General features: G+C 67.6%; 49 protein-coding genes and 1 pseudogene (2 of these 50 cut by a window edge). 33 read left to right on the top strand and 17 right to left on the bottom strand.

Translation table 11 applies throughout. The annotated features are described in order from the left end of the window. The 3 genes in view from QRN53_RS01385 to QRN53_RS01375 are tightly spaced (at most 45 nt apart) and all read left to right on the top strand, a layout consistent with a single transcriptional unit that may run on beyond the window. A protein-coding gene (locus QRN53_RS01385; protein ID WP_285242229.1) for a glutaminase crosses the window boundary here: on the top strand, window positions 1-266 show its end. It extends 667 nt beyond the left edge of the window; 266 of the gene's 933 nt are visible here — the last part of the coding sequence; its start codon lies off the left edge, out of view; it ends in the stop codon at window positions 264-266. 45 nt (window positions 267-311) lie between these two features. Further along, window positions 312-1,829 carry an amino acid permease gene (locus QRN53_RS01380; RefSeq protein WP_285242228.1) on the top strand — a complete coding sequence of 506 codons (1,518 nt, stop codon included), beginning with the start codon at window positions 312-314 and terminating at the stop codon, window positions 1,827-1,829. A 41-nt stretch (window positions 1,830-1,870) separates the two neighbouring features. Continuing rightward, window positions 1,871-3,610 carry a thiamine pyrophosphate-dependent enzyme gene (locus QRN53_RS01375; RefSeq protein WP_285242227.1) on the top strand — a complete coding sequence of 580 codons (1,740 nt, stop codon included), beginning with the start codon at window positions 1,871-1,873 and terminating at the stop codon, window positions 3,608-3,610. A gap of 119 nt (window positions 3,611-3,729) precedes the next feature. Here QRN53_RS01375 and QRN53_RS01370 read toward each other — a convergent pair whose 3' ends face one another. Then, entirely contained in the window at window positions 3,730-4,077 is a 348-nt protein-coding gene (locus tag QRN53_RS01370) for a hypothetical protein (RefSeq protein ID WP_285242226.1), read from the bottom strand. Window positions 4,078-4,330: 253 nt separating this feature from the next. On the opposite strand from QRN53_RS01370, the gene QRN53_RS01365 reads away from it, so the two are divergent. The 4 genes from QRN53_RS01365 (at window position 4,331) to QRN53_RS01350 (ending at window position 11,384) form a co-directional block, all read left to right on the top strand. Then, complete coding sequence (locus tag QRN53_RS01365) at window positions 4,331-4,540, top strand: hypothetical protein (RefSeq protein WP_285242312.1); 210 nt, start codon at window positions 4,331-4,333, stop codon at window positions 4,538-4,540. Between the two features lie 194 nt (window positions 4,541-4,734). Beyond that, the gene (locus tag QRN53_RS01360) at window positions 4,735-5,388 is read left to right on the top strand and encodes a DUF4232 domain-containing protein (RefSeq protein WP_285242225.1); all 654 of its coding nucleotides are present in this window, start codon (window positions 4,735-4,737) and stop codon (window positions 5,386-5,388) included. Window positions 5,389-5,488: 100 nt separating this feature from the next. Beyond that, window positions 5,489-10,561, top strand: a complete 5,073-nt coding sequence (locus QRN53_RS01355; RefSeq protein ID WP_285242224.1) for a DNA glycosylase AlkZ-like family protein — start codon at window positions 5,489-5,491, stop codon at window positions 10,559-10,561. Further along, window positions 10,554-11,384: an Fpg/Nei family DNA glycosylase gene (locus tag QRN53_RS01350; protein ID WP_285242223.1), complete on the top strand. Its 831-nt coding sequence runs from the start codon at window positions 10,554-10,556 to the stop codon at window positions 11,382-11,384. Before QRN53_RS01355 ends, QRN53_RS01350 begins: the two co-directional genes overlap by 8 nt. A gap of 46 nt (window positions 11,385-11,430) precedes the next feature. Here QRN53_RS01350 and yczE read toward each other — a convergent pair whose 3' ends face one another. Beyond that, a complete protein-coding gene (yczE, locus tag QRN53_RS01345) occupies window positions 11,431-12,051 on the bottom strand; it encodes a membrane protein YczE (RefSeq protein ID WP_285242222.1) in 621 nt (206 codons plus the stop codon). A 61-nt stretch (window positions 12,052-12,112) separates the two neighbouring features. Here yczE and yczR point away from each other — a divergent pair, with 61 nt between their 5' ends. Then, on the top strand, window positions 12,113-13,615 hold the full coding sequence (gene yczR, locus QRN53_RS01340) for a MocR-like transcription factor YczR (protein ID WP_285242221.1): 1,503 nt from the start codon (window positions 12,113-12,115) through the stop codon (window positions 13,613-13,615). Between the two features lie 149 nt (window positions 13,616-13,764). Here yczR and QRN53_RS01335 read toward each other — a convergent pair whose 3' ends face one another. Continuing rightward, on the bottom strand, window positions 13,765-14,457 hold the full coding sequence (locus QRN53_RS01335; RefSeq protein ID WP_285242220.1) for an SRPBCC family protein: 693 nt from the start codon (window positions 14,455-14,457) through the stop codon (window positions 13,765-13,767). Continuing rightward, complete coding sequence (locus tag QRN53_RS01330; protein ID WP_285242219.1) at window positions 14,454-15,089, bottom strand: winged helix-turn-helix domain-containing protein; 636 nt, start codon at window positions 15,087-15,089, stop codon at window positions 14,454-14,456. The genes QRN53_RS01335 and QRN53_RS01330 overlap by 4 nt, the downstream gene beginning before the upstream one ends. Before the next feature lie 141 nt (window positions 15,090-15,230). Between QRN53_RS01330 and QRN53_RS01325 the strand changes: the two genes are divergently transcribed. Continuing rightward, entirely contained in the window at window positions 15,231-16,199 is a 969-nt protein-coding gene (locus QRN53_RS01325; protein ID WP_285242311.1) for an RluA family pseudouridine synthase, read from the top strand. 117 nt (window positions 16,200-16,316) lie between these two features. Continuing rightward, window positions 16,317-16,940 carry a DedA family protein gene (locus QRN53_RS01320; RefSeq protein ID WP_285242218.1) on the top strand — a complete coding sequence of 208 codons (624 nt, stop codon included), beginning with the start codon at window positions 16,317-16,319 and terminating at the stop codon, window positions 16,938-16,940. On the opposite strand, the gene QRN53_RS01315 is transcribed toward QRN53_RS01320, so the two are convergent. Then, window positions 16,937-17,242 (bottom strand): hypothetical protein, encoded by a 306-nt coding sequence (locus QRN53_RS01315; RefSeq protein WP_285242217.1) that lies wholly within the window; start codon window positions 17,240-17,242, stop codon window positions 16,937-16,939. The genes QRN53_RS01320 and QRN53_RS01315 overlap by 4 nt on opposite strands. Window positions 17,243-17,334: 92 nt before the next feature. Next, entirely contained in the window at window positions 17,335-20,142 is a 2,808-nt protein-coding gene (gene ppc, locus QRN53_RS01310; RefSeq protein ID WP_285242216.1) for a phosphoenolpyruvate carboxylase, read from the bottom strand. 190 nt (window positions 20,143-20,332) lie between these two features. On the opposite strand from ppc, the gene QRN53_RS01305 reads away from it, so the two are divergent. Beyond that, complete coding sequence (locus QRN53_RS01305) at window positions 20,333-21,172, top strand: DUF1684 domain-containing protein (RefSeq protein ID WP_285242215.1); 840 nt, start codon at window positions 20,333-20,335, stop codon at window positions 21,170-21,172. A gap of 12 nt (window positions 21,173-21,184) precedes the next feature. Here the strand turns inward: QRN53_RS01305 and QRN53_RS01300 are convergent, their stop codons facing one another. Both QRN53_RS01300 and QRN53_RS01295 read right to left on the bottom strand, forming a co-directional pair. Further along, window positions 21,185-22,390 carry an acyl-CoA dehydrogenase family protein gene (locus QRN53_RS01300; RefSeq protein ID WP_285242214.1) on the bottom strand — a complete coding sequence of 402 codons (1,206 nt, stop codon included), beginning with the start codon at window positions 22,388-22,390 and terminating at the stop codon, window positions 21,185-21,187. Further along, window positions 22,387-23,181: a 3-hydroxyacyl-CoA dehydrogenase gene (locus QRN53_RS01295; RefSeq protein ID WP_285242213.1), complete on the bottom strand. Its 795-nt coding sequence runs from the start codon at window positions 23,179-23,181 to the stop codon at window positions 22,387-22,389. Before QRN53_RS01295 ends, QRN53_RS01300 begins: the two co-directional genes overlap by 4 nt. Window positions 23,182-23,314: 133 nt before the next feature. On the opposite strand from QRN53_RS01295, the gene QRN53_RS01290 reads away from it, so the two are divergent. Beyond that, window positions 23,315-24,619: a glycoside hydrolase family 76 protein gene (locus QRN53_RS01290; RefSeq protein ID WP_285242310.1), complete on the top strand. Its 1,305-nt coding sequence runs from the start codon at window positions 23,315-23,317 to the stop codon at window positions 24,617-24,619. A gap of 56 nt (window positions 24,620-24,675) precedes the next feature. Here the strand turns inward: QRN53_RS01290 and QRN53_RS01285 are convergent, their stop codons facing one another. Both QRN53_RS01285 and QRN53_RS01280 read right to left on the bottom strand, forming a co-directional pair. After that, window positions 24,676-26,316: a glycoside hydrolase family 32 protein gene (locus tag QRN53_RS01285; RefSeq protein ID WP_285242212.1), complete on the bottom strand. Its 1,641-nt coding sequence runs from the start codon at window positions 26,314-26,316 to the stop codon at window positions 24,676-24,678. A gap of 131 nt (window positions 26,317-26,447) precedes the next feature. Continuing rightward, window positions 26,448-27,050 carry a YdeI/OmpD-associated family protein gene (locus tag QRN53_RS01280; RefSeq protein ID WP_285242211.1) on the bottom strand — a complete coding sequence of 201 codons (603 nt, stop codon included), beginning with the start codon at window positions 27,048-27,050 and terminating at the stop codon, window positions 26,448-26,450. Between the two features lie 109 nt (window positions 27,051-27,159). Here QRN53_RS01280 and QRN53_RS01275 point away from each other — a divergent pair, with 109 nt between their 5' ends. The 11 genes and pseudogenes from QRN53_RS01275 (at window position 27,160) to QRN53_RS01225 (ending at window position 36,049) form a co-directional block, all read left to right on the top strand. Further along, on the top strand, window positions 27,160-27,888 hold the full coding sequence (locus tag QRN53_RS01275) for a VOC family protein (RefSeq protein ID WP_285242309.1): 729 nt from the start codon (window positions 27,160-27,162) through the stop codon (window positions 27,886-27,888). Between the two features lie 9 nt (window positions 27,889-27,897). Continuing rightward, entirely contained in the window at window positions 27,898-28,437 is a 540-nt protein-coding gene (locus QRN53_RS01270) for an NUDIX hydrolase family protein (RefSeq protein WP_018763774.1), read from the top strand. An 88-nt stretch (window positions 28,438-28,525) separates the two neighbouring features. Continuing rightward, on the top strand, window positions 28,526-29,545 hold the full coding sequence (locus QRN53_RS01265) for a DUF6707 family protein (protein WP_285242210.1): 1,020 nt from the start codon (window positions 28,526-28,528) through the stop codon (window positions 29,543-29,545). 71 nt (window positions 29,546-29,616) lie between these two features. Next, on the top strand, window positions 29,617-30,345 hold the full coding sequence (locus tag QRN53_RS01260; protein WP_285242209.1) for an SRPBCC domain-containing protein: 729 nt from the start codon (window positions 29,617-29,619) through the stop codon (window positions 30,343-30,345). Window positions 30,346-30,411: 66 nt separating this feature from the next. Next, complete coding sequence (tgt, locus tag QRN53_RS01255) at window positions 30,412-31,698, top strand: tRNA guanosine(34) transglycosylase Tgt (RefSeq protein ID WP_285242208.1); 1,287 nt, start codon at window positions 30,412-30,414, stop codon at window positions 31,696-31,698. Between the two features lie 35 nt (window positions 31,699-31,733). Then, window positions 31,734-32,492, top strand: a complete 759-nt coding sequence (locus tag QRN53_RS01250) for a dienelactone hydrolase family protein (protein WP_285242207.1) — start codon at window positions 31,734-31,736, stop codon at window positions 32,490-32,492. Between the two features lie 96 nt (window positions 32,493-32,588). Next, window positions 32,589-32,950, top strand: a pseudogene (locus QRN53_RS01245) (putative endonuclease domain-containing protein); the annotation flags it as partial. Between the two features lie 170 nt (window positions 32,951-33,120). After that, entirely contained in the window at window positions 33,121-33,777 is a 657-nt protein-coding gene (locus QRN53_RS01240; protein ID WP_285242206.1) for a TetR/AcrR family transcriptional regulator, read from the top strand. A gap of 26 nt (window positions 33,778-33,803) precedes the next feature. Beyond that, entirely contained in the window at window positions 33,804-34,715 is a 912-nt protein-coding gene (locus QRN53_RS01235; protein WP_285242205.1) for a TIGR01777 family oxidoreductase, read from the top strand. After that, on the top strand, window positions 34,712-35,119 hold the full coding sequence (locus tag QRN53_RS01230; protein WP_285242204.1) for a hypothetical protein: 408 nt from the start codon (window positions 34,712-34,714) through the stop codon (window positions 35,117-35,119). Before QRN53_RS01235 ends, QRN53_RS01230 begins: the two co-directional genes overlap by 4 nt. Before the next feature lie 72 nt (window positions 35,120-35,191). Beyond that, window positions 35,192-36,049, top strand: a complete 858-nt coding sequence (locus tag QRN53_RS01225) for a hydroxymethylpyrimidine/phosphomethylpyrimidine kinase (protein ID WP_285242203.1) — start codon at window positions 35,192-35,194, stop codon at window positions 36,047-36,049. A gap of 140 nt (window positions 36,050-36,189) precedes the next feature. Here QRN53_RS01225 and QRN53_RS01220 read toward each other — a convergent pair whose 3' ends face one another. Together QRN53_RS01220 and QRN53_RS01215 are read right to left on the bottom strand one after the other, a co-directional pair. After that, window positions 36,190-37,938 (bottom strand): pyruvate dehydrogenase, encoded by a 1,749-nt coding sequence (locus tag QRN53_RS01220; protein WP_285242202.1) that lies wholly within the window; start codon window positions 37,936-37,938, stop codon window positions 36,190-36,192. Between the two features lie 53 nt (window positions 37,939-37,991). Then, on the bottom strand, window positions 37,992-38,606 hold the full coding sequence (locus QRN53_RS01215; protein ID WP_285242201.1) for a TetR/AcrR family transcriptional regulator: 615 nt from the start codon (window positions 38,604-38,606) through the stop codon (window positions 37,992-37,994). A gap of 98 nt (window positions 38,607-38,704) precedes the next feature. Here QRN53_RS01215 and QRN53_RS01210 point away from each other — a divergent pair, with 98 nt between their 5' ends. Beyond that, entirely contained in the window at window positions 38,705-39,010 is a 306-nt protein-coding gene (locus QRN53_RS01210; RefSeq protein WP_285242200.1) for a putative antibiotic biosynthesis monooxygenase, read from the top strand. Window positions 39,011-39,108: 98 nt separating this feature from the next. On the opposite strand, the gene QRN53_RS01205 is transcribed toward QRN53_RS01210, so the two are convergent. Continuing rightward, complete coding sequence (locus tag QRN53_RS01205; protein WP_285242199.1) at window positions 39,109-40,503, bottom strand: MFS transporter; 1,395 nt, start codon at window positions 40,501-40,503, stop codon at window positions 39,109-39,111. A 235-nt stretch (window positions 40,504-40,738) separates the two neighbouring features. On the opposite strand from QRN53_RS01205, the gene QRN53_RS01200 reads away from it, so the two are divergent. The 4 genes from QRN53_RS01200 to QRN53_RS01185 are packed head-to-tail and all read left to right on the top strand — an operon-like array spanning window position 40,739 to window position 45,167. Beyond that, a complete protein-coding gene (locus QRN53_RS01200; RefSeq protein WP_285242198.1) occupies window positions 40,739-41,410 on the top strand; it encodes a response regulator transcription factor in 672 nt (223 codons plus the stop codon). Next, window positions 41,407-42,855, top strand: coding sequence for a sensor histidine kinase (locus tag QRN53_RS01195; RefSeq protein ID WP_285242197.1), 1,449 nt, complete (start codon window positions 41,407-41,409; stop codon window positions 42,853-42,855). The genes QRN53_RS01200 and QRN53_RS01195 overlap by 4 nt, the downstream gene beginning before the upstream one ends. Beyond that, entirely contained in the window at window positions 42,848-43,858 is a 1,011-nt protein-coding gene (locus QRN53_RS01190) for a TAXI family TRAP transporter solute-binding subunit (RefSeq protein WP_285242196.1), read from the top strand. Before QRN53_RS01195 ends, QRN53_RS01190 begins: the two co-directional genes overlap by 8 nt. A gap of 52 nt (window positions 43,859-43,910) precedes the next feature. Further along, on the top strand, window positions 43,911-45,167 hold the full coding sequence (locus tag QRN53_RS01185) for a hypothetical protein (protein WP_285242195.1): 1,257 nt from the start codon (window positions 43,911-43,913) through the stop codon (window positions 45,165-45,167). Between the two features lie 19 nt (window positions 45,168-45,186). On the opposite strand, the gene QRN53_RS01180 is transcribed toward QRN53_RS01185, so the two are convergent. Further along, on the bottom strand, window positions 45,187-46,698 hold the full coding sequence (locus tag QRN53_RS01180) for a helix-turn-helix transcriptional regulator (protein WP_285242194.1): 1,512 nt from the start codon (window positions 46,696-46,698) through the stop codon (window positions 45,187-45,189). 150 nt (window positions 46,699-46,848) lie between these two features. On the opposite strand from QRN53_RS01180, the gene aceA reads away from it, so the two are divergent. Together aceA and aceB are read left to right on the top strand one after the other, a co-directional pair. Beyond that, window positions 46,849-48,177, top strand: coding sequence for an isocitrate lyase (aceA, locus tag QRN53_RS01175; protein WP_285242193.1), 1,329 nt, complete (start codon window positions 46,849-46,851; stop codon window positions 48,175-48,177). A 225-nt stretch (window positions 48,178-48,402) separates the two neighbouring features. Then, window positions 48,403-50,055, top strand: a complete 1,653-nt coding sequence (gene aceB / locus QRN53_RS01170) for a malate synthase A (RefSeq protein ID WP_285242192.1) — start codon at window positions 48,403-48,405, stop codon at window positions 50,053-50,055. 298 nt (window positions 50,056-50,353) lie between these two features. Here aceB and QRN53_RS01165 read toward each other — a convergent pair whose 3' ends face one another. Continuing rightward, complete coding sequence (locus QRN53_RS01165; RefSeq protein WP_502934808.1) at window positions 50,354-51,538, bottom strand: MFS transporter; 1,185 nt, start codon at window positions 51,536-51,538, stop codon at window positions 50,354-50,356. A gap of 167 nt (window positions 51,539-51,705) precedes the next feature. Here QRN53_RS01165 and QRN53_RS01160 point away from each other — a divergent pair, with 167 nt between their 5' ends. Both QRN53_RS01160 and QRN53_RS01155 read left to right on the top strand, forming a co-directional pair. Continuing rightward, entirely contained in the window at window positions 51,706-52,665 is a 960-nt protein-coding gene (locus QRN53_RS01160; protein ID WP_285242190.1) for a D-2-hydroxyacid dehydrogenase family protein, read from the top strand. A gap of 15 nt (window positions 52,666-52,680) precedes the next feature. Continuing rightward, entirely contained in the window at window positions 52,681-53,214 is a 534-nt protein-coding gene (locus tag QRN53_RS01155; RefSeq protein ID WP_285242189.1) for a GNAT family N-acetyltransferase, read from the top strand. Here the strand turns inward: QRN53_RS01155 and QRN53_RS01150 are convergent. Both QRN53_RS01150 and QRN53_RS01145 read right to left on the bottom strand, forming a co-directional pair. After that, window positions 53,211-55,379 (bottom strand): amylo-alpha-1,6-glucosidase, encoded by a 2,169-nt coding sequence (locus tag QRN53_RS01150; RefSeq protein ID WP_285242188.1) that lies wholly within the window; start codon window positions 55,377-55,379, stop codon window positions 53,211-53,213. The genes QRN53_RS01155 and QRN53_RS01150 overlap by 4 nt on opposite strands. Before the next feature lie 49 nt (window positions 55,380-55,428). Next, window positions 55,429-56,499: a glycosyltransferase family 4 protein gene (locus tag QRN53_RS01145; protein ID WP_285242187.1), complete on the bottom strand. Its 1,071-nt coding sequence runs from the start codon at window positions 56,497-56,499 to the stop codon at window positions 55,429-55,431. Window positions 56,500-56,716: 217 nt separating this feature from the next. Between QRN53_RS01145 and QRN53_RS01140 the strand changes: the two genes are divergently transcribed. Further along, window positions 56,717-57,201, top strand: the 5' portion of a protein-coding gene (locus tag QRN53_RS01140; RefSeq protein WP_285242186.1) for a DsbA family oxidoreductase. 214 nt of this gene lie beyond the right edge of the window; only the first 485 of its 699 coding nucleotides appear in the window; its start codon is at window positions 56,717-56,719; its stop codon lies off the right edge, out of view.

Raw genomic sequence — 57,201 nt, 5'->3', positions numbered from 1 at the left:
CCTCCGGCACCGTGCTGTCCCCCAGCGAGGCAAAGCGGATCGGCTCGATCATGCTGACCTGCGGCATGTATGACGCCGCGGGCGAATTCGCCTACCGGGTGGGCCTGCCCGGCAAGAGCGGCGTAGGTGGCGGCATCCTGGTCATCGTCCCCGGCCAGTGCTCCATCTGTGTCTGGAGCCCCCGCCTGGACGCCAAGGGCAACTCCCTGGCCGGCACCGCGGCCCTTGCCGATCTCTCCGACCGCACCGGCTGGTCGGTCTTCTAAGTTTCCCCATCCGACAAGATCTTCTCCAGATCGAAAGGAATACCCATGCCCAACAACCCCAATGAAGAGGTTGAGTTCGACCACGTGATTGATGGTGGTCACGCGCATGCGTCTGAGTCCTCCCTGCACGCGGAGGACAAGGGTTACCACAAGAACCTCAAGCCGCGGCAGATCCAGATGATCGCCATTGGTGGTGCGATCGGTACCGGCTTGTTCCTCGGTGCCGGCGGCCGCTTGAACGCCGCGGGCCCGTCCCTGGTCATCGCGTACGCGGTATGCGGGTTCTTCGCGTTCCTGATCCTGCGCGCCCTGGGCGAACTGGTCCTGCACCGGCCTTCCTCGGGCTCGTTCGTCTCCTACGCCCGTGAGTTCTTCGGTGAGAAAGCCGCGTTCGTGTCCGGCTGGTTCTACTGGATCAACTGGGCCACCACCACCATCGTGGACATCACCGCCGCGGCCCTCTACATGCACTTCTTCGGCAACTACATCCCCTGGATGGCCGACGTCCCGCAGTGGGCCTGGGCACTGACCGCCCTCGTCGTGGTCCTGGCCCTGAACCTGGTCTCCGTGAAGGTCTTCGGCGAAATGGAATTCTGGTTCGCCCTGATCAAGGTCGCAGCCCTGGTCGCGTTCCTGATCATCGGCACCTACTTCGTCATCTTCGGCACCCCCGTCTCCGGCCAGCCGGTCGGCATCAGCCTGCTCTCCGATAACGGCGGGATCTTCCCCAACGGCCTGCTGCCCATGATCATCCTCATGCAAGGCGTCCTCTTCGCTTACGCCTCGATCGAACTGGTCGGGACCGCCGCCGGCGAAACCGAAAACCCCGAAAAAATCATGCCCAAGGCCATCAACTCCGTGGTCTTCCGCATCGCGGTGTTCTACGTCGGCTCCGTGATCCTCCTGGCCCTGCTGCTGCCCTTCACCTCCTACCAAAAAGGCGTCAGCCCCTTCGTGACGTTCTTCGGCTCCATCGGTGTCCAGGGCGTGGACGTCATCATGAACCTCGTCGTCCTCACCGCCGCCCTGTCCTCCCTGAACGCCGGGCTCTACTCCACCGGCCGGATCCTGCGCTCCATGTCCGTCAACGGCTCCGCCCCCAAATTCGCCTCCCGCATGAACAAAGCAGGCGTCCCCTACGGCGGCATCGCCATCACCGCCACCGTCTCCCTCCTCGGCGTCCCCCTGAACTACCTCGTCCCCGCCGACGCCTTCGAAATCGTCCTGAACATCGCCTCCGTCGGCATCATCATGACCTGGGCCACCATCGTGCTCTGCCAGATCCAACTCAAACGCTGGGCCGACAAAGGCTGGGTCGAACGCCCCTCCTTCCGCATGTTCGGCGCCCCCTACACCGGATACCTCTCCCTCCTCTTCCTCATCGGCGTCCTCATCATGGTCTTCATCGACTCACCCCTGACCATGCTCGTCACCGCCATCGCCTCCATCCTCATGGTCATCGGCTGGTACGCCTGCCGCCACCGCATCCGCCAAATCGCCGAAACCCGCGACGGCTACACCGGCACCTCCCCCGTGATCGCCAACAGGACACCCATCACGTAACCGGCGCCCCTTTTCGCCACCCTTCGAGCCAAAGAAAGAACATGACCCCAGAGCCGCAGCCCACACTGACCGCCTCCCGTTCCCAGCCCGCCGTCGTCGTCGATGACCGGCAGGACCTCCGCCCCAGCGCGCCGGACCATACGCAGCCAACCCTGAAGTCCGCCGGGCACGTCATCGTCGATACGCTGGTGGCGCATGGCGTGGAGCGCTCCTACGTTGTTCCCGGCGAGAGCTTCCTGGACGTGCTGGATGGCCTGCACGGGTCCAGCATCGAAACCATCGTCTGCCGCCACGAAGGCGGGGCCGCCTACATGGCCGAGGCGGACGGCAAGATGAACCAGCGTCCGGGGGTGGCGATGGTGACCCGGGGGCCGGGCGCCGCCAACGCCCACGTGGGACTGCACACCGCCTGGCAGGATTCCACCCCCATGCTGCTCTTCGTGGGGCTCATCCCGTTCGCCCACCGGGACCGGGAGGCGTTCCAGGAATTCGACATCAAGTCCTGGTTCGATACCGGCGCCAAACGGGTCATGGTCCTGGACCACCCCGAACGCGCCTCCGAAATCGTGGCCGAAGCGATGTTCGCCGCGATGAGCGGACGCCCGGGCCCCGTGGTGGTCGGCCTGCCGGAGGATGTCATCCGGCAGCAGGTCAGCCCGGCCCTGCATCCTGCGATTCCCGTGGCAGCCGGCGGCATGGCCAGCCCGGACGCCGCAGCGCTTGAAGCAGCCCTGGCCAGGTCCAGCAAGCCACTGTTCGTCACCGGCGGCAACGACTGGACCCAGGAAGCCGCCAGCCAGCTCACCGGCTGGCTGGAACGGCACCACATCCCGGCCGCCGCCGAGTGGCGGACCCAGGGAACGGTTCCGTTCGATTCACCGTCCTACGTTGGCCCTATCGGGTACGGCCGTCCGCGGCCCACTTACGACCTGATGGAGGAGACCGACCTCCTGGTATTTGTGGGCACGGTTCCTGGCGATGTGATCACGGACGGCTTCGTCTGCCGGCAGGACTGGACCAAGGAGAACTTCCTGGTCACGGTGGATCCGTCGCTGCGCGGGCGGTCCGGACCGGTGTCGCGGCAGATCCTGGCCAAGCCGGAGGCGTTCGTGCGGGACCTCCAAAGCATCACGCTGCCGGTAAAGGACGAATGGCGGGACTGGACGGCCCGGATGCGGGCGGAACAGGAGCGCTTCGCCGCGCTGCCTCCCGCGGCCCCCGGGGCCGGGCGGGCCAGGATGGACACCCTGATGGCCAACCTGGTCCCCAGGCTTCCCGAGGACGCCGTGGTGACGTTCGGGGCCGGTGAACACACCAACTGGGCGCACCGGTACTTCCCCACCCGCCGCTATGCCTCCATGCTCAGCGCCCGCAACGGCTCCATGGGGTACTCCATCCCGTCCGCCATTGCCGCATCCCTCGCCGAGCCGCACCGGCGCGTCGTGACCATCGCGGGGGACGGTGAATTCCTCATGAACGGGCAGGAACTCGCCACCGCCGCCCAGTACGGTGCAACGCCTTTGGTGGTGGTCATGGACAACCAGGAGTACGGCACCATCCGCACGCACCAGGAGCGGCACTATCCGCAGCGGGTCTCGGGAACACAGTTGAAGAACCCGGATTTCGGGTTGATGGCCAGGGCTTTCGGCGGGTTCGGCATCACGGTCACGGCGGACCGCGACGTGCCGGCTGCCCTGGAGGCCGCCTTGGCAGCCATTGACCAGGACCGCACGTTCGCGCTGATCCACCTCGTGGTGGACCAGCGCGTCAAGGCGTACTAGCGCAACGGCGTACTAGCGCAACGGCGTACTAGCGCATCGGTGTACTGGCGCATCGGTGTACTGGCGCAACAAGGGGAAGGCCGGCGCCTGTGGGCCGGCCTTCCCCTTGGGGTTGTCCGCTACAGCCGGTCGGTCCGGTCCTCGCCGCCCTTGTGTCCGGTTCCACGGAGGTTCTCCTGGACCTTGCCGAACAGATCCTTGATGGTGGATTCCGCGTTGGCGATGACGTCCACGGGAACGTAGACCTCGTGGGTCGCCGGCAGATCGTACTCATCCTTCAGATGCGTGCCGTTTCCCACCCCGGCCAGGGAGATGTAGACCATCGCTTCGGTCCGGGCGATTCCAGCGAGCTTGCCGAAGACCACCGTGAATTCGTTCGGCTGGAAGCTGATTGTCTGCCCGATGTGGCTACGGCCCAGTTCACCGGCGGTGACTGCCTTTTCCGACTGGCTTCCGGTGTAGTCCATGAACTTCTCCTTCGATCGCCGACGCTTACGCAGGCAGTCTAACCCCGCCCTCCGCCGGGGCACACGGCCCTGCCCGGCCGCTGAACGGGCTGCTGGAGGCCTGCGCAGCAGGGGCTGGAGGCCTGCACAAGGAAGCACTGTGATGCGTGGTCACTCCTCCATTGAGCCCGGCGGGAGCGCCCCTGTTTGATGGCTTCATTGGGCAGCAGTCGCCGCCCTACCCACACCGTGTAAAGGAATGCCCGTGACTTCAATGACGAGCCGCATAAAGAGCCCTGTCCGCTGGGACCCGGTCGAGATCGGCGACCTGGTGGAACTCCGAAGGAACCGACGGGTTGTTTTCAGGGGCGTGGTGGACGACAGGACAGGCGACGGCAGCATCGTCTGGGTGACCGCGCCGGTGGGTGGCCGCCGCTTGTTCCACGTGGCAGACGGCGTGGACCTGGCAGGGGTGCCGGCATGACGGAGTGCCCCGAGGACTGCCCGTACTGCACCGGGCCGGAGACGGACTGACGGTGCCCGTTCCGGCCCGCGTGGTCACCGCATGGCGTCAGAGGAGCCCCGCCCGTGCCCGGATCATCACGATCCGGGCGTCAAATTGCCGCCAAGGCAGGTGGCATCGTTGACGCGGGCAACCGGTACGGCGAAGGTGGTGGCATGAGGTCTCAGATAATTTCCCAGGCGTTTGCCATGACGACGGCGGCCGCGGCGGCAGCGCTGCTGCTCACCGCGTGCGCTCCAAGCCAGCCGCAGTCCCAGACGACCACGACGCCCGCCACCGGGCAGGCCAGCCAGTCACCCACGGCGTCGGCATCCACTGCCCCGCCGGCATCCTCCGCACCCGCCACAACGCCTGACTCCCCGGCCCCCGGCACCACTGCCGCCGGCACCCCTGCCCTGTGCAAGGCGGCCGGGCTCACGGCCGCCACCGATGCCTCCGGTGGCGGCGCGGCTGGCAGCGTCTACATGAAGCTCAACCTCACCAATAAGGGCACTGAACCCTGCATCCTCAAGGGTTTCGCCGGCGTCTCCCTGGTGGCGGACGCCACCGGCGCCCCGATCGGTGCACCGGCCACGCGCGACGATTCCGCAGCGGTGGTCGAGGTCCTGCTGGCTCCCGGCCAGACCGGCACCGCGGTGCTGCGGTATACGCAGGCAGGCAACTACATGGACTGCTCGCCGGTGGACGCCGCCGGGTACCGGGTCTACCCGCCCGAGGACACCGATTCCCTGTTCCTCCCGCAGCCCACCAAGGCGTGCAGCAACGCGCAAATCACCCTGCTCACCATCGGGGCGTTCCAACCCGCCTGACCCCGCAGCCTGCCGGCGAACCCGGCCGCGGCCCGGCAGCCATGCCGGGCCGCGGCGTCCGCCGAAACCCAGTGTCGGTGCCTTGGGGCATGATGGAGGCATGAACCAGGAACAGCGTCCTGCCGGCAGTGCTTCCGGCCCCGCTGTGCCCATGGGCCAGTTCAGCCGCGCCACCCGGGACTGGTTCCTGGGCGCGTTTTCCAAGCCAACACCAGCACAGGCCGGAGCCTGGGCTGCCATCTCGTCAGGTTCGCACGCACTGGTGGTGGCGCCCACCGGCTCCGGCAAGACCTTGGCCGCCTTCCTGTGGGCCCTGGACCGACTCCTCAGCACATCACCGGTGTCCCCTGCTCCCGCCGCGGAACCCCCGGCCAAAGGCAAGCGGCCCCGCGCCCCCAAACGCAAAACCCGTGTCCTCTACATTTCGCCCCTCAAGGCGTTGGGTGTCGACGTCGAACGCAACCTCCGCTCGCCGCTGATCGGCATCACCCAAACGGCAAAACGGCTGGACCTTCCCGCGCCCCTCATCACGGTGGGAGTCCGGTCCGGTGACACTCCCGCCGCGGACCGGCGGGCGCTGCTGAGCAACCCGCCGGACATCCTCATCACCACCCCTGAGTCACTGTTCCTCATGCTCACCTCAAAGGCCCGCGAGACCCTCACCGAGGTGGACACAATCATCATCGACGAGGTCCACGCCGTGGCCGGAACCAAGCGCGGCGCCCATCTGGCGGTGTCCCTGGAGCGGCTGGACGCGCTGCTGCCCAAACCTGCGCAACGCATTGGGCTTTCCGCCACCGTGGAGCCGCGGGAACTTGTGGCGCAGTTCCTTGCCGGTTCGGCCCCCGTGGAGATCGTCGCGCCGCCGGCCAGCAAGAACTGGGACCTCACCGTGTCAGTGCCGGTAGAGGACATGTCGGACCTGCAGGCCGCTGCCGGGGCGTTCGACTCCGGGCCCGCTTCCGGCCTCCAGCCGCAGGCATCCATCTGGCCCCATGTGGAGGAAAAGATCGTGGACCTGGTGCTGGCCAACCAGTCCACCATCGTCTTCGCGAATTCCCGGCGCCTCGCCGAACGCCTCACCGCCCGGCTGAACGAAATCTACGCCGAACGCCAGCTGGTGGCCGTGGGCGGCGGCTGGGACGACGCCCCTCCGGAAGGGCTCGACGCCGGGCCGGGCACGCCGGGGGGACCGGCGTCGGGCATTCCCGCCTCAAGTGCCACGCCCGCACACATGATGGCGCAGGCGGGCAGCTCGGCCGGGGCTGATCCGGTCCTGGCGCGCGCACACCACGGTTCCGTTTCCAAGGACCAGCGGGCACTGATCGAGGACGACCTCAAATCCGGGCGGCTGCGCTGCGTGGTGGCCACGTCGTCGCTGGAACTGGGTATCGACATGGGCGCCGTGGACCTGGTGGTGCAGGTCGAATCGCCCCCGTCGGTGGCCAGTGGCCTGCAGCGGGTGGGCCGCGCGGGACACCAGGTGGGTGAGGTATCCCAGGGCGTCCTGTTCCCCAAGCACCGCGCGGACCTGGTCCACACCGCCATCACCGTAGAGCGGATGCTGGACGGCAAGATCGAACGCCTGGCCATCCCGGCCAACCCGCTGGACATCCTGGCACAGCAGACCGTGGCCGCAACGGCCCTGGGCAGCATCGACGTGGAGGAATGGTTCAGCACCGTGCGCCGCTCCGCGCCGTTCGCGTCCCTGCCCCGCTCCGCATTCGAGGCCACCCTGGACCTGCTGGCCGGACGCTACCCCTCAGACGAATTCGCCGAGCTCCGCCCCAGGATCATCTGGGACCGCAACGCAGGCACCATCGAGGGCCGTCCCGGAGCCCAGCGGCTGGCCGTCACTTCCGGCGGCACCATCCCGGACCGCGGCCTGTTCGGCGTCTACATCATCGGCACCGAGCAGGAAGGCTCGGCGTCCCCGGCCGAGGACGGAAAGCCGGCGCGGGTGCCCAAGGGCGGCCGGCGCGTGGGCGAACTGGACGAGGAAATGGTCTACGAGTCCCGGGTGGGCGACGTCTTTGCCCTCGGGGCCACCAGCTGGAAGATCGAGGACATCACGCACGACCGCGTCCTGGTCTCCCCCGCGTTCGGCCAGCCCGGCAAGCTGCCGTTCTGGAAGGGTGACTCCCTGGGGCGCCCCGTGGACCTGGGCCGTGCCCTGGGCGCGTTCGTCCGCGAACTCTCAGCGTCCGATCCCGGGCCGGCCACAGAGCGCTGCAAAGCCAGTGGCCTGGACGACTACGCGGCCAACAACCTCATCCAGTACCTCAGCGAACAGAAGCAGGCCACCGAGGTGGTCCCCAGCGACACCACGCTGGTGGTGGAGCGGTTCCACGACGAATTGGGCGACTGGCGCGTGATCCTGCACAGCCCGTTCGGCATGCCCGTACACGCGCCATGGGCCCTTGCGGTGGGGCAGCGGCTCCACCAGCGGTACGGACTTGACGGCTCCGCCATGGCCGCCGACGACGGCATCGTCCTGCGGGTGCCCATGATGGAGGACGAGCCGCCGGGCGCCGAACTGTTCCTCTTCGACCCCGAGGAGCTGGAGCAGATCGTCACTGCCGAGGTGGGCGGCAGCGCACTCTTCGCCTCGCGCTTCCGCGAGTGTGCTGCCCGCGCGCTCCTGCTTCCCCGGCAGACCCCCGGCAAGCGGCAGCCGCTCTGGCAGCAGCGCCAGCGGTCGGCGCAGCTGCTGGACGTGGCCAGGAAATACCCCACGTTCCCCATCGTGCTCGAAACGGTCCGGGAGTGCCTGCAGGACGTCTACGATCTTCCCGCGTTGAAGGACATCGCCGCCTCGGTGGAGAGGCGCGAGCTGCGGATTGTGGAGACCACCACCCAACAGCCCTCACCCTTCGCCAAGTCCCTGCTCTTCGGTTATGTTGCCCAGTTCCTTTACGAGGGCGATTCCCCGCTCGCGGAACGCCGCGCCGCTGCCCTGGCCCTGGACTCCACACTGCTCAACGAGCTGCTCGGCCGGGTGGAGCTGCGCGAGCTCCTGGACGCCAAGGTCATTGAGGCCACCGAACGCGAACTGCAACGCCTGACCTCCGACCGGCGTGCGCGGGGCATGGAAGGCGTAGCCGATCTCCTGCGGCTGCTTGGACCGCTCACGCCGGAAGAGGCAGCCGCGCGGCTGCAGGGCACAGCCCCGGTGGCTGAGCCGGCCGGCACAAGGCCGGTGGCTGAGGCCACCGAAACCAGCCCGGCTGCCGGATCCGACGAAACCGGGCAGTCCGACACCCCCGCCACCGTCGCCGAAGCAGCCGCCCACCTTGCCGCCCTCCAGCGTGCCAACCGCGCCATCAAGGTCAACATCGGCGGCTTTGAACGCTTCGCGGCCGTCGAGGATGCCGCGCGGCTCCGCGATGCGATCGGCGTGCCGCTGCCCATGGGCGTCCCCCTTGCGTTCATCGAGCCGGTTGCCGATCCGCTGGGCGACCTCGTCTCCCGGTATGCCCGGACGCACGGTCCCTTCACCGCAGCCGAGGCCGCCACTAGGCTGGGCCTGGGAGTTGCCGTGGTGGGCACAGCACTGAAACGCCTGGCAGCGGACGGACGGGTTGTGGAGGGCGAGTTCCGGCCCCACGCCACACCGCCCGAGGCCCCGCCGCAGGAGCCGGACGGGCAGGAATCCGAGACGGCAGACCAAAGCCAGCCAGCCGGCCAACCGGCACCAGCGGCCAGTTCCGCACCTGCCGTTCAGCACGGCGCCGCCAGCGAATGGTGCGACGCCGAGGTGCTGCGCAAGCTCCGCCGTCGTTCCCTGGCAGCGCTGCGCGCCGAAGTGGAACCGGTGGACGCCGCAGCCTATGGGCGCTTCCTGCCCGCCTGGCAGCACGTCAGGACCCCTGGCGGTGGGCGCGGCCAGCCGTCGCTGCGGGGGCTGGACGGGATCATCACCGCCATAGACCAGCTCTCCGGTGTCCCCGTGCCGGCCTCGGCCTGGGAGCCACTGGTCCTGGCAAGCCGGGTGTCCAATTACCAGCCCGCCATGCTGGACGAACTGATGGCGGCAGGTGAGGTCCTGTGGTCGGGCGCCGGGTCCTTGCCGGGCAACGACGGATGGATCAGCCTCCACCTGGCTGATTCCGCGGAGCTGACACTCAATCCGGCCCCTGGCTTCGAACCCGGCGATGCCGGCCTGCGCCTCCTGGACCATTTGCGGAACAAGGGGGGCGGGTACTTCTTCCGGCAGCTGACCGAAGTGGCCGGCGGCATGGACGCCGTCCTCGGCGACCAGGAGGTGGTCACGGCGCTGTGGGAGCTCGCATGGGCCGGCAGGATCACCGGCGACACGTTCGCCCCGGTACGGTCCCTGATCGCCGGCGGGCACACAGCGCACCGGCAGGTGGCTCGTGCACCGCGTGCCCGGGCGCCCCGGCTGAGCCGGCTGGGCCGCTCCCACGGCACCGGTCTGATGGGTTCTCCCGGGCTGGCCGGCGGACGGTACGGCCCGCAGGGGGCCGCCACTCCGACGACGGCCGCGGGCCGCTGGTCCGCCCTCCCCGAGCCCGAACTCGATGCGACCATCCACGCCCGCGCCACGGCTGAGCTCCTCTTGGACCGCTACGGCGTGGTCACCAGGGGCTCGGTCATGGCCGAACAAATCCTGGGCGGCTTCGGGCTCATGTACAAGGTGCTGGCGCGGCTGGAGGAGGCCGGCCGGTGCCGCCGCGGCTACTTCATCGAACACCTCGGCGCCGCCCAGTTCGCCGTTCCCGCCACGGTGGACCGGCTCCGTTCCTACTCGGAGGACACTCAACTGGCCAAGGCAGAGCCGGTGGCGCTGGCCCTCGCAGCCACCGATCCCGCCAACCCTTTCGGCGCTGCCCTCCCCTGGCCTGCACTGCGGGACGACGCCGGTACCGGGCACCGTCCCGGCCGGAAGGCCGGTGCGCTGGTGGTGCTGGTGGACGGTGCGTTGGTGCTGTACGTGGAACGCGGCGGGAAGACCCTGCTGGCATTCAGCAATGACGACGCCGTCCTGGCGGCTGCCGGTACTGCCCTGGTGGGAGTGGTCACCCGGGGCGCCGTGGACAAACTGATCATGGAAAAGGTGAACGGGCAGGGAATCCTGGATACGCCCGTTGCCGCAGCCCTCAGCGCCGCCGGCGCCTACTCCACACCGAAGGGATTGAGGATCCGTGCCTGAAGGTGACTCAGTCTGGCGGGCAGCCCGTCAGCTGCACCAGGCCCTCGCCGGGCAGACGCTTCTTGCCTCCGACTTCCGCGTGCCGCGGTTTGCCACGTTGAACCTCGCAGGGTGGACGGTGGAGGAGGTGGTCCCCCGCGGCAAGCACCTCCTGATGCGGGTGGTGGGCCCGGAGGACAAGCGGCTGACCATCCACTCGCACCTGAAGATGGAAGGGGCCTGGCAGGTCTACCCGCCCGGCGGACGGTGGCGGAAGCCCGGCTTCACCGCCCGCTGCGTGCTGCGGACCGCCGCTGCCGACGCCGTCGGATTCTCCCTGGGCATCCTGGAAGTAGTGGCCACGGCCAATGAGGACTCCATAGTGGGATTCCTCGGGCCGGACCTCCTGGGCCCGGACTGGGACCTGGACGAAGCCGAACGCCGCGTCCGGTCCCGTCCGGAGGTTCCGATCGGCGTGGCGCTCCTGGATCAACGGAACCTCGCGGGCATCGGCAACATCTACCGCTGCGAAGCGTGCTTCCTCTCCGGCGTGCACCCGGCCACTCCGGTAGCCGGGGTTGCTGATGTGCGGACCATGATGACCGACGCCAAGCAGCTCCTGGAGGTCAACCTGGGCCCCGGGCGCCGCGTTACGGTCCTCAATGCCCGTGGCCTTCCGGTGGGCAGGATGGCCGGCCGGCCCGGCTACTGGGTTTACGGCGGAGAACGCCGGCCGTGCCTCAAATGCGGCACCCCCATCCAACGCGGACTCCTGGGCAAGCCCAACGGCGAGGAAGAACGGGACATCTACTTCTGCCCGAAGTGCCAGCCCGAGCCGGCCTGACGCCGGAGGCCGGGAGCCCGGCTGACGCCGGCAGGACCGGCCGGCGTCAGCAGTTCGCGGGTTCCGGCTTGCTTGCAGCTTTCGGCGCCGCCTCAGGAACCATGAAGCGCGGCAGCAGCACATGGACCAGGGGGCCGATGGCCAGGGCGTAGACCACCGTGCCCACGCCTACGGAGCCGCCCAGCAGCCAGCCGACAGCAAGCACGATCACCTCGATGAGCGTCCGGGACAGCCTGACGGACCAGCCGGTCCGGCGGGCGAGTCCCGTCATCAGGCCGTCCCGTGCCCCTGGCCCAAAGCGTGCTCCGATGTAGCAGGCCGAGGCGATGCCGTTCAGCACGATGGCCCCGGCGAGGAGGCCGATCTGGCCGGCCAGGAGGGACACCGGCGGGATCAGCGCCAGCCCGATGTCCGCAAACACTCCCACCAAGACCGCGTTGCACAGCGTGCCGAAGCCTGGCCATTGCCGCAGGGGAATCCAGAGGAGCAGCACCAGGAAACTCACCGCGATGACCACCACGCCGATGCTCAGCCCGGTCCGGTTGGCCACACCCTGGTGGAACACATCCCACGGGTCCAGGCCCAGGCCGGCGCGGATGAACATGGCCAGCGAAATGCCGTACATGGCCAGGCCGGTGAAGAGTTGGAGGAGTCTGCGGGTCATCATGAAGATAACCATTCCATGCAACTGGCATTGGAATACATAGCCAGTTTGAGATACTGGCTCTATGGCTCTCCTCACCCCCCAGGCTTTGTCCCGCCTCCTCGGCCCGTGGAACAGCGGCACCGGACCCGCCTACCGAGAGCTGGCGGATGTGGTGCGGCTCCTGATCCTGGACGGCCGGATCGCGCTGGATACCGCACTGCCCAGCGAGCGCTCGCTCAGTGCTGTCCTCGGGGTCAGCCGGACCACCGTCACGGCGGCGTATGCCAGCCTCCGGGACCAGGGCTTCCTGAGCACGGGCCAGGGCAGCCGCGGCAAAACCCGCATCCCCGAACTCACCCCCTTCGGCCCGGCGCTTTTCGGTCCCCAGCCCCCATCCACCTCCCCACCGGCGGCGAGGTCCACCTCCACCTTGGCGGCACCGGGCCTGACCGCTCCCGAGGGGCTGATCGATCTTGCCTATTCCGCGCTGCCGGCCAGCGGCGAGGTGGTGCACCGGGCCTTCGCCGCGGCACTGACGGAACTTCCGGCCCTGCTGCCGGGGTTTGGCTACGACGCCTTGGGCCTGCTGCCGTTGCGCCAGGCAGTTGCAGACCGGTACACGGCTGCCGGTGTGCCGACGCAGGCCGGGCAGATCATGGTCACGTCCGGAGCCCAACACGCGCTGACCATCATCATCCGCACCCTGGCCGACCGGCAGGACAGGATCCTGGTGGAGCACCCCAGCTATCCGCACGCACTGGATGCCATCCGTGCCGCCCGGTGCCGCCCCGTCCCGGTGGCCTTCGCCGAGTCCGGCTGGGACCTGCTGGCCATGGAATCGGCTCTGGTCCAGCAGCGGCCCAAGCTTGCCTACCTGGTGCCGGACTTCCACAACCCCACCGGCATGATCATGCCTGACGAACAGCGCCGCCGGCTGGCCCGCGCGGCGGCGGCATCAGGAACAGTCCTGGTGGCAGATGAAACGCTGCGTGACCTCAACCTTGACGGCATCGCCACCACTCCGCTGGCCGGCTTCAGCAGCGCCGTGGTTTCCATCGGCTCCCTGAGCAAATCGCATTGGGGCGGCCTGCGCACCGGGTGGATCCGCGCATCGGAACCGATGATCCAACGCTTCGCCGCGGCGCGCACCACGTTGGACCTGGGCGGCCCGGTCATGGAGCAGCTGGCCGCAGCCCACCTGGTGCGGGCACTTGAGGAGCCGCTTCCTGCGCTGCTGCGGACGCTGCGGGGCAACCGGTCAACCCTGCTCGGCCTGCTCGCGGAACACCTGCCCTCGTGGCAGACGACGCCGCCGGCCGGCGGCCTCTCGGTCTGGTGCAGGCTTCCCGCTCCCATCAGCACGGCACTCACGGTCCTGGCACCGGAATTCGGCATCAGGCTCGCGGCCGGACCCAGATTCGGGATCGGCGGGGCGTTTGAACGCAACCTGCGCCTGCCGTTCACCCTCGCACCGGACAAACTGGAGACGGCGGTGCTGGGACTCCGGGCCGCCCAGGACCGGCTGGACGCCGCTCCCCAGCTGCGCCGGTCACTGACCCATGCCCCCGCCGTCGCCATCGCCTGACACGCCGGCGCACCTGGGCCGAACCGCCGAAATCGCCGGAACGGCGCGTACCCGCCGCAAAATTACGGCGAGCCCGCGGTGGCGAGCCCGCAGTGTTCCGGCGAGCCCGCGGTGTTCCTGCGACTGGGGCACACAACGGGAAGCGAGGCCTACGCGTACACGCGTTCCAGGAACCCGCTCCATACCTTGGCCGTGGCCTCGGAGTCGCCGGCGCCGCTGAAATCGTGCACCGTCATGCCCACCGGGGCTCCGAAGGCGTTGCGGCCGAAGAAACGGTACAGCGCGTCCGGGGTGCGCAGGCCAAGGAAGTGCTCATTCGAAAAGTCCACCTCGCCGGTCAGCCGCCCCGCGGCGTCGAGCTCCACGTCAACCGGGTCACCCTGCCCGGCGGATCCCAGCCCCAGCGCCTCCCGCAGCCGGGCGAACCCTTCCGGAGCCTGCGAGGACGCGGGTGCCTGGATGTCGGTGAACACCGCGGGACGGCCGTCGAAGTACTGCAGGTACTGGCCCAGCGTGTGCAGGTAGAACTCGGTGTGGCGGCTGGCGCCGTCGTACTGCTCATCCCAGTTGTCGGCAAAGATGCCGCTGTGGACGTAGTGCAGGTGCGTGCGGCCGGCGTCCGCCGGTTCCAGGACGTGCTCCAGCTGGTTGAACCAGCCCTCCGGGCCGTCCATCCTGGAGACCAGGTGGCTCGGGTACTCGTCCACGGTCCTGACGGCCGGCCACTGGTCCGTGGGGAACATCCAGGCCGGGGTTCCGGCGGTGACGGCTTCCCATACGCGCTCGGGCGTGGCGGGAAGCTCAGAGTCGTGGACGATTTCGAAGGTGCGTTTGTCGTTCATTTGTCCTGTTCCTTGCCTGGATTGGATTCGTTGGTTGCCTTGGGGGCACGGGTTTCTTTAAGAGCCGGGTGCAGGGCGACGACGAGCCGGTGCCGCCGCCCCTGCGGCGCCCCGGCGTCGTGGTACTTGTCCACCAGCCGGGTAACCTCCACGCCGAGTTCCTCGGCGAACGAGGCCCGTTCGGCGGCGGTGCGGAACGTGATCTCGCCATCGATGGCGAACGTGGCCAGCTTCTGCCGGGCGGCGGCAGCACCGGCGATCAGCTTCCCCACTTCCTGGACCATCCGGCCGGCGAGCGCCAGCAGCCAAAAGGCGGAGAACCGGTCCCCGAACTGCCGGGGGTCCGGGGACACCGAGGCCAGCGCCGACGGCGAGATCAGGTAGGAGGCCGCGGTGGCCTGGAGGACCCGCTCGGTGACGTTTCCCTTGCGGCGCTCCTCCACCAGTTCCACCAGGCCATGCCGCTCCAGCGCCTTGAGGTGGTAGTTGACCTTCTGCCTGGGCAGGCCCACCCGGACGGCGAGCTGCGTCGCAGATCCGGGCCGGACCAGCTCCCGCAGGATGCTGGTGCGAATGGGATCCAGGGATGCTTCGGCCGCGGCCGGGTCCTCGATGACTGCAATTTCCTGCATGCCTTCATTGTGACTACCGACAACTTTTATTGTCAAGAACTTTTTTATCGTCGGAGGGGCAGGTGTCCACGGTTCGCACCGAGTTCGCCGGAACGCTGCAGTCCGAACCGGCCGTATCAACGCCGGTAGAATGGGCCGGTGATGCAATCCCCCCTTCCCGTCCGCGACGGCGTCAATGCCACCCGCCTGCGGCTGCCGGACGAGGGACCGTGGGACACCGCGATGGACTACATGATGCACCGGTGGGGCCACATCGATCCGCAAGGCATCGAGGACCGGTTCGATGCCGGCGAGATCGTGGGCGAAGGCGGCATCCCCCTGGACCGCAGCACGCCCCTGCAGGACCACACCTTCATTTGGTACTACCGCACGCTGCCGGCGGAGACCCGGCTGCCCGTGGAGCTGAACATCCTGCACCAGGATGACCACCTGCTGGTGGTGGATAAACCCCACTTCCTGCCTACCACGCCCGGAGGCACCTACATCCAGGAATCCGCCCTGGTGCGCCTGCGGAACCAGTTGGACCTCCCGGACCTCATCCCCATGCACCGGCTGGACCGCATGACTGCCGGCGTCCTGCTCTTCTCCACCAACCCGCAGACCCGGGGCAAATACCAGGTCCTTTTTGAGAAGCGGCAGGTGCAGAAAGAGTACGAATGCGTCTCGGCCGCGGAGCCCGCACCCGGGCACCCCGCCGTCGAGTTTCCCGTGGTGGTCCGCAACCGGATGACCAAGTCCCGAAGCTACCTGCTGGCGGAAGTCATTGACGGCGAGCCGAACGCGGAAACCAGGATTGAGCGGCTGGAAACGTTCGACGCCGGCAGCCCGGCGGGTGCCGGCGGCACCGCAGGCGCCAGGCGCCTCGCCCGCTACCGGCTGGAACCCCACACCGGCAAGACGCACCAGCTGCGGGTCCACATGGCCTCGCTGGGACTGGGAATCGTGAACGACGCCTTCTACCCCGACCTGCTGGACAAGGCCCCGGACGACTACGCCAAACCGCTGCAGCTGTTGGCCCGCGGAATCCGGTTCGTGGATCCGATCTCCGGAAAGCCAGCGGAGTACCGCAGCCGCCTGGCGCTCAGCGAAGCGGCCCGGGCACGTCCCTGAACACTGCTTCAACCCCGGCCGCGCGGCGCACGAACTCGACCTGTTCAACCCGCTGGCCGGGTCCAGCGCCCCGGCCACTCCCCCACCGGGTCGGCGAAAGTGCGATACCTTGTGGCAATGGACTTCGGCAGCGCTGACAGCTGGGGAGCGGCCCTCTATTTCTGGGTCATCCCGATGGTGATCGGCGACGCCATCTTCCCGCCCATCCCGTCGGAGATGCTGGTGATCACCGGCGGTGCGCTGTCCGCGGACGGCCGGGCCAACGTGTTCCTTGTCCTGGTGCTCGCCGCGCTCGCTTCCTGGATCGGCGACATGGTGGTGTTCCACCTGTTCCGCCGGCGGCTCAGCCACGTGCTGGACCGTTGGAAATGGGGCCGCCGCGTGCACGCCGGCATCCATGCGGCATTGGCCAAGGCCGGGCGGTCATCCACCTACGGCACTATCATCGGCGGCAGGTTCATCCCCGGCGGCCGGCTGGCCACCGCGGCAGCGTCCGGCGTCGCCAATGTCTCGGTGCGGGGGTTCGGCCTGTGCGCCGGGCTGGGGGCGGTCCTCTGGGCGTGCTGGCTCGTCGGGCTGGGGTACTTCACGGGTTCAACCACCAGGCTGCCGTTCTGGGCCAGCTCCCTGATCGGCGTGGCGGTGGGCCTGGTGATCGGCGCCGTCGTGGGCCTTCTGGTCACCCGCCGGCGCGGCAACCGGTCGCCGGTGGAGGACGAGCCCGTTCCGGACGCCGGCTAGACGGGCAGCCACTTGCCGCGGCTGCGCCGCAGCACGCTGAGCGCACCTGTCAGCGCAACGCGTTCGACGGCGTCGCGCATCATGTTTGCCGACTCCAGCGCCTGCTGGTTCTCGCCGGTGTACTCGGTGGCCTCCACGAGGAACCGAAGGTTAAGTTGCGGCACCCCGCCGGCAATCTGCAGCTGGTGCGCCTCCACGTGGTGCCGGGTGCCCAGCGCCTCCACGGCGGCGTCCATGACGGATTCCGGCGGATTCCCCGGCCGCAGCCCGGTGATCTTGAGGCGGGTCTGGAAGGAAGGCATGCCCTCCACCCTATCCAAACCGGGATGCGCCATCACTTATGGTCCCTAGGGGATCCTGTCAGGGACCATAAGTGATGGGGCAACAGGATGACTTAGCCGGTGTTGCGGAGGCCTGCGGCAACACCGTTGACGGTGATGAGCATGGCCCGCTGGAGGCGCTCGTCGATTTCTGCCCCGCTGATTTCCGCCTCGGTCCGGATGCGGCGCATCAGTTCAACCTGAAGGTAGCTGATGGGATCCAGGTACTGGTCGCGGATCTCCAGGGAACGCTTCAGCGTGGGCTGGGCGTCCAGCAGGATGTCCTCGCCGGTGAGCTTGCGGACCTCGGCCACCGTGAGCTCGTATTCCTCCCGGATGGTGCGGAACAGGTGGTGCAGTTCCTCCGGGACCAGGGTGGACACGTAGTAGCCGGCGATGTCCATGTCCGTCTTGGCCAGGGTCATCTCCACGTTGGACAGCACGGACCGGAAGAAGTTCCAGTGGTCCATCATCTCCACCAGCTGGGCGGAGTGCCCGGCTTCCCGGGCGGCCTTGAGCCCTGAGCCCACGCCGAACCAGCCCGGGACGATCTGCCGCGACTGGGTCCAGCCGAAAACCCAGGGGATGGCTCGCAGGCCACCGAGGCCTGCACCCGAATCCGGACGCTTGGACGGGCGGGAGCCGATATTGAGGGACCCGAGCTGTTCCACGGGGGTGGATGCCATGAAGTAGGCGGGCAGGTCGGGGTGGTCGATCAGCTTCCGGTACCGCTCAAACGCGGCATCCGAGATGGCTTCCATGACGTGGCCGTAACGCTCCCGCTGGTCCTCCGAGGTCCGCGGGTTGCGGTGCAGGGCCGAGCCCTGCAGCACCGCGGCCAGCGAGAGCTCCAGGTTCTCCCGGGCAAGCTCAGGCAGGGAGTACTTGTCCGAGATGACCTCGCCCTGCTCCGTGAACTTGATCTCGCCTTCCAGGACGCCGTTGGGCTGGGCCAGGATGGCGTCATAGGTGGGCCCGCCGCCGCGGCCCACGGAACCACCGCGGCCGTGGAACAGGCGCACCCGCACGCCGTGCTTGGCTGCCACGTCGCGCAGCTTGCGCTGGGTCTTGTGGATCTCCCACTGGCTGGTCATCACACCGGATTCCTTGTTCGAATCCGAGTAGCCCAGCATCACTTCCTGGACGTCGCCGCGCAGCCGCACCAGTTCCCGGTAGGAGGGATCGGACAGCAGTTGGTCGACGATCTCGGCTGAGGCGCGGAGTTCCTCCACCGTTTCCAGCAGCGGCGCGAAGCCGAGCTTGGCGTACGGCTTGTCGCCAAACAGGTTCACCAGGCCGGCTTCGCGCGCCAGGACGGCGGCGGCGAGGACGTCGTCGGCGCCGCGGGTCATGGAGATGATGTAGGTCTCGATGACGTCCGGGCCGTACATGCGCAGGGCCCGGCGGATCTCGCGGAAGACGTCGTACGTGCCGTCGGCGGCGCCGTCGAGCTTGATCGGGTGGCCGGAGAGCGGGCGGCGGGACGCCAGCTCGGAGCCCAGCACCTCGAAGCGTTCCTGGCGGCTCAGCTCCGCGTAGCGCAGCCCGGGGCCACCGATCCGGTCCATCAGCTGCCCGACGGCGTCGTGGTGGTGGTCTGCGTGTTCGCGGATGTCCAGCGTGGCCAGATGGAGCCCGAAAGATGCGATGGCGCGGCGCACCCGGGCCAGGGAGCCGTCCGCTGCCAGGGCCGCTGAGTGGTTGCGCAGCGAGAGTTCCACCAGCTGCAGGTCCGCCAGGAGTTCGTCGGTTCCGTTGTAGTCGCGGCCGTGCTCGTGGTTGGAGTTGGCCGCTACCCTTTTTCCGGTGTTGATCAGCTTGGCCTTGATGCAGGTGAGCTTCAGCCGGTAGGGCTCCTGCGCGTTCAGTTCCAGGACCCGCTTGTCCAGGCCCGGCAGGTTCTTCAGGTCCGTATCGATGGATTCGAGCAGCGCGGGGTCGGCGCCGGCCAGGGCCGTGGAGTTGGACAGGACGGAAATCAGTTCATCGATCATGCCGAGGCTGATGCGGATGGCGCTCTGGTTCTGGATCTGGAGGATCTCCCGGGTCACGGCCGCGGTGACGTTCGGGTTGCCGTCACGGTCGCCGCCGATCCAGGATCCGAACCGGATGGGCGCATCCTTGGCGGCCAGGCTGACGCCGTGCTCGCCCAGGAGGTCGGCGAGTTCGGACAGGATGTGCGGCATGGAGTCGGTGAGGATGCCGCCCAGGTAATAGATGGCGTTGCGGGCCTCATCCACTGGCGTGGGCCGGACCTGGCGCAGTTCGTCGGTCTGCCACATCTGGTCGATGATCTCGGCCAGCTGCCGGTCCTGCCGCCGCCGCGCCGTGGACCCCTCGGCCGTGGACCGGGACAGGACGTCGGAGATCTTGCGGATCTTGTCCAGGACAGAGCGGCGGGAAGCTTCGGTGGGGTGCGCGGTGAAGATCGGGCGGACGTCCAGCCCGTTGACCACTTCCTGCAGCACGTCCGGGCCTGCCTGCTCGGCGATGTCCGCCACGGTCTTGGCCAGCCAGCCGTCCTTTTCCGCCCGGTTGCGCAGGCCGCGGACCCGGTGGACCTGCTCGGCGGCGTTGGCCAGGTGGAAATAGAACGCGAAGGCACGCACCAGGTCGGTTGCCTGCTCGATGGGCAGGGAGCCGAGCAGTTCGCGGACCTGGGCGACGACGTCGTGCGCGCTCCAGGGGCCGGTGGCGTCCGCGCCGCCACGCGCCGCTTCCTTGGATTCCTTGGTCAGGAGCCGGACCTGTTCCACCAGGTCCAGGAGTTCGGGCCCGTGCTGGCGGACCAAGGACTCGCCCAGCAGGGTGGAAACGCGCCGGACGTCCGCGCGCAGTTCGGAGGCGAGATCGGATTCGGGATGTGTTGCAGTGTGAGCCATGGAAGCTATCTTTCGAGGGTTTCGGACTTGGCTCGTACACTGCGCTGGATACTGTGAGCCACGTTACTAGCTAAAGATGCTACCCCCGGTCCCGTGCAGCGCCGAATCTGTCTCAAAAGATGTCCGCTCCGGCGGAATGAACACAAAATCCCGGTGGTTGTAGCGTGGGCAGACGCAACCGGAAGGAACCATGTCCACCACCACCGCAGCCAAAGTCGAGCGCTGGCAGCGCTTCCGCACCAACCGCAACAAGGCGCTGGCAACGCCGCACGGCTGGCTCACCCTCACCTCCTTCCAGTGGCTCGAGGACTCACCCGCCGCCGTCGAGCTTGCCCCGGGCCTGTGGTCCACGGCGGCAGCGGGCACGACGGCGGTGCTCACCGCGGTCCCGGCGGACGGGCTCACGCTCGTGGAGACAGGCGAAACGGTGGACGGCACCATCTCCGCCGCCCTCGCCGACGAGGAGTCCCTGATGTGGGTGCAGTTCGGCGCCCCGGACGGGGACCAGGTGGTGGTGGAACTGGCCATGCGCGGCGGGCGGTACGCGATCCGCACCCGTGACTCAGCCTCGCCGGTGTTCACAGAGTTCGACGCCGTGCCCACCTATCCGTACAACCCGGAATGGGAAGTGACCGGCCGGTTCGTGCCCTACCCGGAGCCGGTGGACGTGCCGATCGGCACGGCCAATCCGCTGGTGGACGGCGTGCACCGCAGCGTGGGTGAGGTGGTATTCGGCCTCCCCGGCAGCAGCCACGAGTTCAGGCTCCAGGCGGAGGAAGAAAAGCTCGGCGCCCTGACCGTCACGTTCCACGACGAAACCAACGGCGCTGCCCCGCCGGGACAAACAGCTGACTGGCGCAAACTTTCCGTCCCCCGGCCCCGCCCGGACGGCTCCGTGGTGCTGGACTTCAACCGTGCCATCAACTACCCGAGCGCCTTCACGCCCTACGGCACCTGCCCCACGCCGGTGAAGAACAACAGCCTGGACATCCGCGTGGAGGCCGGCGAGAAGCAGCCCTACCCCGCTTAGCGCCCGGGAAGCTCAGGAAATGGCTGAGATCCCGGTGATGGCCCGGCCCACGATCAGGGTGTTCACCTCGAAGGAACCCTCGTAGGTATAGATGGCCTCGGCATCCGCGAAGATCTTCGCCATCCGGTAGTCGGTGACAATGCCGTTCCCGCCCAGGATGGACCGGCCCAGGGCCACGGTTTCGCGCATCCGGGCACTGAGGTAGGACTTGGCCAAGGCCACCTGCGGCATGCCGGCGGCTCCCTGGTCCTGGAGCCTGGCGATCCCGGCCATCATTCCCATGCTGGCCACGGTGTTGCCCAGCATGGTCACCAGCTGTTGCTGGATCAGCTGGAAGTGTGCCAGCGGGCGGCCGAACTGCTGCCGCTCCACGGCGTACTGCCGGGCGACGTTGAAAGCCGCCAGTTGCTGCCCCACCGTTTGCCAGGCCACCATAATCCGTGAGCTGCGGAGCAGTTCCTTGGTGTCCTCGAAGCTGTTGATCCCGCCGAAGCGGTCCGTTTCGGGCACCCGGACGTCGCTGAAAACGATGTCCGCGTTTTGGACGGTCCGCAGCGCGATCTTGTTCTCGATCCGGCTCCGGCTGACGCCCGGCAGCGTGGCGTCGACAATGAAACCCCGGACGGAACCGTCGGCCTCGTCGCGCGCCCAGACCAGCATGTAGTCGCAGAACGTCCCGTTGCCGATCCACCGTTTGGCACCGTTGAGCACCCAGGTGTCGCCGGCGTCGTCCGCTTCTCCGGTGACGGACGAGATCCGCCGGGCACGTGTCTCCAGGCCGCCGGCCACGTCGGAGCCGTGCAAGGGTTCGGTAAGGGCGAAGGCGCCCGTGATCCGCAGGTCCGAGGCGTCAGCCAGCAGCCGCCGCTTCTGGTCCTCCGTGCCGAAGGTGTGCAGGGACTCGACGAAGAGGTCGTGGTGGACCAGGAAGAACGTGGCCAAGGACGTATCCACGCGGGTCATTTCCGCTATGACCAGTCCGGCGAACAGGTTGCTGTAGCCGCGGTGCGCCGGCGTGCTGAGTTCCAGGGCGGCCAGCTTGGGCAGGATGTGGGCAGGGAACTCGGCCTTGTTCCACCAGTCCGCGGCGTAGGGCGCCACCTCGGCGGCGAGGAAGTCCCGGAGTTCGGCGAGCTTGTTCCGTTCGTTCTGGCCCAGCATCGATTCGACGGCGAAAAAGTCCGCCGCCGGCAGCTGTGACACGTCCGGGGCGCTCATTTCGGTCCCATCCGGATGGCGCCGTCCAGGCGGATCGTTTCGCCGTTCAGCATGGCGTTGTCCACGATGTGTGCCACCAGGTTGGCGTATTCCGCAGGCTTGCCCAGCCGGGACGGGTGCGGAACCTGGGCGCCCAGCGAGTCCTGCGCCTCCTGCGGCAGGCCGGCCATCATGGGAGTCTCGAAGATGCCGGGGGCAATGGTGACCACCCGGACCAGCGAGCGCGCCAGTTCGCGGGCGATGGGCAGCGTCATGGCGGCCACGGCGCCCTTGGAGGCTGAGTAGGCGGGCTGGCCGATCTGCCCATCAAAGGCAGCCACGGATGCCGTGTTGATGATGACGCCGCGCTCCGGGCCGCCCAGCGGAGTGGCCACCGGCTCGGTGGCCACCATGGCCTCGGCCGCCAGCCGCAGGACGTTGAAAGTCCCGATCAGGTTGACCTGGATGACGCGGCTGAACGTGTCCAGGGGCAGGACGCCGTCGCGGCCCAGCACCTTCCCGGGGGTGGCGATCCCGGCGCAGTTCACCACGATCCGCAGCGGGCCCAGCCCGGCGGCTGTTGCGACGGCGGCCCGCACCTCGGGCTCGCTGGTCACGTCGGCGGGGGCGAAGACGGCGGACTGGCCGGCCTGGGCACGGCCGTTGAGTTCGTCCGCGACACCCTGGCCGCCTGACGAAGCGAGGTCCAGGAGCACCACGGAGGCGCCGTCGTCGAACAACCTGCGTGCGGTGGCCGCTCCGAGCCCGGAGGCACCGCCCGTGACCAGGGCGACGCTGCCTTTGATGTCCATACATCCTCCTTGATGCGTGTGCCCCGGCCGCGGCGCGGCGTCGAGCAACAGTTAATGAATGTTAACTGAAATGCGGCGCGGCCGCACTCACTCCGCCGCCTACGGTTACGGCGCCGCCGCTAGGGTGGACGGCATGACCTCCAGCAGCACGTCCTTGACCACCTGGCAGGACCGGGCGGACCACGCGGCCCGTTCCGTCACCGGGCTGTTCGGCCGGAATCTGTTGTTCCTGCCCGGAACCCACCTCGCCGCCGTGGTGTGGCAGGGCAAGCACCCGGCGCAGGTCCCGCCTCGCGCGGGGCAGGATGCAGAAGCCACGGCCCCGCTGCCGGGAAAGTGGCTCGCGGCGCTCCGACGTGCCCGGCCGGCTGCCAGCTTGGTCCTGCCGTGGCACTACTGGTGGCAGGCGCATTACGTGGACTGCCTCGTGGACACCGGCTGGAGGGAACTCGGCGGCGGAGCCACCCCCGCGGCGCGGTTCAACGGCCCGGACCAGCCCAGCGCAGGGCACCTTGCATCGCGGCTGGTCACCGGCATGAGGCTCCGCAATGCCCTGACGTTCGTGAACAGCTACTACGACGACATGGCGTGGCTGGCCCTGGCGACCCTGCGGCTGGACAAGCTGGCCGAAGAAACGCGGCGCCCGGGACGCCGGCGCAACGCCCGGGTACGTGCCGCACTGACCCCGCAGTTCGATTCCGCGTGCACCGACGACCTGGGCGGCGGAACGTTCTGGAGCAAGAAGCGTGACTTCAAGAACACCCCGGCCACGGCTCCCGTAGCGCTGTTTTACGCCCGCACCGGCCGGCGGGACCAGGCACAGTCCCTGCTGGGCTGGCTGGACGCCACCCTCTTCGACCCGGACCAGGGCCTCTACCTCGACGGTGCACGGCTGGGCCCCGCCGGGGATGTGCTGGTGGAACGGTCGCTGTACACGTACAACCAGGGCCCGGTCCTCGGTGCCCTCCTTGAACTGGGCGGGGACGCCAACCTGGCCCGGGCTGCCGCACTGGTGGACTCGGTGCAGCGGTTGCTGACCGTCCCGGCAGGCGAGGGCAGCGCTGCCGCCGGCACCGTGCTGCGCTGCGAGGGGACAGGCGACGGCGGCCTCTTCACCGGGATCCTCTGCCGGTACCTGGCGCTTGCCGCGGCAGACCGCCGGCTTCCCGAGGCTGCCCGCGCTGCGGCCGCTGCGCTGGTGGTGGACACGGCCGGGGCGTTCTGGGCCGGCGCGCGCACAGTCGGCACCGAGGAAGCGAAGGCATCCCTGGCGGGCAGGAGCATCTTCTCCGTGCACGCCGGCCAACCCGCGGACCGGACTTATCCGCCGGGCGCCCCGGTGGAGCTGGCCACGCAACTGCAGGCCTGGATGGCGCTGGAGGCGGCGGCCGTGGTGATGTCCACCGGACCCGCTGCTGTCCCCCCGGCGGCCGCCTGACAGGCGGGAGCTGCGGCCGAGGAAGCAACCAGGCCCCAAACGGGCAGGAGCGGCCCTTAACGGATGCCGGCCAGCGGCGTGACCGTGCCGGCCTTGAGCGTTATGGGCGCGTCGGCGGCGAGCCGGACCCCTCTCGGTCCCGCGGGCGGGAACACGAGGGACGTCAGGGACTGTCCGTCCATGAAGACCTCCACGGAGGACCGGTCCACGTATGCGGTCAGCTGCACGGTCCCGCCGGCGGGACGTGCCTCCACCGAGCGGGCCTGGCGGTACTCGCCTCCGTCTTCGGAGGCTGCTTTCCCTTGGCCGCCGGCAACAGCGTCCCCGTCCCGGGTGATGAAGGCCCGGCCGGCAGCGAAGTCGTAGCCGATCGTGGCGTAGGTGGCGCCGCCGCTTTGCAGGAGCAAAGTGGCCTTCCCGGTTCCGTCCGTGGGCTTTTCCAGTTCGACGTCGGCCTTGAACGCTCCGCTGTCCGGGACGGGAAGTGCCCTCCCGTCAGACAAACCGCCGCCCGGCACCTGGGTCGGTTCCCCTTCCAGCGACTCCAGCGCGGAGGTGGGCGTGGACTTCAGGGCCGGCCGGCCGCCGTCGGACGCCAGCCGGATGTCCCGCACCACGGACGCCGCGCCGAACCAGCCGTCGGTGGGCAGGTGACGGGCGTATGCCCAGTTGTTCATCCAGCCGATGGCGTGCCGTGATGCCTTCCGCTGGCCATCGCTTTGGCGCGGATCATCCCAGGTGACCGCGGCGTAGAAGTCCGCCCCGCCGTCGAGCCACTGGTGGCCGCCATCGGCTTTGAAGGCCTTGCCGTCGAACCCGCCGGTCCAGTAGGCCATGCCGGTGGTGCGGCCCTCCCCGGAACCGTTGGCACTCGCGGCCAGGACCCAGGTGCGTTTGGCTGGGTCGCCGTCGGTGTCCATTTGGAAGAGGTCCGGGCACTCCAGGATTCCCAGCCCGTCCTGCTCGAAGCCGGACACATAGGTCCACCGTTTGAGGTCCGGGGAGGTATAGAACCCGATCTTGTGGCCTTCGGCGAGGAGCATCAGCCATTGGTTGTTGGCGTCATCGCGGACAATGCGTGGATCCCGCCAGTGCTCGGCACCGGGGTTTTCCATCACCGGGTTCTGTCCATAGCTCTGGAAGCTGTAGCCCTTGTCCGTCGAGTAGAACAGGGACTGGCGCTGCACGCCGTCGTCCTGCTGGGTGAGTACCGCGAGGACCGCCCCCTTGCCCAAGCCTGCGGTGCCTTCCGTGTCCACCACGGCGGAGCCTGTCTCGATATCCCCCAGGCCGTTGCGGAACTTGGAAATGGCGACGCCTTCGTTTTTCCAGTGCACCAGGTCCGTGCTGGTCGCGTGGAACCATTCGGTGCCGTTCCCCTCCGGATAGTCGGCGTTGTAGAGGTAGTAGTAGTGCCAGAGGCCGGCCAGGAAGAAGGGTCGCTGGGGATCGTTCATCCACCGCTGGTCCGGGGTGAGGTGGTACGCGGGCCGGTATCCGGCCTGGTCAGCCGGTGGCGGCTGCAAAGCTGGGGGTGCCGTGGATGCCGCCCCGCCGGGCTGTCCTTCCACCGTCCGGGTGTTCCCGGCGATCACCAAAGACGCCGCCACCAGGAGCACGGCCAGGGCCGCGGCCACCCACAGGAGGGGACGGCGGCGAAGGGCGGCAAACGCTGGCCCGGAAATTCTGGGGAGCATGGGGTCATCGATCCGTTGCTGAACGCACAAGTGCCGTCCCCCGGGTCGGGGAACGGCACCAGCGCAAGTGAATCGTCAATTTTACCCGCCAGGCTGCGCGGAGCCGAATCCGCCACGTCACGCAGCCGCCGCTAGTCCCTGCCTGCCGGGCGCTTCTTTTGCGGGTACGGCGTCTCGCCGCGTGCCAGCATCTCCACGAACCCTGCGATCCGGCGTTCCCGGGTGGCTGCCTGCTTGGCCGTGGTGGTCCGGAACACCAGGGCGAACAGGTTGGTTTTGGTCAGGACATCGAACATCTCCTGGGCAGCCGGGTTCGCGGCGATCGCTGCCGCCAGGTCGGGGGGCACCTCCACGTCGGCCTGGCCGCCGTAGGCCGCCTCCCAGCGGCCGTCCGCCTTGGCCGCGGCAACTGCCGCCCTGCCGGCGTCGGTCATTTTTCCCGCTTCCTCCAGCCGGGCGATATGCCCCACGTTCCGGGCCGACCAAATGCTGCGGGAACGCCGCGGAGTCATCCGCTGGAAGGAGCTTTCACCATCGCGGCGCCGGAGCTGCCCGTCGATCCAGCCAAAGCACAGCGCCTCATCCAAGGCCGCCGGGTAGTCAAGGGCGGTCACCGTGCCGCCTTTCTTATGCAGCACCAGCCACACGCCCGGGCTGGTGCCGTGGTTCTCTTCCAGCCAGGCACGCCAGGCAGCGGCGTCGGGCACCAGCAGTTCCTCCAGGTCATCGGCCATGGCCTAATTCTGCCGGGAAAACGCGTTGCCACAAGCCTGCTGTGCGGCGGCGGATCGCGTGGCATCATGGCCATACAGCAGCACACCCGCCAGCACCAAGGACAACCCCATGCTCCGAGTCCGCCCCGTCCATTTCACCTCCCGCACCGCGTCCTGGGAGCAGCTCCTCACCGCTGTGGGGATGGTGAGGACAGAGGACGACGGCGGCTGGCAGGTTTTCGATTCCGCGTCGGGCCGGCTGGCGCTTCACGACGCCGAGGAAGGGTCGGACCGGGACGGCCGCACCGTGTTCGCGGTGGAGGTGGGCGATGTCGCCGAATTCGCCCGCCGCACCAACGCCGCCGCGCAGGACGAGGCAACCGCGCCGGCCGAGCTGGTCACCGCCGACCAGGGGGAGGCCTGCCGCATCAGTGGACCGGACGGCTTCAGTTTCCTGGCCGACGAGGCCACGCACGGCGCCCAGTGCGCCGGGGCAGATCCCGCCTTGGCCGTCGCCGCCGTCTGGTACACCGCAGATCCGGAGGCCGCCGTCCGCACCATCCTGCATATCGGGGCGCGGCCACGGCCCGTGCCCGATGCCGACGAAACCGCCGACTTCACGGCCAAGAACGGCGGCATCCTGCTGGTGCGGCCGGCGTCGGGGCCGTCACGCGCCGGCCTGGGCTTCGAGTACTCCGGCCCGCTGGAACCGTTGCGTGAGCGCCTCGCGGCCGCCGGGATCACGGCGGGCATCACCGAGGAAGCCTTCGGAAGCACCCTCCACGTGGCCAATCCGGACGCGGCCGGCCCCAACGCGCCCGCCACCGTCTGGATCTCGGAGCGCCGCCCTATGGGGTAGAACTTAACCATGAACGTGCGCACACCTGACCCGAATCCCGGCTGGCTCTCCGAAGAAGACCTCTTTGAGGCGCGCGGGCGGCTGCCCATGGTGTACGTGGAGGCCGTCCCGGTCAGGTTGGACCCGTTGGGCTACGTCAACGAGGTGGGCACGCTGCTGCAGGCGGACGCGGATGGAACCATGGTGCGCTCCCTGGTATCCGGCCGCGTCATCTACCGCGAAACCATCCGCGCCGCACTGCTGCGGCACATGGAGAAGGACCTGGGCCCCCTCGCTTTCCCCCAGCTGCCCCTCAGCCCCGTCCCGTTCACGGTGGCCGAATACTTCCCGGCACCGTCCCAGACCGGATTCACCGACGAGCGGCAACACGCCGTATCGCTGGCTTACATCATCCCGGTCACGGGCGAATGCGAACCCCGCCAGGACGCCCTGGAACTGACCTGGATGACCCCGGAGGAAGTGCTCAGCCCGGGCGTCCAGATGGAGTTCTCCGGCGGCCGCGGCGGCCTCATCCGGCAGGCCCTGGCATTCGCAGGTGTGGGCTTCTGACAGCCCCGCCGGGACGTGGGGGTCCCCGGTTTTAGGTGCCCGCCTTTGTAGACTGTAGGGCGGACCGCAAGAGAACTTAAGGACTCCCATGACCGAAACACCAGCCGCCAGGCACCACCGTGAACAGCAGGCTGGATCTCTGACCACCGGCAACCACATCCTCCTCCCGGACGGCCACCGCACCGCCGAAATCGACCAGGTGGAGCTTGAGCACGACGACTTCGGCTCCCCCGCACTGGTGCTGGCCAGCCTCTCCGGCGGCGGAACCCTGAGGATCGCCATCGGCACCATGGTCACCGTCGTGGACGGAACGCACGACGACGTCACCCAGCTTCCGCTGCCGGCTGACCTTCCGGAGCCCGCGCCCCTGGGAGGGGCCGGGACAGCCCCGGCGCAACCGGCCGCCGGGACGGGCCCCATTTCGGTGGCGCCCGCCGTCGTCCTCCCCCCGCTGCCGCCCGCGCCGCCCGCCGTGAACGGGCCCAGCGAGGAGGAGCTCGCGCTCATCCCGGCAGCGGATGGTACGCCCGAATCAGTGGTGGAAGCCGTCGCGGAGGCGCATCCCGACGCCGAGGGCGTCCTGCTCCTGGCCGACCGGCTCTCCAAAGGCGTCAACTTCAAGTCCGGCAGCTGCCTGAAGGACCTCAGCGACCTCGCCCACGAACTGTTCGTCACGCTCAAAGACCCGGACGGCGCCCTGTCCGTCGCGGACCTGCTCACCGTGCTGCCCTATGACGGCAACCCGGGCCGGTGGGCCTCGGTGGAGGCATCCCTGGCGCTGGCCAGCTACATTTGCCGCCAGGACGGCCAGGACGAACGGGCAGCGGTCTACGAAAAACTGATCCGCACTCCCGAAAACCAGGAGACGGACGCCTTCAAGGCACGGATGGCAGCCAAGGTGCGGCAGCGCTCCCTCAACGAGCCCAACCTGTACGACAAGGAAATCTTCCGCTCGATCGACAACTCCAACCACGACGCCGAACGCGAATGGCGGCTGTTGCGGCTCGAGTCCCTGCTGTTCCTCCGGGCCCACGGCGGTTCGGAAACCATTGGCATGCCCGAACTTGAACGGCGCATCAGCAACGAGCTGGAGGCAGTCCGCGCCTGACCCTCGGGATGATCTCCGGGGCGGGAAATGACCCCTACCCGGGCCACGGTCCGGGGCGTACATTCGGGGCTATGACGAACAATCTCAGCGTAGTGATCAACGCCGACGCGCCGCAGGTCTGGACCATGCTGCGTGAACCGTCCAAGGTGGCCCAGTGGCACGGCTGGCAGGCCGAGGACCTGGAGTCCGAGATCAAGCAGATCTACTTCTCCGGCGACGAACAGGAATCCGCGGACCACACCAGCCTCACCGTGCACGGCGGGGACACGTTCGAACTCCACCCGGTACCGGAAGGAACCAGGGTCAGCGTCACGCGCGGGGCGCTGGACCACGATTCCGAGTGGGCGGCCTGGGACGAGGACATCACCCAGGGGTGGCTGACATTCCTGCAGCAGCTCCGTTTCGCCTTGGAACGCCATCCGCACGGCAAGCGCCACACCGTATTCCTTCACCTGACGGACGGGAAGGGCTCCGCCATCGAAAAACTCGGCCTGGCGGACCTTCCGGACCCGGGCGAACCGTACCGGGTCACCCTGGATACCGGCGAGGAAATCAGCGGCAAGGTCTGGTACCGGACCAGCCACCAGGTGGGCCTCACGGTGCACGGTTACGCCGAGCACGGCGAAGGGCTGCTGGTGGTGGCCGATCACCCTGCCATCAAGGACGTCCGCGCGGAGGGCGAAGGCTCCCTGGTGGTGGTTTCCACCTACGATCTCGGCGCCGGCGCGCTGGAGTCCGTCCGCGCCGCCTGGGACTCGTGGCGGGCCGCCAACTACCCCGGAACGGAGCCAGCCAGCTAACACTCCGCCGCATGCCTGCCCAGGCCCGGTTGCCGGCGTCGTGACGTTTGCTGGCAGACTGGTGTGGTGCCTGCCAACCCTGCCTTCGCCCTGCCTGAAACCCAATCGCAGTTCTCCTTCGCCGTAGGCACGCGGCTGGCGGACTCCTGCCCTCCCTCGGCAGCCCAAGTGGACGAAAACGGCGGGGAATTCCTGGGCCGCACCGGCACCATCACCACCCCGCACGGGGAGATCCAGACGCCGGCGTTCATCGCCGTCGGCACCAAGGCGACGGTCAAGGCGGTGCTGCCGGAATCCATGGCAGAGTTGGGCGCCCAGGCCCTGCTCGCCAACGCCTACCACCTGTACCTGCAGCCCGGCCCGGACATCCTGGACGAGGCCGGCGGCCTGGGCGCGTTCATGAACTGGCCCGGTCCCACGTTCACGGATTCCGGCGGCTTCCAGGTGATGAGCTTGGGTTCGGGGTTCAAGAAGGTCATCGACATGAAGTCAGTGGATGCGTCCGGACCCGATGATGCCGTGGCCCCGGGCAAGGAGCGACTGGCGCACATTGATGACGATGGTGTCTGGTTCAAGAGCCACCTGAACGGGGACCGGCACCGGTTCTCCCCCGAGATCTCCATGCAGGTTCAGCACCAGATCGGCGCGGACATCATGTTTGCGTTCGACGAGCTCACCACGTTGCAGAACTCCCGGCGGTACCAGGAGGAATCGCTGGAGCGCACCCGGCTGTGGGCGGAGCGGTGCATCGAGGAGCACTTCCGGCTTACGGAGGAGCGCGCCGCCAAGCCGTACCAGGCCTTGTTCGGCGTGATCCAGGGCGCCCAGTACGAGGACCTGCGCCGGAAGGCCTGCCGCGACCTTGGCGCCATGCCGTTCGACGGGTTCGGCATCGGCGGTGCCTTGGAGAAGGAGAACCTGGGGACCATCGTGCGGTGGTGCAACGAGGAGCTGCCGGAGGACAAGCCGCGCCACCTACTCGGCATCTCTGAACCGGACGACATCTTCACGGCCATCGAGAACGGCGCGGACACCTTCGACTGCGTCTCCCCCACCCGGGTGGCCCGGAACTCCGCCTTCTACACCCCGGAGGGCCGGTTCAACCTCTCCGGCGCCAAGTACAAGCGCGATTTCGGGCCGCTGCAGGAAGGCTGTGACTGCTACGCCTGCGCCAACTACTCGCGGGCCTACATCCACCACCTCTTCAAGGCCAAGGAAATGGTGTCCGCCACCCTCATCTCCATCCACAACGAGCGGTTCGTGGTGAAGATGGTGGACGACGCCCGGCTGGCCATCGAGTCGGGCACCTTCTTCGACTTCAAGGCCGAAACCCTGGGCCGGTACTACTCCTGAGCATGGCTCCCGGGCGGCTCCGGTAGGGTGTCCCCATGCCTATCGAATCCATCGAAATCCCCGCCGCCGACGGCACCGCAGAGGCCCTGGTGGCCCGTCCGTCCACCGGAACAGGCCCTTTCCCCGGCGTCATCTTCTACATGGACGCCTTTGGCCTGCGCCCGCGCATCGAGGAGATGGCCCAGCGCATCGCGGACTGGGGCTACGTGGTGCTGGCGCCGAACGTCTTCTACCGTGAAGGAACCGCGGACCAGCTGGCGCCGGACGGCGACATGAGCACCCCGGAGGGCCGGGAAGCGGCCGGCAAGGCAGCCTTCCCGCGGGTGGGCCGCCTAACGTCGGACAAGGCGCTCCCTGACATCGATGCGTGGGTTTCCACGCTGACCGGACTCGACGGCGTTGCCTCCGGCCCCATCGGGACCACCGGGTACTGCATGGGCGCGAGACTTGCCGTCCGGACAGCCACCGCGCACCCGGAGGTAATTGCGGCCTGCGGCGGCTTCCACGGCGGCGGCCTGGCAACGGACGAACCCGACAGCCCGCACCTGGGCCTCGGAAACGCAAAGGCCCGGTTCGTGTTTGGCCACGCCGACAACGACAGGAGCATGGCTCCCGACGCCGTCGCGCGGCTGGGTGCGGCGCTCCGGGACGCGGGGCTTGTGGCCTCCAACGAGATCTATGAAGGGGCTCCGCACGGGTACTCCATGGCGGACACCTCGGCTTTCCATCCCGAAGCCACGGAGCGGCACTTCCAGGAACTGCGCACCCTGCTCGACGGGACCTTGAAGGCCTAAGCCGGCGGCCCGCCGTCGGTCGCCCACGGGAAGCTGGTCCGCCTTCGGCACGGCTGCTACATCCACGCTGAACTGTGGGAGAAGCAGACAACTGCCGTCCGCAGCAGCCGCCTGGCGCTCACCCACGCCGATCCACGGTCGGAATCAGCCGGTGAGACACTCACCCGCGAACTCCTGGCACGGCTGAAACTTCCCCTGCCCGAGCCCCAGGTCGCAGTGGCTACGCGTGCTGGCCGGGACCGGCTGGATTTTGCCTGGAAGGAGAAGAAGGTGGCCCTCGAATTCGACGGAAAAACCAAGTACTTCGACTACAACCCACGGGCGAGGTGCTGTTTCAGGAGCGGCAGCGCGAGAATGCACTCACCGAGACCGGGTGGACCTTTGTACGGGTGACATGGGCCGACCTTTTTCGCGAACACGAATTCAAGGCCCGCATCCGCGCTGCGCTCCAGCGGTAGCCACCCCGCCGGAGCGCGAGATCGCCGGAAGGTGCCAAAGCGCCGGTAATCTCCGGCGAACTGGCTTCTTTCCGGCGTGCCGGACCACAGCCGGAACCGAAAGCATCTTTTGAACATGTTCAGGTCCATGCCATACTTCTTTTTGAACACGTTCAAGAATGGGGAGTGCAGTGGCGGCGAAGAGCGAACAGACCAGGCAGCTGGTGGCGGACACCGCGCTGCGCATGTTCCGTGACATCGGCTTCGAGAAGACCACCATGCGCGCCATCGCTGCCGAGGCAGGCGTTTCCGTGGGCAACGCCTATTACTACTTCGCGTCCAAGGACGATCTTGTCCACGAGTTGTACATCCAGGTGCAGGCCGAGCACGCCGCCCGGGCCTCCGAGGCGCTCGAGGAGACCACCGGATTCGCTGAGCGGTTGAAGGCCACGCTGCACGCGGGCCTGGACGTCATGGCCCCGTACCACCGCTTCGGCGCGGACTTCGTGGCCACCGCCATCCGGCCAACATCACCGGTGAACCCGTTCTCCGCGGACTCAACCCCCGCACGGGAGGCGTCCCTGGACATCTTCAGGAACACGGTGGACGGCGCCCGCCCCGCAGTGCCGAAGAAGCTGCGGGGCGACCTGCCGGAACTACTCTGGCTCTGCTACATGGGCATCACCCTGTTCTGGGTCTACGACACCTCCGAGGGCCAGCGGCGGACCAGGAAACTGGTGGACGGAGCGGCCCCACTGGTGGCCCGCGGACTGGCGCTTGCCCGCATCCCGGGAGTCAGCAAGGTACTGGACGACGTCTTGGACCTGAGCCGCAGCATCCGCAGTTAGGGAAGACAACAACCATTGGGGGAAAGATGGACAGCACAAGGACAGTGGTACTGGCAGGCGCTTCGGGCTTCATTGGCACCTACCTGCGCCGGCGTTTCCAGGAGGACGGCTGGACGGTGCGGACCATAGGACGCAAGGGGACCGGCAGTTCCACGGCAGCATGGGACGACGCCGCCGGCATGGCCCGGGTGCTCAACGGCGCCGGGCTGGTGGTAAACCTCGCCGGACGCTCCGTCTCGTGCCGTTACAGCGAGCGGAACAAGGCGGTAATCATGGACTCGCGGGTGGCCACCACCAAGGCACTCGGCCGGGCCATCGCGCAGTGCCAGGACCCGCCGTCGACCTGGCTGAACGCCAGCACCGGAACCATCTACCGCGATGCTCGCGACCGTCCCCAATCCGAGGCCGACGGGGACCTGGGCACGGGATTCTCGGTGGACGTGGCCAAAGCCTGGGAAGCCGCCCTCGAAGCAGCCGCCACGCCAGAAACCCGGAAAATCCCGCTGCGGATCGCCATCGTGCTGGGCCGCGGCGGCGGTGCACTGGCTCCATTCGCCAACCTGGCACGGCTCGGGCTGGGCGGCCCCATGGGTGATGGCCGGCAGAAGTTCAGCTGGGTCCACGTGGAGGACCTCTACCGCAGCATCCGCTTCCTGCACGCGCGAACCGGCATCACCGGGCCCGTTAATGTTGCCTCACCGGACGTGGTGAGCAACCGGGAGATGATGCACCTGGTGCGGCGGGCCTATGGCGCACGCTTCGGCATACCCACCCCGGCATGGCTCCTCCGGGCAGGCGCTGTCCTGATCCGCACGGAGACCGAACTCGTCCTGAAGAGCCGGTGGGTACAGCCTCAGAAACTGCTCGACGCAGGCTTCGTCTACAGCCAGCCGGAGCTGGGGCAGGCCTTGCTGCAGATTACCCGGTCCCGGCCGTGAGCCGCCCGCTCCGCGTGACCTTCGGACCAGGGGCATTCCTGCCCGGCGCGGCCCTCACCGTCGTCGTCTTCGGATTCCCCTTGGGCTTCCCCGGATATCTCTACGGAACGCTTTCCGCGCTGATCCTAGGTATGCCCCTGGCGCTGGCTGCCGGTATAGTCATGCGGCCTGTCCGCAACCAGGGTCTTCACGTCCTCGCGATCGGAGGGGCAGGGCTGGTGACCGGGATGATCACGCTCATGTACATCACCGGCAGCCACTGGCCCTCCATGTGGGGCATGGTGCTGTGGACCGGGTTCTGTGCGGCGCTTGGGCGGGCGGCGGTGGCGGGTCTTGTCACCGTTCACGACGCATCCGGCCCCCAGCCCGCGGCGCTGACAGCCTCTGAGCCGCTGGAACCCTGACCATACGGCGGCCCGGCGCCCTGTCGGGGCCCCACATGGAAAGCGCCCGACGGTGGGTGGCAGGATGGTGGCATGACTTCCGCTACCCCTGATGCAACGCTGTCCGCCAACAGTCCCGCCGTCGTCCTCACCATCGCTGGCTCCGAGGCCACCGGCGGCGCCGGCGCACAGGCCGATCTGAAGACGTTCCAGGAGTTAGGTGTCTTCGGCATCGCAAACCTGACCTGCATTGTGTCCTTCGACCCGAAGGCCAGCTGGAACCACCGCTTCGTGCCGGTGGACCAGCAGGTGATTGCCGATCAGCTGGAGGCGACGACGGCGGCGTACGGTCCGGCGTCGGGCGCGCCTTCGGCCCTGGACACCGTGAAGATCGGCATGCTGGGCAGCCCCGCCACCATCAGCACCGTGGCCGGCGCCCTGCAGGAAAACAGCTTCAGCAACGTGGTGCTGGACCCGGTGCTGATCTGCAAGGGCCAGGAGCCGGGCCATGCGCTGGACACCGACCAGGCACTGAAAGCGCAGATCCTGCCGCTGGCCACGTTCGTCACGCCCAACCATTTCGAGGCGGAGTCCCTGTCCGGGCTGGAGATCACGGACGTCGAATCCCTGAAGGCCGCCGCCGTCCGCATCCACGAAATCAGCGGCGCGGCAGTCCTTGCCAAGGGCGGGGTGCGGCTGGAAGGTCCGGACGCCGTCGACGTCTTCTACGACGGCGAGACCCTCGAAGTCCTGAGCGCCCCGAAGGTGGGCGACGTGGCCGTGTCCGGCGCCGGCTGCTCACTGGCCGCTGCTGTGACGGCCGAGCTCGCCAAGGGTGCCACCCCGCTGGAGGCGGCCCGGACCGCCAAGGACTTCGTCACCGCCGGAATCCGCAACCGCGTGGCCTCCGGCGCCCCGTTCGACGCCCTCTGGCAGGGCGGCGCGCGCTAAGCCCAACGACGCGCCATCACTTTTCGCCCCCACACACCCAAACGCCCCATCACTTTTCGCCGTTAAATCCGGAACGCGTCTGCACTTTATGCAGACGCGTTCCGGATTTAAGGGCGGGATCTGATGGCGCGTGCGAAAGGCTAGCGGCGGGGGATGTTGCGCAGGTTGCTTCGCGCCATGCTTACGGCCTCGCCTGCGCCGCGGTTGAGTACCACCTTGGACATGGCCGTGGCGAACCCCAGCACCTGCGATCCGGAGATCTTTGGCGGGATGGACAGTGCCTTGGGATCAGTAATGAGCTCCACCAGGGACGGTCCGGGGTGGGCGAACGCTTCCCGATAGGCTGCCTCGATTTGCGAAGGATCAGTGACCCGCACCGCGTGGAAACCCAGGGCCTTGGCCACCTGCGCGTAGTTGGCGTCCGGCACGTCCACGCCGAAGTCGGGCAGCCCGTCCACCAGCATCTCGAGCTTGACCATACCCAAGGTGGAGTTGTTGAACACCACCACGTTCAGCGGCAGCTTATAGGCGGCCGCGGTGATGAGCTCGCCCAGCAGCATGGACAGGCCGCCGTCGCCGGACACCGAGATGACCTGGCGGCCGGGGTAGGCCAGTTGCGCGCCGATGGCGTGCGGGAGGGCGTTGGCCATGGAACCGTGCAGGAAAGACCCGATCAGCCGGCGCGTGCCCAGCGGGTTGATGTAGCGCGCGGTCCAGACGTTGCACATGCCGGTATCCGCGGTGAAGATCGCGTCCTCGGCCGCCACCTGGTCCAGCAGCGATGCCGCATATTCGGGGTGGATGGGCTGCTTCTTTTCCACCTTTCGTGTGTACGCGCCCACGGCCTTGTTCATGAGCCGGTCGTGCTTCTTCAGCATTTGGTCCAGGAACCGCCGGCTCTTCTTGGCTTTCACCAGCGGCAGCAGGGCCCGCAGCGTGGGCAGCACGTCTCCGTGGACGGAAATATCGACGTCGGTCCGCCGGCCCAGGCGCTCCGCCGCCCGGTCCACCTGTGCTGTGCGGGTGTCCGGGAGGAACTGGTCGTAGGGGAAGTCGGTGCCCAGGAGGATCAGCAGGTCGGCGTCCTCGATGCCCTCCGCCGCGGCACCGTAGCCCAGCAGGCCGGTCATGCCGATATCGAACGGGTTGTCGTACTGGACGAAGTCCTTGCCCCGCAGCGAGTGGCCCACCGGGGCCTTGGCCAGCTCGGCCAGCGCCATCAGTTCACTGTGCGCCCCCTCAACGCCGGCGCCGGCGAAAATGGCGACCTTGCCGGCGTCGTTAATGGCATCTGCGAGGGCTTGGACGCTTGCCGGGTCGGGGACCAGGCTCGCACGCCGGAAGGTGGCGGGCAGGGGCGTGGGCGCCGTGGCCTCCAGCCCGGCGATGTCGCCGGGAAGGGTCACGACGGCGACTCCCCCAAGCCCCAGCGCGTGCTGGATGGCGCTGTGCATGACGCGCGGCGCCTGCTCGGCGGTGCTGACGAGCTCCGAGTAGACCGAGCATTCATTGAAGAGCCGGTCCGGGTGGGTTTCCTGGAAGAACGTGCTGCCGATCTGCTTGCTGGGAATGTGCGAGGCGATGGCCAGCACTGGCGCTCCGGAACGGTTGGCGTCATACAGCCCGTTGATCAGGTGCAGGTTGCCCGGCCCGCAGGATCCGGCGCAGACCGCGAGCTTTCCGGTGAGCTGGGCTTCGGCAGCAGCGGCGAAGGCGGCGGCTTCCTCGTGGCGGACGTGCACCCAGTCGATACCGCCCTTCGCGGAGCCTCCGGTCTGGCGTACGGCGTCCACGATCGGGTTGAGGCTGTCGCCCACAATCCCGTAGATCCGCTGCACGCCGGCAGCCTGGAGTTGTTCGATGAGCTGGGTGGCAAGTTCCTTGGCCATGGGTGCAGACTCCCGCGATGGTAGTGGTGTGCTGACATGGCAAATATAGTCCGCTAGTTCAGGGCAGCCTCAGGTGCGGGCTTCGCCTCAGCAGCGAGGGCTTCAGCGAGCAGTGTTGCGGTGCGCACAATGAACGCACGACGGCGGGTGGTGCGGTCTGCGCTGCTGCCCGCCAGGAGGGTGTCGATCTGGGGCAGCACGGGCCAGCCGTCACAGAGGGTGATAACGGTGATCAGCAGGTCCGCGGCGTCCGTGCGGTCGATCCCGGGCAGCACCTCCAGGACCTGCCCCACCTTAATGGCGCAGTGATCGGAGCGGGTGGCCCGGCTGACGGTGTCCCCGCCACGCTCCAGCCCCTCCCAGAACAGGAGCCTGGGCAGGACGCCGTCGGTGGTGTGCCTGTCGAAGAGCCGGCCGGCGTATTCCCCGAACGACTCCGGACCGCTCCCGGTAATGGGCACCTCGGTCATCACGCGGACCATTTCGGCGGCCAGGACGGCGTCGAACAGCTCGTCCTTCTTGCCGAAGTACTGGTAGATGCGTTCCTTGTTCACCCCGGCGGCGGCTGCGATCCGGTCCACGCGGGCGCCGGCCAGGCCCTTGGCGCTGAACTCCTCGGTGGCAGCTGCCAGCAGCAGCTCCCGGGTCCGCTCCGTGTTCCATGCCATGACACAAGTCTACGCAATTCCAACCAGGTAGTTGCAATTGCGTCGGGTCGCGTTTATTGTCGATGCAAGCAAAAAGCAACTAACTAGTTGGAGTTTTCATGGACACGGTTTCACAGCCCGCAGCCCCCGTAATCGCCCAGCCGGCCGCGCAAACCCCTTCGGAGCCCGCAGCGCTGCCCGCTCCGCCGTCGATCCACGTCCGGGCCGCGATCACCTGGCTGGCGATTTTCCCGCTTGTCGCTATCGGCATGATGGCCTCCGCCCCCCTGACGGAAAACTGGCACCCCATTTTCCGCGCCATGGGGTTGACCATGGTGGTGGTTCCCACGGCGGTGTACCTGGTGCTCCCGCGATTGTTCGCCATCCATGGTTTCCTGGCGGTCCGGCGGGGTACCCGCCGCTAGGGACACGCCGGCAGCGCAAAAAGGAGGCGTACGACGGCGGCCTGGCAGCCGCCGTCGTACGCCTCCTTTGGTTAATTGGCACCGAGGGGCCGTCCGGACTAGACGCCCAGCACGTCCTTGTCCTTGCCGCCGGCCTGTGGCGCCTGGGACCAGGCGTGGCCCTGCTCGGCGTCGAGGTGCGTGGCCTTCTTGTTCTTCAGGGCGAAGATGTAGACGAGCAGGGAGATGCCGATGGCCACGGTGACGTAGGTGAAGAGGAGCTCAACCTGCCCGGCCTTCTGCAGGGCGGCCCCGATCAGCGGAACCGTGCCGCCAAACAGGGAGTTCGCGATCGCGTAGCCAAGGCCAACGCCGAGGGCTCGGATGGATGCCGGGAACAGTTCGGCCTTCACCAGGGCGTTGATGGACGTGTAGCCGCCCACGATCAGCAGGCCACCCATCATCAGCAGGAACGCCGTGAACGGATCCTTGGTCCCGGCCAGCGCGGACATCAGCGGCCAGGTGAACAGCACGCCGGTGATGCCGAACCAGAGCAGCAGCGGCTTGCGGCCCACCTTGTCCGAAATGATGCCGTAGACCGGCTGCAGCAGCATGAAGATGAGGAGCGCCCAGAAGTTGATCACCGACGTCGTCTCCTTGGCGATGCCGCTGGTGGTGTTCATGAAGCTCAGGATGAAGTTGGTGTAGGTATAGAACGCCACGGTGCCGCCCAAAGTAACGCCGATGCAGATCAGCAGCGCCTTCCAGTGCTTGGTGAAGAGCAGCTTCAGGGTTCCGGGCTGGGCTTCCCCTGATGCCTTGGCGTTCGCGGCCGCCTCCACCTGGCTGGCGGAGACGGTTTCCTCCATGGAACGCCGCAGCCACAGGACCACCAGCGCGGCCACGCCGCCGATTGCGAACGGGACCCGCCATCCCCACCCGGACAGGGCCTCCTTATCCAGGACGTTCTGCAGGACCACCAGCACCAGCAGCGCCAGCATCTGGCCACCGATCAGTGTGACGTACTGGAAGCTGGAGAAGAACCCGCGGCGTTTTGCGGTGGCCGCCTCGGACATGTAGGTGGCGCTGGTGCCATATTCGCCGCCCACCGAGAAGCCTTGGACCAGCCGCGCCAGCACCAGGAGGACAAGCGCCCAGACGCCGATCACATCCTTGGTGGGCAGGATGGCGATGAAGAACGAGCCTGCGGACATCATGGTCACGCTCAGCGTCAGGGCCGCCTTCCTGCCCTTGCGGTCGGCGAACCTGCCGAAGAACCAGCTGCCGATAGGCCGCATCAGGAACGTGACGGCAAAGACCGCCATGCCTTCCAGTGCTCCCTGCAGCGGATCCTTGGAGTTGAAGAAGTGTGGCTGGAAGTACGCCAGGAACGCCGTATAGATGTAGACGTCGTACCATTCCACGAGGTTGCCCGCGGAGCCCTTCAGGATGTTGCCCACGGCCCGCCGGGTCTGGGCGGCTTCCGAAAGGGGCGCGGCTTGTTGGGTGCTCATCGGTGAGTTCCTCCTCGTGGTGACGTCGGCCTCCCGCACTGGAGGACCTCATCCACGGTATGGGTGATGCACGGCACAGCCAACGTGGCGGGGCATTTCCTAACACTTCCTTAGGAATGCCCCGGCGCCGGGTGCTCCGCTTTCCGTACCGTCGGGCAAATTGTGCCGCCACGCGGTAATCTCACGGGGCGGGGATGAACCGGGAACCACCGGAACCGCAGCGAGGAAGAGTGCCATGGACGTGCTGATCGTCGAGGACGACGACGCCATGGCCGGTGCCCTGACGGCCGCCGTCGAAAGCGCCGGGCACCACCCGAAGCGACTCTCGCGGGGCGCTGACGCGCTGCTCTCCCACCGCAATTTCCAGGTGGTCCTCCTGGACCTGGGGCTGCCGGACATGGACGGGCTGGAGGTGCTGCGCAAGCTCCGCCAGGTCACGGATGTCCCCATCCTGATCCTCACCGCGCGCGACGACGAACGCAGCGTGGTGCTCGGGCTCCGTTCCGGCGCGGACGACTACCTCGTCAAGCCGGTGAAGCTGGTGGAGCTGCTCGCCCGGATCGAAGCGGTGACGCGGCGGGCCGGACGCGCGCGCGGGCTTCCCCAGGAGGACGTGATCGTGCTGGGCGACCTGTCCATTGACCTTAACCGGCGCACCGCTTCCAGGGCAGGCGCGCTGCTCCCCCTGACCGCCACGGAATTTGAACTCCTTGCGCTCCTGGCACGCCATGCAGGCTCGGTGGTTACCCGCGAGCAGATCCTGGATGCGCTGTGGGGCGACGCCTTCCTGGCATCGTCGCGGTCCCTGGACGTCCACCTGACGGGCCTGCGGGCAAAGCTGCAGAAGCCGGGTTTCATCATCAACGTCCGCGGGGTGGGGTACCGGGTGGAGGCGGCTTCCGCATGAGGCTGCGGGTGCTGGGGGTCCTCAGTGTGCTCTGCCTGGTGGTGGTCTTCCTGATCTCGGGAACCATCCTGGGCTCTGCGTCCCGCGAGCTGACCCAGGAACTCCAGATCAACCGGGCGGCCTCCCTGAACCGGCTGGCCCAGGTGGCATTCGACGCCAACGGGGACGGGGACACCGCCCGGCTGCAACGGGAGATGGACACCTATTCGGGCCTCTACGGCGAGGGCATCGTGGTCCGGGTGCAGCAGCAGACCCTGGCGTCCGGCGGCCTGGACGTGGACCGGGGGGACGTCCAGAACGCATTGTCCCTCGCCAGGCTGAACGTCAGCGGCACGTCCCTGGAACCCGTGGAGCCCTTTGGGTCTGGTTCCCGCGTCATCTTCCGGCCGTTCGGCAGCGCCAGCCAGGTCCTGGGCGCCGTGGTGCTGGACGTCCACGCCGACGCAGCACAGCAGAAGCTCCGTGAACGCTGGCTCGCCGTGGGTCTCGCCGCCCTTGCCTTGGCCGCGTTCCTGCTGGTGGGGGCCGCGCGGGTCACCGGGTGGGTCCTGCGCCCCGTCCTGCGGCTGGATTCGGCCGTGCACGAACTGGAGACGAGCGGGCGCACGGAACGCCTCCCCGAGCAGGGGCCGCCGGAGCTGCGGCAACTGAGCCGCTCCTTCACGGCGATGGCGGCCACCGTGAGCGCCAGCATGGCGGCGCAGCGGCAGCTGATCGCGGATACCTCGCACCAGCTGCGGAACCCCGTGGGGGCACTCCGGCTCCGGCTGGACCTGCTCCAGCTGGAGCTGAAGACCGCCCGCGAGCACGATGCCGCGGAACGGGCCATGGCGGAGCTGGACCGGGTGGAGGAGATCCTGGACGGCGTGCTGAAGCTCGCGGCGGCCGAGCACCGGGCGTCCGAGGGGTACCTGCGGGCGGCCGGAAGTCCCGGCGACCTTTCGCCTGCGGATCCGGTGGATCCCTTCCCCATCCTTGAGGGGGAGATTGAACGGGCAGCACCCTTGGCGGAACAGGCCGGCTGCCGGCTGGTCCTGGCCCCGCCGCCGCAGCCGCCCGTACTGGCGCCCTGCCACCCGGCGGAGCTGGCCCAGATGGCCGGCGAACTCCTCAACAACGCCATCAAGTACGCACCCGGGGCCACGGTTACCGCAGCGGTGCGGCCGGAAGCAGGGGCGGTGGTCGTGGACATTTACGACGACGGCCCGGGACTTTCCGCGTCAGAGCGCGCCTCGGCTGCCACCAGGTTCTGGCGGTCCCCACGGCATTCTTCCGTTCCGGGGACCGGGCTGGGCATGACGATTGTGGGTGAGCTTGCCGCCGCCAACGGTGGCCGTCTGGTTCTGGCCGAAGCGGCTCCGCACGGGTTGTCTGCCCGGATCGAGTTCCCCGCGCCTGCTGACCGGGTGACTCCGGGTGCGCCCCAAGGGGGTGCCCGTGCCTGAATCACCCGCCCCGGGCCGTCCTGCCGCGCAGCCGCCGCGGCGCTCCGTGCTCAAGTCAGTGTTCGCCGTCGGACTCGCCGCGTGCCTGCCGCCCGGCCTCAGCGCCTGTACCGGCGGCGACCGGCCCGAGAACCTCGTGGTAGCCGGTGGTGAACCGGGCGGCTTTTACCTGGAATTCTCAACCCTGCTGGCCGCGGCGCTGGAGCGGCACGGCGTGGCGCACCATGCAAGCGCCGTTGCCACCGGCGGAAGCCTGGACAACCTCGCGGAACTTCGGTCCGGGCAGGCCGCCTTTGCCGTAGCCCTGGCCGACGCTGCAGTCCAGCCGGATGCGGGCACCGCGGAGATTGCCGCCATCGGGAAGGTCTACGAAAACTACGTCCACTGCGTGGTGCGGAAGGACAGCGGCATCCGGGACATCATCGGGCTGGCGGGCCGCCGGGTTGCCGTGGGACAGCCCGGCTCGGGCACGTCCCTGACCACGCCCCGGCTCCTGGAAGCCGCCGGGCTCGGCACCTCAGCTAATGCCGCGGCACCATCCGCCGGAACTGCCGCCGTCGAAAATCTGGGCCTGAACGACGGCATCGCAGCCCTCAAGGCCGGAACCGTGGATGCCCTGTTCTGGTCCGGCGGCGTGCCCACTGCCGCCATCGCCACCGCGCAGCAGGACGTGGAGCTGGGACTCCTGGACCTGGCCGGCCTGCTGCCGGAACTGCGCCGGCGGTACGGCGGAATGTACGACCGCGTGCTCATTCCCGAGGGCAGCTATCCCGGAATTCCAGCAGTGTGGACGGTGGGGGCTCCCAACCTGCTCCTGTGCCGCCGGGATCTGGACAGCGCCACTGTGGATCGGACGGTCCAGCTGCTGGTGCACAACGCCGGCGAACTCATTCCGCAGTCCAGTCTCGGCGTCCAGTTCCTCAGCGCGGAAAGCCTCATCAACACCGCCGGAGTCCCCCTGCACCCCGCCGCCGCGGATGCGTACCGCACACTGCACGGCTGACGCGGGCACCTCTCTAGAACAAGCTGTCAGAGGTCGCGCCTAATGTGATGACATGTCTAGTCCCGGAATATTGGCGTCTGTAAATCACCTTCACGAGACTGGTCGCCAGGAGCGAAGAAGTATTGCCTGGGAGGCAGCTCTAATCTTCGGCGGAGGCCTTGTCCTTTACGTGATGCTTGTGCTGCTGGTCAGCAATCCCGGTTTCGCTTCCGTAGAAAGATCGTCCGAGGCATTTTCAAAGCTCAGTATTTCGCTGAACTACATCGCACTGGACGCAGCCGGGATGGCACAGTTTGTGGCCGTTGCTGGTGTGGTCTTAGCCCTTAACCGACTCGATCGCCACTCCCCGGACGAACTAGGCGTTGACGACGCTGTGCGGCTTTGGACGCGATTAGAGTACCGAAGCATCCTCCAATTCCTGTTGGCTCTGACAGCAGCTACTGCACCATATCGATCAATATCCTGGATATTCCTGCACTCCGGCGAGGCAGATTGGCACAAGAAATCCATGGAGATTGCGGGGGCTTGCACGATTCTCTGGCTGCTCTTGCTGGTGGCTGGGCCCATGGGAAGGACGTTCGGGCTTCATGTCATTCAGAGGCAATGGCAGCTACGAGACATTGTTTACCGGGCGGGCCGACTGGAGCACGTCTGGGGAAATCGTTGGGGCTTGAGCTTGGATCTGCCACCGCTCAAAAGTGGGCAGGCACTGCGGATTACGCTTAACTGGACGGCAATCACGACTCTCACCGCATCTACGTCTCTACTGGTCAGCGCGCTTACTTATCACAGCTTCATTTTCGAAATCACCAGTTCGTATTGGCAGTTCCTACTCATGCTCTGGATCTACTACTCATTTGTTGGATTGTTCGTGCTGGTTCTCGCCGTGAGCGCTTCTCTCCTGGCATTGCGCACATCCAAGGACAGCCGGTCGAAGGCAACCACGTTTTGGAAGTTTGCAGCCATCGTTCTTCCGTTCGGCTTCGTCGCCGAGAGTGTTTGGGTATTTGCCAGAGATTATTGGCCGGTTACCGTTCCAGTTCTTGTCATGGGAGCAGCACAATACGCCTGCGTCCAGGGCATTCTCCGTGCGAGCCCTCTGCAGCCGCGCGCGTGGGATCCCATTCGCAACCTTGTCTTGGCTATCAGGACGCTGTCGCATCAAAGGGCATGCACAAATTGGCAGTTCTTAAAATCCCAGTGGGATTCGCGTTTGGACCATATGCCGAGACGTGAGTCCCGAAAGGCTAGAAAAGAAGCGCAACGGTGGAGAAAGAAGCACAATCTGACCGCTCCTTTTCTCTCCTGACACCAGCCCCGACCCAATATCAGCTCCCCGAGTGGGCCTGGAGGAAGCTGTAGATCTCGGTCTCGTCCACGCCGGGGAAGGCTCCAGGCGGCATCGCGGCGAGCAGGTGCGAGTGCGCCCGTGCCGAGGGCCAGGCGTTGCCGGCCCACTGGCTTGTCAGCTCGGCGGGCGGCCGTTTGCAGCAGGAGGGATCGGGGCAGTTGGAGGTGGCCCGGGCGGTGGTCTCCCGGCCGCGGAACCACTTCACGTGCTGGTAGGGCACCCCGATGCTCAGTGAGAACTCCCCTGCGGCCGAGCGTTCCGTACGGGCGGTGCACCAGTATGTGCCGGACGGAGTGTCGGTGTACTGGCTGTAGGCACTGAACTTGTCCGGCACATCAAACACGGCCCGCGAGGTCCACGCCTTGCACGAGGGCTGGCCCTCAATGGCGCCGGTGTGGTCCTGCGGGAAGTTCACGCCGTCGTTCTCATAGGCCTTGTAGATGATGCCGCTCTGGTGTGTCTTCTGGAAGTGCGTGGTCAGGCCCAGATGCTTGGTGGCCAGGTTGGTGAAGCGGTGCGCTGCCGTTTCGTAGGAGACGGCGAACGCATCCCGGATGTCCTCCACGGCGATTTCCTTGGCCGCTTTGGCCTTTTGCAGGAATTCCACGGTTGCCTGCTCGGGCAGCAGCAGGGCTGCGGCGAAGTAGTTGGTGGCCACCCGCTGGGCCAGGAAGTCGCCGTAGTTCTTGGGTGTCTCGTGGCCCAGGACGTAGTGTCCCAGGGCCTGCAGGAGGACCGAGCGGGGGTCGTGATCCTGGCGCTGGCTTTGGGTCAGGTAAATTTTGCGGTTCTTCAAATCCGTCACGGACCGGGTGGAGTGCGGCAAATCCCCCACGTGATGCAGGGTGAAACCGAGGTGCGCGGCGATGTCCGCAATGACGTGCTGGCTCAGCGGACCGGCGGTGTAGCCCACCTCCTTGAGGACCTTCTGCGCCTCTGCCTCGTACTCAGGGAAATAGTTGCCGCGCTCCCGCATCATGGCCCGCAGTTCACCGTTGGCGCGGCGGGCTTCCTCGGGGGTGGCCACCTGCTCGTTCATCTTCCGTTCCAGCTCATGCAGCAGGCCCACCTGGGCCTCCAGGACATCCAGCGGAAGCCGCGAACTGACGCGGATTTTGGGCAGGTTCAGCGACTCGTAAAGCGGCCCGCGCTGGTACCGTTCCAGTTCAATCTCCAGTGCAGCGCGGCGGCTGGGCGGCTCAGCCCCGAGGAGCTGGTCGATGCTGACGTTGAGCGCCCCCGCGAGGTGCTGCAGCAGGGTCAGTTTTGGCTCCCGCTTGCCGTTTTCGATCAGGCTCAGCTGGCTGGGGGCGGTGCCGACGGCGGCGCTCAGGTCATCAAGCGTGAGCCCGGCTTGTTTGCGGAGGTGGCGGACGCGGCGGCCCAGCGCGATGACATCCAGTCCGGCTGCGGCGGCGGAGGGAGGCTGGGAAACGTCCCTGTTCCAGCTTGAAGGCGACATTTCTGAAGAATACGTGAAGAAGTGCATTTCTTTCCACCATTTTTATCTAGAAAGGGGGTTGAAAGTGCTGAAAAGTAGTTCTCACGGAAAGAAACACCGCACCGGATAAGGCCGGTGGGAACCTCAACGGCGCGGTTCCCACCTACTCCATCCGGAGCTCAATCAAGGAGATCAACGATGACTGCAGCATTTGAGCCCACCCAGCAGCCGTCCGGCCAGGACACCACACAGCAGGCCGCCGCACTGGAGCTCGAGTGGGCCGCCGACCCCCGCTGGGAAGGTGTGACCCGGGACTACTCAGCTTCCGACGTCGTCCGCCTCCGCGGCCGCGTCTCCGAAGAGCACACCCTGGCCCGCCGCGGTTCGGAGAAGCTGTGGAAGCAGCTCACCGAAGAGCACAAGACCGGCGGCTACACCAACGCCCTGGGCGCCCTCACCGGCAACCAGGCCGTCCAGCAGGTCAAGGCCGGCCTGCGTGCCATCTACCTCTCCGGCTGGCAGGTCGCCGCGGACGCCAACAACTCCGGCCACACCTACCCGGACCAGTCGCTCTACCCGGCCAACTCGGTCCCCACCGTGGTCCGCCGCATCAACAACGCACTGCTTCGCGCCGACCAGATCGAGTTCTCCGAGGGCATCCAGACCGTCGAGGACTGGCTGGTCCCGATCGTCGCCGACGCAGAGGCCGGCTTCGGCGGCCCGCTGAACGCCTACGAACTCATGAAATCCATGATCCAGGCCGGCGCCTCCGGTGTTCACTGGGAGGACCAGTTGGCGTCGGAGAAGAAGTGCGGACACCTCGGCGGCAAGGTCCTGATCCCCACCCAGCAGCACGTCCGGACCTTGAACGCCGCCCGCCTGGCCGCCGACGTCGCCGGCACCCCGTCCGTGGTCATCGCCCGTACCGACGCCGAGGCAGCGACCCTGATCACCTCCGACGTGGACGAGCGCGACCAGGAATTCATCACCGGTGAGCGCACCGCCGAGGGCTTCTACAAGGTCCGCAACGGCATCGAACCCTGCATCGCCCGGGCCAAGGCCTACGCCCCTTACTCGGACCTGATCTGGATGGAGACCGGCACCCCGGACCTGGAGCTGGCCCGCAAGTTCGCCGAAGCGGTCAAGGCTGAGTTCCCGGACCAGATGCTCTCCTACAACTGCTCGCCGTCCTTCAACTGGCGCAAGCACCTGGACGACGCCACCATCGCCAAGTTCCAGCGTGAACTCGGCGCCATGGGCTTCACGTTCCAGTTCATCACCCTGGCCGGCTTCCACGCCCTGAACTACTCGATGTTCGACCTCGCCCACGGCTATGCCCGTGAAGGCATGAGCGCCTACGTCGAGCTCCAGGAAAAGGAATTCGCCTCCGAGTCCCGCGGCTACACCGCAACCAAGCACCAGCGCGAAGTCGGCACCGGCTACTTCGACACCATCTCCACGGCGCTCAACCCGAACGCGTCGACCCTCGCCCTCGTGGGATCCACCGAAGAGGGCCAGTTCCACTAACGCTTAGCGTTCGACGGCGGGCCTTGCGTCCGGCCTTCGGACCGGAAACGCTCGGCGTGCTATTCCCCATGGCCGGCTTCTTACCTCGCTGAGCGAGGACGAAGCCGGCCACAGGGCCCCTTTTACGCACGCTGCCGCGTTCCCGGCTCCTTCGGCCTTGTGCCTTGCTCACCCACGTGCCGCTACCCGCCGTCGAACTTCCCTTTTGTCTTTAAGGAGACTGAGATGAACAGCTTCACCGATAGCTTTACGCTCAATGGCATCACCCTGACCGCGCAGCCCATTTGCCGGCAGGACGAAGTACTCACCCCGGACGCACTGACGTTCATCGCGAAACTGCACCGGGCAACTGCCGAGCGGCGGCAGGAACTGCTGCAGGCCCGCCGCACCCGCCGGGCCGATATCGCCGCCGGAGCGGACCCGCGGTTCCTGCGGGAGACCGAGCACATCCGCAACGATCCGTCCTGGCGGGTCGCTCCCCCGGCCCCGGGGCTGGAAGACCGCCGGGTCGAAATCACGGGTCCGGTGGACAAGAAGATGACCATCAACGCCCTGAATTCCGGGGCCAAGGTGTGGCTCGCGGACATGGAGGACTCCTCCACCCCCACCTGGCGCAACGTCATCAAGGGCCAGCTGAACCTCACCGACGCCCTGGAACGCCGGATCGATTTCACCACCGAAGAAGGCAAGGAATACAAGCTCCGCCCGGCCGGTGACCTGCCCACCATCGTGGTCCGCCCCCGCGGCTGGCACCTGCCCGAAAAGCACATGCTCATCGACGGCCAGCCCATCGCAGGCGGCATCGTGGACTTCGGCCTGTTCTTCTTCCACAACGCCCGCCGGCTGCTCGCCCAGGGCAAGGGCCCGTACTTCTACCTGCCCAAGATCGAGAACCACCTCGAAGCCCGGCTGTGGAACGACATCTTCATCCTGGCCCAGGACCTGCTCGGTATCCCGCAGGGCACCATCCGTGCCACGGTGCTGATCGAGACCATCACCGCAGCCTTCGAAATGGAGGAGATCCTCTACGAACTGCGGGACCACGCCGCCGGCCTGAACGCCGGCCGATGGGACTACATCTTCTCCCTGATCAAGAACTTCCGCACCCGCGGCCCCCGCTTCGTCCTGCCGGACCGCGGCCAGGTGACCATGACCCAGCCGTTCATGCGGGCATACACCGAGCAACTGGTCCGGGCATGCCACAAGCGCGGCGCCATGGCCATCGGCGGCATGGCCGCGGCCGTCCCCAACCGCAAGGACCCCGAGGCCAACGCCAACGCCCTGGAGAAGGTCCGCGCAGACAAGACCCGCGAAGCCAACGACGGCTTTGACGGCTCATGGGTGGCCCACCCCGACCTGGTGCCGGTGTGCCGCGAGGTCTTCGACTGCGTCCTGGGCACCAAGCCCAACCAGCTGGACCGGCTCCGCGAGGACGTCACCCCGGACGACCGCGCCCTGATCAATGTTGCAGCCACCACGGGCACCATCACCGAGCAGGGCATCCGGAACAACATCGAGGTAGGCATCCGCTACATCGAGTCCTGGCTGCGCGGCAACGGTGCGGTGGCCATCCATAACCTCATGGAGGACGCCGCCACCGCAGAGATCTCCCGCTCCCAGCTCTGGCAGTGGATCTACGCCCGCGCCATCACGGACCAGGGCGAAATCATTAGCCACGAGTGGGTGGAGGAGCTCCTGGACGAGGAATTTGCCCGGCTGGAACGCTTCGACGGCGACCGCTTCGAGGACGCCCGCGACATCTTCGAAGAGGTCACGCTCAGCCGTGAGTTCCCGTCCTTCCTCACCCTGCCCGCCTACGCCCGCTACCTGACGGAGGCCCGCGAAAAGGCCACCGTGGAGGAGCTGGCCGCGGCCTGACCAGATTTCCGTCTGCCGGGCCGGCATGCCCTCCGCAACAGGCTCCCCGAAATCCGGGGCGCCGGCCCGGCGACGGAGCACCACGTCGAACGCCCGCTCACTTTCAAGGGAAAGTGAGCGGGCGTTGTCGTGTCCGTAACGGTAAGTGATGGGTGGGGGGCCCACGCCCGCAGGGTTCCCTGGCCGAGCTTGCGAGGCTAGGGTGCGGGTGGGGGGCCCACGCCCGCAGGGTTCCCTGGCCGAGCTTGCGAGGCTAGGGTGCGGGTGGGGAGGGAAAGTACGACGGCGGGACGTCGCCTCAGCGGCCCTTCGGCACCTTGCGCACGGACAGGGTGGTGCTGGCAAAGAACGTCAGTACGGAGACCAGGATGACCAGCAGGGCCGGCGTCCACGATCCCGATGTGTCGTGGACGAAGCCCACCAGTGGCGGGGCCACGGCGGCGAGGCAGTAACCAAGGCCCTGCACCGTTGCCGACATCCGGCCCGCGGACGCCTGGTCCCGCGCCAGCTTGATCACGGCGATGAAGATCAGGGTGATGCCGCCGCCCTGGGCGATGCCGCCGGAGGTGGACCACAGCCACCACAGCTGCGGCAGGAACAGGAGCCCCACGGGGACGGCAAGCCACAACGTTCCCAAGGTGACCGCCACCGCCGTCGTACTCATGTACTTGGCGGCAAAGGGCACACCGAGCCCGCCCACGATCGCCAGTATCTGGAAGATCGAGGACGCGGCGCCGGCCTGGGCGGCGTTCATGCCCAACTCATCGTGCAGGTAGCTGGGCAGCCACGCCGTGACGCCGTAGTAGGAGAAAGCCTGGCCGCCGAAGCCTGCCGTCAGCCCGAAGGTGGTCCAGCCGGAACTGCGCGCCGTGGCCCGCTGCCCGTCCCCGGGTTGCGCCGGATCCGAGTCCGGACCGGACATCAGGAATGCGGTGCGAGGCCCCACCGCCAGGACCCACACGACGATGGCGGCGACGGCAAGGACGGCGACGGCGGCCAGCGCAAGCCGCCACCCGGTGGCCGCCGCCAACGGGGCCATGGCCACCGAGGTCAGGAAGGACCCGATGTTCAACGCTGCCGTGTAGATCCCCATGGCGGTCCCCTGCCGGCGCGGTGCGAAATCGCGGCGGATGATCAGGGGCACCGCAATGTTTCCCACCGTGATGGCCACGCCGATGAGCACGGTACCTGCCACCACCAGCACCGGGCCGCCGGCGGACCGGACCAGCACACCGGCCAGCACCCCCAGGATGGTCAGCGTGACGGCGAACTCGGCACCAAACTTCCGCGCCGCCAGGGAGGCCAACGGGGCAGCGAGCGAGAAGCAGAGCACGGGAATGCTGGTCAACAGGCCGAGGAGTACTGGCGAAAAGTGCAGTTCTGCCTGCATGTGGTCCACCAGGGGCGCGACCGCCACGAAGGGGCCCCGAAGGTTCAGGGCCAGCAGGCCGATGCAGGCCAGCAGGATCCAGCTCTTGGGCATGCGGGAAAGGACGCCGGCGCTCACAGGGACAACATGGGGAATGGGCTTGGATTCATTACCCTCATTGCTATCACGCCGTGCGTGCCCCGGACTCCAGGCGCCCTGCCGAGGGGCCCTGCCATACGATGAACGTGACCTTGGACGAATGGACACCGCAAAGGACACCCATGACGCACCGGCTTGCCATCCTTGATGACTACCAGGACGTGGCCCACGGCTTCGCCGACTTCGCGGCGCTGGAGGCTGCCGGCGTCACCGTCACTTCGTACCGGGAGCCATTCGCCTCCCGCGACGCCCTCGTCTCGGCGCTGGCAGGCGCCACCATGGTCATCGCCATGCGCGAGCGGACGGCGTTCCCGCGTGAAGTTTTCGAGGAACTTCCGGCCCTGCAGCTGCTGGTGACCACCGGCATGGCCAACGCCTCCATCGACGTCGCCGCGGCAACCGAGCACGGGGTTACCGTGTGCGGCACGCCCGGCTCGCCCGCCGCCGCACCGGAGCTGACCTGGGCCCTGCTGCTTGCCATCGCCCGGCACTTGCCGGCCGAGGAGCACTCGCTGCGCGCGGGTACCTGGCAGTCCACTGTGGGATTTGAGCTGGCCGGAAAGACCCTGGGGATCGTGGGGCTGGGCAAGATCGGCCGGCGGGTGGCGGCGTACGGGCAGGCCTTCGGGATGGACGTGGTGGCGTGGAGCCGGAACCTGACGGCGGACGCGGCGGCCGAAGCCGGCGCGCGCCTGGTCTCGAAGAAGGAGTTGTTCACGGTGGCCGACGTCGCCACCCTCCACCTGCGCCTCTCCCCGCGCTCCGAAAACACCGTGGGCGAGGAAGAACTGCGGCTGCTCGGCCCCGACGGCATCCTGGTGAACACGGCGCGGGGCCCCCTGGTGGACCAGGAAGCCCTTGTCAGGGCGCTGAACGAAGGCTGGATCCGCGGCGCCGCCCTGGATGTCTTTGACCAGGAACCCCTGCCGGCCGGGCACCCGCTCCTGGCTGCGCCTAACACGGTGCTCTCGCCCCACCTGGGTTATGTCACCCAGGAAAGCTACCGCCAGTTCTATGGCGGGGCCGTGGAGGACATCACCGCCTGGCTGGCCGGCTCCCCCATCCGAACCATCACCGCCTGAGCCGGGAGGATCCCCATGACCCACACCATCCGCAAGGCAACAGCGGACGACGCCGGCCCGCTGGCCGCGCTGGCAGCCGTCACCTTCCCGCTGGCCTGCCCGCCGTCGTCGTCACCGTCCGACATTGCCGCGCACCTGGCCAACACGCTCAGCGAAGCGCACTTCGCGGGCTACCTCGCGGATCCGGACATCACCGTCCTGGTCATCGACGCCGACGGTCCGCTCACCGGCTACAGCCTGCTGGTGGACCGGCCCGCCGCGGACCCGGATGTGTCCTCTGCGCTGACGCTGGTCCCGTCCGTGGAGATCAGCAAGTGCTACGTCCACCCTGATTACCACGGGTTGGGCGCCGCCGCCGAACTCATGCACGTCAGCCTCGAGGCAGCCGCCGCAGCAGGTGCGGCCGGGGCCTGGCTGGGCGTCAACAGCCAGAACGCCCGGGCCATCCGTTTCTATGAGAAATCGGGTTTCCGCAAGGTGGGAACCAAGTCCTTCCGGCTGGGCAGCACGGTGGAACACGACTTCGTGCTGGAACGCCCCCTTCTTTAGGGGAGCCTGCGGGTGCCAACGCCCGCAGCCGCCCCTTCCAGCGGGTAGGCAAGCGGCGGGCGGGGCTCGGCGAGCAGCTTCAGTCCCGGCGGAAGGCCTTCAATGGTGCCTGTGGTTCCGGTGGCGTTGATGGTCACCCGGCTTCCGTCCAGCAGGACATTTTCCGCCCGGAAGGTACCCACGGACTCCGGCAGGATCGGTGCCAGGTGCACCACCCCGCGGGTGAAGACGGGGTCGAACCGCAGCAGGATCCGCGCCAGCTGCACCGGCGCCGCCGCGGCCCAGGCCTGCGGCGAGCACGCGGTGGGGTACGGAACCGGGCCGGGGTACTCGCCACGGTCGAACCCGCAAAACAGCTCCGGCAACCGGCCATCGAAGTGCCGGGCGGCGTCGAGGATCCCCGAGGCAACCCGCTTGGCCTCGTCCACGAACCCGTACCGCATCAGCCCGGTGGCCACCAGCGCCGTATCGTGGGGCCACACCGAGCCGTTGTGGTAGCTGACGGGGTTGTAGGCGCCCATGTCGGAAGCCAGCGTGCGGATTCCCCAGCCGGTGAACATCTGGGGGGACATCAGGTTTTCCATGACGGACACGGCTTTGTCTTCGTCCACGACGCCCGTCCACAGGCAGTGGCCGATGTTGGAGGTCAGTGCATCGACCGGCCGCTTGTCCTTGTCCAGGGCCACCGCGTAGTAGCCCTTGTCCGGGAGCCAGAACTTCTTGTTGAACTCCTCCTTGAAGGCTGCTGCCTTGTCTGCCCAGTGTTTTTCCAGGGCGGACTCGCCGCTCCAATGGGCCAGCAGGGACCTGCCCAGGTAGGCGGAGTACACGTAGGCCTGGACCTCGCAGAGGGCGATCGGGGCTTCGGCGATGGTCCCGTCGGCGAAGTTGATCCCGTCCCAGGAGTCCTTCCAGCCTTGGTTCACCAGGCCGTGGTCGTTGGGCCGGAGGTATTCCACGAAGCCGTCGCCATCGCGGTCGCCGTATTTTTCGATCCACTCCAGAGCCCGGTCCGCGTGCGCCAGCAGCGGCTGGATCGCATCCCGGGACAGGCCCCACCGGCTGAGCTCGCCCAAGGTGGAGACGAAAAGGGGCGTGGCGTCGGCAGTGCCGTAGTACGCCGTACCGCCCAAGGACAGGCCGGCGGTGACGCCGAGCCGGACTTCGTGCGGGATGCGGCCGGGTTCCTCTTCGGAATCCACGTCCACCTTTTTCCCCTGGATCCCGGCCAGGGTTTGGAGCGTGCCCAGGGCGAGGTTGGGGTTGACCATCAGGCTCATGTAGGAGGTCAGCAGCGAATCCCGGCCGAACAAGGCCATGAACCATGGCGCCCCGGCCGCCACCGCGGCCCGGTTGGGATGGTGGGCGTCGAAGATGCGCAGGGCACCAAGATCGCTTTGGCTCCGGTTGAGCACGTTCTGGAAGCTGGAGTCCTCGATGCTGATCCGTGGAACGCCTTCCTCCCAGTCCAGGTGCCGGCGCACGCCCTCACGGTGGTGCGGCAACTGCCCTTCCTTGAAGGGCTTTTCGGGTGCCTCCCCGTTAACCAGCGGCACCACGATTACACTCGTGGCCCATTTGCCCCTGGCAGGGACGGTCACGTGGAAGCGCAGTCCATCCGTGCTGACTTCGGCGTCCCGCGCGCCGATGGCCGAACCGCGCTGCTGGCCGTGCCTTTCGGCTTCGATGACCAGCCGCCCTTCCGACACCGTCCGCGTGGTGTCATCTGCTCCTGTGGTCCGTCCGCCCTTCACATCGAACAGGTCGGCCTGGTCGGCGTCGACCAGCAGTTCGATGTCACACTCCACCGGTTCGGACGCGTAGTTCTCCAGCGAGATGTCGTCCTGCAGGCCCGGACCGATGTGGCGGACCTGGCGGACCACCAGCGGGCTGTCAAACCTGCCGCCGGGCCATTTGGCGCGGCCCACGAAGGTGGCCTCGAACGGTTGCGGGCGCTGGGCGGACAACGGTTCGCGCAACGCTCCGTTGATGCGGAGCGTCCAGCGCGAGATGATGCGCGTGTCCTGGAAGAACACTCCGTTGGTGCCGGCGTCCGGGCTGATGTCGCCGGTACCGGAGGAGATGCAGAACGATGATCCTTCAAGGACCGTGACCGAGCCCGAATCGGATACTGCGGCCTCGTTGTCTTCGTTCCAGGCGGTCATGGAAGGGCTCCCTTCTCCGGCAGATGCCGCCCGGGGAATCGGGAAGCATTCATGCCCCCAATAGATTCTGGTGCACCCGGGGAGCCTGCGGAACCCCTGACGGCGTCCTCCCTTCAATGAGCTCGGCGTAGAGCTCCAGGTGGTCGGCCACCATGCGGCCGGCGCTGAACCGGTCCTCCGCGGTTTGCCGGCACACAGCCCTGTCCAGCCCGGCCGCGGCCGCCACGAAGTCGGCGAGTTCCTCGGTTTTTCCCAGGAAGCCCGTCCGGCCGTGCTCCACGATTTCCGGGGCCGCGCCGATGAGCGTGCCGATCACGGGGGTGCCGGTGGCGAGCGCCTCGATCATCACCAGGCCGAACGGTTCGGACCACTGGATGGGGTTGAGGAACGCCGTTGCCTCGCCAACCAGCCGGTGTTTGGCGGCATCGTCCACTTCCCCCACGAAATCCTCGTTGGAGCCCAGCATCGGCTCGATGACCTCCCGGAAGTAGCGCACTTCATCCGGTTCCCGCATCTTCACGGCGATCTTGAGGTGCATGCCTGCCTGCCGGGCAATCGTGATCGCCTCCAGCAGGCCCTTGTCCGGGCTGGAGCGGCCCACGAAGCACAAGTAGCCCCCGCTGCCGGTCCCCAAGGGCACGGCGGAGAGGTCCATTCCGTGGTGGATGATCCGGGTGACGGGAACAGCGGGAGCGTGGGATGCCTGGTCCCGGGAGATGGCGATCACCGCACCGCGCCGGGCAACGGCACGGTAGATGTCGGCCGCCTGGGCGTGGATCGGCCCGTGGATGGTGGTGGCCACCGGCACTCCGGGCGGCCGGTGCAGGTAGAGGGGCCCGGCCATCGTGTGGTCGTGGATGATGTCCACGTCCTGCAACCCCTCATAGGCCCTGACAACATGGCTGAGCTCGCTGAGGCTGGTACCCAACCCCGCATACTCGGCCGGACGCATCCCCGGCACGAGCCGCACCGGGCAGGTACTCTCGAGCGGCGCCGCCAGCAGGACCTCATGCCCTGCGGCGGCGAAGCCACGGGCAAGGGTGTCCACCACTCTTTCAGTGCCACCGTACGTTGCCGGCGGGACCGGGATCCACGGCCCTGAGACAAGTCCAATCCGCATTCCTGGCCTCCCAGGTTACAGGCCGGGCTCCCCAGCGGGCCGGGCAAAACGGTACCGGGCGGCCTTCACGCACCCGATGCGTTTTCTTTTCCGCAGGCCGCTGCATGACCAACTGATCCGACTATTGCCCACGATGGCCGCCACCACAAGACCCAATGTGGCGGATCTCATAACAGGTGCCGGAATGGCAGCCCCCTGCCGTTCAGTTATGCATGCCATGAAGATTGAGATCTGGTCCGACGTTGCCTGCCCGTGGTGCTTCATCGGCAAGCGCCGCTTTGAGGCCGCCCTGGCGTCCTTCCCGCACCGTGACGCGGTTGAGGTGGTGTGGCGGAGCTACCAGCTGGATCCGGGCCTGCCGGAGCACTTCGATGGCACCGAGTTGGAATACCTGAGCAGCCGCAAGGGGATGCCTGCCCAACAGGTCTCACAGATGTTCGACCATGTAGCACAGCAGGCCACGGATGAGGGCCTGGAGTACCGCTTCGACAAGGTGGTGGTGGCCAACAGTTTCACGGCGCACCGGCTGATCCACCTCGCTGCCGCCCACGGCAAGCAGGACGCCGCCAAGGAGCGCCTGCTCAGCGACCACTTCGAGCACGGCAAGGACATCGGCAGCCGGGACTACCTGGCCGGCCTGGGCCGCGATCTGGGCCTGCCGGAGCATGAGGTGGACGAACTCTTCACGACGGACAAGTATTC

This window comes from Pseudarthrobacter sp. fls2-241-R2A-127, assembly GCF_030209355.1.
Classification (GTDB): domain Bacteria; phylum Actinomycetota; class Actinomycetes; order Actinomycetales; family Micrococcaceae; genus Arthrobacter.
The sequence above is the reverse complement of the archived record's forward strand: the minus strand, read 5'-3'. Positions and strand labels throughout refer to the sequence as shown.

Coding starts and splice junctions, on each gene's coding strand:
- QRN53_RS01225 (WP_285242203.1), top strand. CDS start 35,192: ATGACTTCCGCTACCCCTGATGCAACGCTGTCCGCCAACAGTCCCGCC.
- QRN53_RS01275 (WP_285242309.1), top strand. CDS start 27,160: ATGCTCCGAGTCCGCCCCGTCCATTTCACCTCCCGCACCGCGTCCTGG.
- ppc (WP_285242216.1), bottom strand. CDS start 20,142: ATGGCTCACACTGCAACACATCCCGAATCCGATCTCGCCTCCGAACTG.
- QRN53_RS01290 (WP_285242310.1), top strand. CDS start 23,315: ATGACCTCCAGCAGCACGTCCTTGACCACCTGGCAGGACCGGGCGGAC.
- QRN53_RS01200 (WP_285242198.1), top strand. CDS start 40,739: ATGGACGTGCTGATCGTCGAGGACGACGACGCCATGGCCGGTGCCCTG.
- QRN53_RS01260 (WP_285242209.1), top strand. CDS start 29,617: ATGACGAACAATCTCAGCGTAGTGATCAACGCCGACGCGCCGCAGGTC.
- QRN53_RS01315 (WP_285242217.1), bottom strand. CDS start 17,242: ATGCCTTCCTTCCAGACCCGCCTCAAGATCACCGGGCTGCGGCCGGGG.
- QRN53_RS01370 (WP_285242226.1), bottom strand. CDS start 4,077: ATGGACTACACCGGAAGCCAGTCGGAAAAGGCAGTCACCGCCGGTGAA.
- QRN53_RS01335 (WP_285242220.1), bottom strand. CDS start 14,457: ATGAACGACAAACGCACCTTCGAAATCGTCCACGACTCTGAGCTTCCC.
- QRN53_RS01285 (WP_285242212.1), bottom strand. CDS start 26,316: ATGCTCCCCAGAATTTCCGGGCCAGCGTTTGCCGCCCTTCGCCGCCGT.
- QRN53_RS01185 (WP_285242195.1), top strand. CDS start 43,911: ATGTCTAGTCCCGGAATATTGGCGTCTGTAAATCACCTTCACGAGACT.
- yczR (WP_285242221.1), top strand. CDS start 12,113: ATGGCTCTCCTCACCCCCCAGGCTTTGTCCCGCCTCCTCGGCCCGTGG.
- QRN53_RS01205 (WP_285242199.1), bottom strand. CDS start 40,503: ATGAGCACCCAACAAGCCGCGCCCCTTTCGGAAGCCGCCCAGACCCGG.
- QRN53_RS01180 (WP_285242194.1), bottom strand. CDS start 46,698: ATGCACTTCTTCACGTATTCTTCAGAAATGTCGCCTTCAAGCTGGAAC.
- aceB (WP_285242192.1), top strand. CDS start 48,403: ATGAACAGCTTCACCGATAGCTTTACGCTCAATGGCATCACCCTGACC.
- QRN53_RS01380 (WP_285242228.1), top strand. CDS start 312: ATGCCCAACAACCCCAATGAAGAGGTTGAGTTCGACCACGTGATTGAT.
- QRN53_RS01150 (WP_285242188.1), bottom strand. CDS start 55,379: ATGACCGCCTGGAACGAAGACAACGAGGCCGCAGTATCCGATTCGGGC.
- QRN53_RS01155 (WP_285242189.1), top strand. CDS start 52,681: ATGACCCACACCATCCGCAAGGCAACAGCGGACGACGCCGGCCCGCTG.
- QRN53_RS01365 (WP_285242312.1), top strand. CDS start 4,331: ATGACGAGCCGCATAAAGAGCCCTGTCCGCTGGGACCCGGTCGAGATC.
- QRN53_RS01295 (WP_285242213.1), bottom strand. CDS start 23,181: ATGGACATCAAAGGCAGCGTCGCCCTGGTCACGGGCGGTGCCTCCGGG.
- QRN53_RS01220 (WP_285242202.1), bottom strand. CDS start 37,938: ATGGCCAAGGAACTTGCCACCCAGCTCATCGAACAACTCCAGGCTGCC.
- QRN53_RS01165 (WP_502934808.1), bottom strand. CDS start 51,538: ATGCCCAAGAGCTGGATCCTGCTGGCCTGCATCGGCCTGCTGGCCCTG.
- QRN53_RS01360 (WP_285242225.1), top strand. CDS start 4,735: ATGAGGTCTCAGATAATTTCCCAGGCGTTTGCCATGACGACGGCGGCC.
- aceA (WP_285242193.1), top strand. CDS start 46,849: ATGACTGCAGCATTTGAGCCCACCCAGCAGCCGTCCGGCCAGGACACC.
- QRN53_RS01145 (WP_285242187.1), bottom strand. CDS start 56,499: ATGCGGATTGGACTTGTCTCAGGGCCGTGGATCCCGGTCCCGCCGGCA.
- QRN53_RS01270 (WP_018763774.1), top strand. CDS start 27,898: ATGAACGTGCGCACACCTGACCCGAATCCCGGCTGGCTCTCCGAAGAA.
- QRN53_RS01330 (WP_285242219.1), bottom strand. CDS start 15,089: ATGCAGGAAATTGCAGTCATCGAGGACCCGGCCGCGGCCGAAGCATCC.
- QRN53_RS01210 (WP_285242200.1), top strand. CDS start 38,705: ATGGACACGGTTTCACAGCCCGCAGCCCCCGTAATCGCCCAGCCGGCC.
- QRN53_RS01300 (WP_285242214.1), bottom strand. CDS start 22,390: ATGAGCGCCCCGGACGTGTCACAGCTGCCGGCGGCGGACTTTTTCGCC.
- QRN53_RS01375 (WP_285242227.1), top strand. CDS start 1,871: ATGACCCCAGAGCCGCAGCCCACACTGACCGCCTCCCGTTCCCAGCCC.
- QRN53_RS01195 (WP_285242197.1), top strand. CDS start 41,407: ATGAGGCTGCGGGTGCTGGGGGTCCTCAGTGTGCTCTGCCTGGTGGTG.
- QRN53_RS01305 (WP_285242215.1), top strand. CDS start 20,333: ATGTCCACCACCACCGCAGCCAAAGTCGAGCGCTGGCAGCGCTTCCGC.
- QRN53_RS01160 (WP_285242190.1), top strand. CDS start 51,706: ATGACGCACCGGCTTGCCATCCTTGATGACTACCAGGACGTGGCCCAC.
- QRN53_RS01355 (WP_285242224.1), top strand. CDS start 5,489: ATGAACCAGGAACAGCGTCCTGCCGGCAGTGCTTCCGGCCCCGCTGTG.
- QRN53_RS01215 (WP_285242201.1), bottom strand. CDS start 38,606: ATGGCATGGAACACGGAGCGGACCCGGGAGCTGCTGCTGGCAGCTGCC.
- QRN53_RS01320 (WP_285242218.1), top strand. CDS start 16,317: ATGGACTTCGGCAGCGCTGACAGCTGGGGAGCGGCCCTCTATTTCTGG.
- QRN53_RS01325 (WP_285242311.1), top strand. CDS start 15,231: ATGCAATCCCCCCTTCCCGTCCGCGACGGCGTCAATGCCACCCGCCTG.
- QRN53_RS01250 (WP_285242207.1), top strand. CDS start 31,734: ATGCCTATCGAATCCATCGAAATCCCCGCCGCCGACGGCACCGCAGAG.
- QRN53_RS01280 (WP_285242211.1), bottom strand. CDS start 27,050: ATGGCCGATGACCTGGAGGAACTGCTGGTGCCCGACGCCGCTGCCTGG.
- yczE (WP_285242222.1), bottom strand. CDS start 12,051: ATGATGACCCGCAGACTCCTCCAACTCTTCACCGGCCTGGCCATGTAC.
- QRN53_RS01265 (WP_285242210.1), top strand. CDS start 28,526: ATGACCGAAACACCAGCCGCCAGGCACCACCGTGAACAGCAGGCTGGA.
- QRN53_RS01235 (WP_285242205.1), top strand. CDS start 33,804: ATGGACAGCACAAGGACAGTGGTACTGGCAGGCGCTTCGGGCTTCATT.